General features: G+C 29.2%; 48 protein-coding genes (1 of these 48 running past the window's edge). 6 read left to right on the top strand and 42 right to left on the bottom strand.

What is annotated here, in order from left to right:
* From B5G32_RS02570 to B5G32_RS02540, 7 genes are all read right to left on the bottom strand, one after another.
* On the bottom strand, nt 1–1,802 hold the 5' portion of the coding sequence (locus tag B5G32_RS02570) for an ATP-binding protein (RefSeq protein WP_143746573.1). 1,411 nt of this gene lie to the left of the window's left edge; the window shows 1,802 of its 3,213 coding nt (coding positions 1–1,802); it begins with the start codon at nt 1,800–1,802; the stop codon falls past the left edge of the window.
* On the bottom strand, nt 1,771–2,415 hold the full coding sequence (locus tag B5G32_RS02565; protein ID WP_087297467.1) for a DUF4194 domain-containing protein: 645 nt from the start codon (nt 2,413–2,415) through the stop codon (nt 1,771–1,773). Before B5G32_RS02565 ends, B5G32_RS02570 begins: the two co-directional genes overlap by 32 nt.
* 1 nt (nt 2,416) lies before the next feature.
* Entirely contained in the window at nt 2,417–3,763 is a 1,347-nt protein-coding gene (locus B5G32_RS02560; RefSeq protein WP_087935764.1) for a Wadjet anti-phage system protein JetA family protein, read from the bottom strand.
* A gap of 94 nt (nt 3,764–3,857) precedes the next feature.
* Nucleotides 3,858–5,465 (bottom strand): hypothetical protein, encoded by a 1,608-nt coding sequence (locus tag B5G32_RS02555; protein ID WP_087935763.1) that lies wholly within the window; start codon nt 5,463–5,465, stop codon nt 3,858–3,860.
* Nucleotides 5,466–5,474: 9 nt separating this feature from the next.
* Nucleotides 5,475–6,269, bottom strand: a complete 795-nt coding sequence (locus B5G32_RS02550) for a hypothetical protein (protein WP_087243119.1) — start codon at nt 6,267–6,269, stop codon at nt 5,475–5,477.
* A gap of 15 nt (nt 6,270–6,284) precedes the next feature.
* The gene (locus tag B5G32_RS02545) at nt 6,285–7,250 is read right to left on the bottom strand and encodes a hypothetical protein (protein WP_087935762.1); all 966 of its coding nucleotides are present in this window, start codon (nt 7,248–7,250) and stop codon (nt 6,285–6,287) included.
* Nucleotides 7,247–10,189, bottom strand: a complete 2,943-nt coding sequence (locus tag B5G32_RS02540; RefSeq protein WP_158093956.1) for a TOTE conflict system archaeo-eukaryotic primase domain-containing protein — start codon at nt 10,187–10,189, stop codon at nt 7,247–7,249. The genes B5G32_RS02545 and B5G32_RS02540 overlap by 4 nt, the downstream gene beginning before the upstream one ends.
* 132 nt (nt 10,190–10,321) lie before the next feature.
* Here B5G32_RS02540 and B5G32_RS02535 point away from each other — a divergent pair, with 132 nt between their 5' ends.
* A complete protein-coding gene (locus B5G32_RS02535) occupies nt 10,322–11,959 on the top strand; it encodes an AAA family ATPase (RefSeq protein WP_087935760.1) in 1,638 nt (545 codons plus the stop codon).
* Nucleotides 11,960–12,377: 418 nt separating this feature from the next.
* Nucleotides 12,378–13,133 (top strand): Fic family protein, encoded by a 756-nt coding sequence (locus B5G32_RS02530; protein WP_087243115.1) that lies wholly within the window; start codon nt 12,378–12,380, stop codon nt 13,131–13,133.
* 402 nt (nt 13,134–13,535) lie between these two features.
* Here B5G32_RS02530 and B5G32_RS02525 read toward each other — a convergent pair whose 3' ends face one another.
* The 6 genes from B5G32_RS02525 to B5G32_RS02500 all read right to left on the bottom strand — a co-directional run bounded on the left by B5G32_RS02525 (nt 13,536) and on the right by B5G32_RS02500 (nt 22,902).
* Nucleotides 13,536–15,524, bottom strand: a complete 1,989-nt coding sequence (locus tag B5G32_RS02525) for a UPF0158 family protein (RefSeq protein ID WP_087935759.1) — start codon at nt 15,522–15,524, stop codon at nt 13,536–13,538.
* A 16-nt stretch (nt 15,525–15,540) separates the two neighbouring features.
* Nucleotides 15,541–18,345: a DEAD/DEAH box helicase gene (locus B5G32_RS02520; RefSeq protein WP_087935758.1), complete on the bottom strand. Its 2,805-nt coding sequence runs from the start codon at nt 18,343–18,345 to the stop codon at nt 15,541–15,543.
* Nucleotides 18,338–18,730 carry a (deoxy)nucleoside triphosphate pyrophosphohydrolase gene (locus B5G32_RS02515; protein WP_087935757.1) on the bottom strand — a complete coding sequence of 131 codons (393 nt, stop codon included), beginning with the start codon at nt 18,728–18,730 and terminating at the stop codon, nt 18,338–18,340. Before B5G32_RS02515 ends, B5G32_RS02520 begins: the two co-directional genes overlap by 8 nt.
* 159 nt (nt 18,731–18,889) lie before the next feature.
* Nucleotides 18,890–20,305 (bottom strand): ATP-binding protein, encoded by a 1,416-nt coding sequence (locus B5G32_RS02510; protein WP_158093955.1) that lies wholly within the window; start codon nt 20,303–20,305, stop codon nt 18,890–18,892.
* Between the two features lie 172 nt (nt 20,306–20,477).
* Nucleotides 20,478–21,344, bottom strand: a complete 867-nt coding sequence (locus tag B5G32_RS02505; protein WP_087935781.1) for a type II restriction endonuclease — start codon at nt 21,342–21,344, stop codon at nt 20,478–20,480.
* Nucleotides 21,328–22,902: a Dam family site-specific DNA-(adenine-N6)-methyltransferase gene (locus tag B5G32_RS02500; RefSeq protein ID WP_087935756.1), complete on the bottom strand. Its 1,575-nt coding sequence runs from the start codon at nt 22,900–22,902 to the stop codon at nt 21,328–21,330. The genes B5G32_RS02505 and B5G32_RS02500 overlap by 17 nt, the downstream gene beginning before the upstream one ends.
* Nucleotides 22,903–23,018: 116 nt before the next feature.
* Between B5G32_RS02500 and B5G32_RS02495 the strand changes: the two genes are divergently transcribed.
* Nucleotides 23,019–23,945 (top strand): tyrosine-type recombinase/integrase, encoded by a 927-nt coding sequence (locus B5G32_RS02495; RefSeq protein ID WP_087935755.1) that lies wholly within the window; start codon nt 23,019–23,021, stop codon nt 23,943–23,945.
* A 41-nt stretch (nt 23,946–23,986) separates the two neighbouring features.
* Here B5G32_RS02495 and B5G32_RS02490 read toward each other — a convergent pair whose 3' ends face one another.
* From B5G32_RS02490 to B5G32_RS02465, 6 genes are all read right to left on the bottom strand, one after another.
* Nucleotides 23,987–24,166, bottom strand: a complete 180-nt coding sequence (locus tag B5G32_RS02490; protein WP_158093954.1) for a DpnD/PcfM family protein — start codon at nt 24,164–24,166, stop codon at nt 23,987–23,989.
* 56 nt (nt 24,167–24,222) lie between these two features.
* The gene (locus tag B5G32_RS02485; RefSeq protein ID WP_087935753.1) at nt 24,223–26,469 is read right to left on the bottom strand and encodes a GmrSD restriction endonuclease domain-containing protein; all 2,247 of its coding nucleotides are present in this window, start codon (nt 26,467–26,469) and stop codon (nt 24,223–24,225) included.
* A 165-nt stretch (nt 26,470–26,634) separates the two neighbouring features.
* The gene (locus B5G32_RS02480) at nt 26,635–27,537 is read right to left on the bottom strand and encodes a restriction endonuclease (protein ID WP_158093953.1); all 903 of its coding nucleotides are present in this window, start codon (nt 27,535–27,537) and stop codon (nt 26,635–26,637) included.
* A gap of 119 nt (nt 27,538–27,656) precedes the next feature.
* The gene (locus B5G32_RS02475) at nt 27,657–28,136 is read right to left on the bottom strand and encodes a hypothetical protein (RefSeq protein WP_087935751.1); all 480 of its coding nucleotides are present in this window, start codon (nt 28,134–28,136) and stop codon (nt 27,657–27,659) included.
* A 73-nt stretch (nt 28,137–28,209) separates the two neighbouring features.
* Nucleotides 28,210–28,788: an HdeD family acid-resistance protein gene (locus B5G32_RS02470; RefSeq protein ID WP_087935750.1), complete on the bottom strand. Its 579-nt coding sequence runs from the start codon at nt 28,786–28,788 to the stop codon at nt 28,210–28,212.
* Between the two features lie 84 nt (nt 28,789–28,872).
* Nucleotides 28,873–29,481 carry a hypothetical protein gene (locus B5G32_RS02465; RefSeq protein WP_087935749.1) on the bottom strand — a complete coding sequence of 203 codons (609 nt, stop codon included), beginning with the start codon at nt 29,479–29,481 and terminating at the stop codon, nt 28,873–28,875.
* Between the two features lie 165 nt (nt 29,482–29,646).
* On the opposite strand from B5G32_RS02465, the gene B5G32_RS02460 reads away from it, so the two are divergent.
* Both B5G32_RS02460 and B5G32_RS02455 read left to right on the top strand, forming a co-directional pair.
* Nucleotides 29,647–30,390, top strand: a complete 744-nt coding sequence (locus tag B5G32_RS02460; RefSeq protein ID WP_087935748.1) for a Type 1 glutamine amidotransferase-like domain-containing protein — start codon at nt 29,647–29,649, stop codon at nt 30,388–30,390.
* A 151-nt stretch (nt 30,391–30,541) separates the two neighbouring features.
* Nucleotides 30,542–31,801 carry a methionine gamma-lyase family protein gene (locus B5G32_RS02455; protein WP_087935747.1) on the top strand — a complete coding sequence of 420 codons (1,260 nt, stop codon included), beginning with the start codon at nt 30,542–30,544 and terminating at the stop codon, nt 31,799–31,801.
* Here the strand turns inward: B5G32_RS02455 and B5G32_RS02450 are convergent.
* The 23 genes from B5G32_RS02450 to B5G32_RS02340 form a co-directional block, all read right to left on the bottom strand.
* Nucleotides 31,798–32,544, bottom strand: coding sequence for an SDR family NAD(P)-dependent oxidoreductase (locus B5G32_RS02450; protein WP_087935746.1), 747 nt, complete (start codon nt 32,542–32,544; stop codon nt 31,798–31,800). The genes B5G32_RS02455 and B5G32_RS02450 overlap by 4 nt on opposite strands.
* A gap of 20 nt (nt 32,545–32,564) precedes the next feature.
* Nucleotides 32,565–33,122, bottom strand: coding sequence for an elongation factor P (gene efp, locus B5G32_RS02445; protein WP_087244004.1), 558 nt, complete (start codon nt 33,120–33,122; stop codon nt 32,565–32,567).
* A 74-nt stretch (nt 33,123–33,196) separates the two neighbouring features.
* Nucleotides 33,197–34,426, bottom strand: a complete 1,230-nt coding sequence (gene pnuC, locus B5G32_RS02440; protein WP_087935745.1) for a nicotinamide riboside transporter PnuC — start codon at nt 34,424–34,426, stop codon at nt 33,197–33,199.
* A 115-nt stretch (nt 34,427–34,541) separates the two neighbouring features.
* Nucleotides 34,542–35,888: a hypothetical protein gene (locus B5G32_RS02435; RefSeq protein WP_087935744.1), complete on the bottom strand. Its 1,347-nt coding sequence runs from the start codon at nt 35,886–35,888 to the stop codon at nt 34,542–34,544.
* A gap of 9 nt (nt 35,889–35,897) precedes the next feature.
* Nucleotides 35,898–37,913 (bottom strand): hypothetical protein, encoded by a 2,016-nt coding sequence (locus tag B5G32_RS02430; protein WP_087935743.1) that lies wholly within the window; start codon nt 37,911–37,913, stop codon nt 35,898–35,900.
* 603 nt (nt 37,914–38,516) lie between these two features.
* Nucleotides 38,517–39,188 (bottom strand): hypothetical protein, encoded by a 672-nt coding sequence (locus tag B5G32_RS02425; protein ID WP_204209600.1) that lies wholly within the window; start codon nt 39,186–39,188, stop codon nt 38,517–38,519.
* Entirely contained in the window at nt 39,172–40,491 is a 1,320-nt protein-coding gene (gene brnQ / locus B5G32_RS02420) for a branched-chain amino acid transport system II carrier protein (RefSeq protein ID WP_087935742.1), read from the bottom strand. Before brnQ ends, B5G32_RS02425 begins: the two co-directional genes overlap by 17 nt.
* Before the next feature lie 404 nt (nt 40,492–40,895).
* On the bottom strand, nt 40,896–41,135 hold the full coding sequence (locus B5G32_RS02415; protein ID WP_087935741.1) for a hypothetical protein: 240 nt from the start codon (nt 41,133–41,135) through the stop codon (nt 40,896–40,898).
* A gap of 137 nt (nt 41,136–41,272) precedes the next feature.
* Nucleotides 41,273–41,425 carry a hypothetical protein gene (locus B5G32_RS13905; protein WP_204209598.1) on the bottom strand — a complete coding sequence of 51 codons (153 nt, stop codon included), beginning with the start codon at nt 41,423–41,425 and terminating at the stop codon, nt 41,273–41,275.
* A 102-nt stretch (nt 41,426–41,527) separates the two neighbouring features.
* Nucleotides 41,528–42,469, bottom strand: a complete 942-nt coding sequence (locus tag B5G32_RS02405; RefSeq protein WP_087935740.1) for a hypothetical protein — start codon at nt 42,467–42,469, stop codon at nt 41,528–41,530.
* A 602-nt stretch (nt 42,470–43,071) separates the two neighbouring features.
* Complete coding sequence (locus tag B5G32_RS02400; protein WP_087935739.1) at nt 43,072–44,049, bottom strand: virulence RhuM family protein; 978 nt, start codon at nt 44,047–44,049, stop codon at nt 43,072–43,074.
* Between the two features lie 378 nt (nt 44,050–44,427).
* Nucleotides 44,428–46,041: an AAA family ATPase gene (locus B5G32_RS02395; protein ID WP_087356997.1), complete on the bottom strand. Its 1,614-nt coding sequence runs from the start codon at nt 46,039–46,041 to the stop codon at nt 44,428–44,430.
* 474 nt (nt 46,042–46,515) lie between these two features.
* Complete coding sequence (locus B5G32_RS02390) at nt 46,516–48,600, bottom strand: ATP-binding protein (RefSeq protein WP_087935738.1); 2,085 nt, start codon at nt 48,598–48,600, stop codon at nt 46,516–46,518.
* An 827-nt stretch (nt 48,601–49,427) separates the two neighbouring features.
* Nucleotides 49,428–49,904 (bottom strand): MGMT family protein, encoded by a 477-nt coding sequence (locus B5G32_RS02385; protein WP_055273812.1) that lies wholly within the window; start codon nt 49,902–49,904, stop codon nt 49,428–49,430.
* Nucleotides 49,905–50,068: 164 nt separating this feature from the next.
* Nucleotides 50,069–50,740 carry a methyltransferase family protein gene (locus B5G32_RS02380; protein ID WP_087935737.1) on the bottom strand — a complete coding sequence of 224 codons (672 nt, stop codon included), beginning with the start codon at nt 50,738–50,740 and terminating at the stop codon, nt 50,069–50,071.
* Nucleotides 50,741–50,767: 27 nt separating this feature from the next.
* The gene (locus B5G32_RS02375) at nt 50,768–51,499 is read right to left on the bottom strand and encodes an ABC transporter permease (RefSeq protein ID WP_055273816.1); all 732 of its coding nucleotides are present in this window, start codon (nt 51,497–51,499) and stop codon (nt 50,768–50,770) included.
* Complete coding sequence (locus tag B5G32_RS02370; RefSeq protein ID WP_087935736.1) at nt 51,496–52,227, bottom strand: ABC transporter ATP-binding protein; 732 nt, start codon at nt 52,225–52,227, stop codon at nt 51,496–51,498. Before B5G32_RS02370 ends, B5G32_RS02375 begins: the two co-directional genes overlap by 4 nt.
* Entirely contained in the window at nt 52,214–52,792 is a 579-nt protein-coding gene (locus B5G32_RS02365; RefSeq protein ID WP_087935735.1) for a TetR/AcrR family transcriptional regulator, read from the bottom strand. The genes B5G32_RS02370 and B5G32_RS02365 overlap by 14 nt, the downstream gene beginning before the upstream one ends.
* Nucleotides 52,793–53,081: 289 nt before the next feature.
* On the bottom strand, nt 53,082–54,053 hold the full coding sequence (locus tag B5G32_RS02360; protein WP_055273822.1) for a helix-turn-helix domain-containing protein: 972 nt from the start codon (nt 54,051–54,053) through the stop codon (nt 53,082–53,084).
* A 144-nt stretch (nt 54,054–54,197) separates the two neighbouring features.
* On the bottom strand, nt 54,198–54,914 hold the full coding sequence (locus B5G32_RS02355; protein WP_021949696.1) for a flavodoxin family protein: 717 nt from the start codon (nt 54,912–54,914) through the stop codon (nt 54,198–54,200).
* 3 nt (nt 54,915–54,917) lie between these two features.
* On the bottom strand, nt 54,918–55,490 hold the full coding sequence (locus B5G32_RS02350) for a TetR/AcrR family transcriptional regulator (protein WP_055273826.1): 573 nt from the start codon (nt 55,488–55,490) through the stop codon (nt 54,918–54,920).
* A gap of 202 nt (nt 55,491–55,692) precedes the next feature.
* On the bottom strand, nt 55,693–56,070 hold the full coding sequence (locus B5G32_RS02345; RefSeq protein WP_087935734.1) for a TnpV protein: 378 nt from the start codon (nt 56,068–56,070) through the stop codon (nt 55,693–55,695).
* A 24-nt stretch (nt 56,071–56,094) separates the two neighbouring features.
* Nucleotides 56,095–57,123 carry a plasmid recombination protein gene (locus tag B5G32_RS02340; protein ID WP_239386176.1) on the bottom strand — a complete coding sequence of 343 codons (1,029 nt, stop codon included), beginning with the start codon at nt 57,121–57,123 and terminating at the stop codon, nt 56,095–56,097.
* Nucleotides 57,124–57,352: 229 nt separating this feature from the next.
* On the opposite strand from B5G32_RS02340, the gene B5G32_RS13900 reads away from it, so the two are divergent.
* A partial coding sequence (locus B5G32_RS13900; protein ID WP_239386175.1) for a DUF6431 domain-containing protein occupies nt 57,353–57,671 on the top strand: 319 nt, incomplete at its 3' end.

Below are 57,671 nucleotides of genomic sequence, written 5' to 3'. Positions count from 1 at the left end.
CCTAGATATGGTTGTTGATAGATTTTAGGATTGATAGCTCTCACAGCATAATTTTGATAAACCATGCATGTCTTTGTGATTGCAATTGGATATTGTGTCAAATCTTCAACATGTTCAACACAATGAACCTTATTTAAAATCATATTGGCATAATTTTTGGCATAGCTATTATAACTTGTCACAAACTGTGCCAAGCTATTTTCTGCTGTTTGAGAATATTTCTGTAAAGGAATCACATTTACAATACCGACACCAAAAATATGATGTTCTGCTTTATATTGTTCATAAATTTGCATAGCTTTTTGAAAATAAACAGGTTCAATAATCAAATCAAAGCGCTGCGTATTGAGATAACCTTCAATAGCCTGACGCCATGATTCATCTGTTACTTCCAGATATTCACATAAAGGCTTAACTTCAACTTTTTGCTGAAAATATTCTTCCAGATTCACTGAAAGAACTTCGATTAATTCACTGACTTCTTTGCGATAATAAAAACGATTACGATTCAACAGTTCCATCTGTTTATTGAACTGCTGACTGGTTTCTCTAAGCTGTTTGAACTCATGATTATATTGAGCTATTTTTTGCATATTGACATTTCGTCTTTCATTTAAATCATTACGGATATCAAAAAGCTGTTCACTTAAATACTGACTATCATAATCTTGATTTTGAATACGTTCAACAAAAGTCTCTTTCATTCTTAAACGCTTTAACATTGTGATATCTTCCTGTAATTGTGATATATAGAACTGATAATCTTGAGATATCTGTTCAAAACGTCTTTGTTGCTGATGAAGATTTTCTTCTAGTTCTTTTTTTAAACGATAGCTTTCATTAGATTCAAGAGTACTTTCCAATTGAAAGACATCTTTTTGTAAACCATGCAACTGGTTTTGAATCAGAGATATCTGTTGTTTCATATCTTGAATCATTTTCTTATTTTTCGCGATACTCTGTACCAATTGTCCTTTTTGATAATTTAAGCTTTCTATATAAAACACATCTTTTACAAATTCATAATTTTTTAAATGTTTCATTGTTTTTTGATATTGCTGATATGTTTTTTCAATTTGTTCTAATAATTCCATACGTTTTTGTTGTTCTTTTAAGACATCACTTAAATGTCTATAAGCATGAATATTATTACGTAAATCATCAATTTTGACAGGATCTTCATTCAATAAAAAATCATAAATAAAATTATATACCTGATTAATAGGCTTAAATGCCAGGGCTCGAGGTATCAGTTCAAAATATTTTGAAGAGACACCTAAACTTTGTCTAAAAAGTGAAGGAACCTGACTCTTCTTATCTGCAAAATTGGCTTTAAGCTTGCGTTTTTGTAATTCTTTTCTAAATTCGTTACGATTATAGATATGTCGTTTATGAATAAACAAATCATCCTGTATATTTTGGTCTAAAACTTGAAAGAAGAGTTCCTTTTTAATATTGGCTTGACTTAATTCAAGGACGACGCCTATCAGTTGTGAACGTTTGGATGTTTCATCAAAATATTCTAAGACAATGTAAGAAACAACATCCCCAGTACGTAAAAATGGCTTACCTTCTCGTCCCAGTTTTCCACGCATATACCCTTCTATATTACGTTTTCCAGAATCATTGGCAGCACTGTTAAATTTGGCTTTCCCCGCAGTTAAAACATACTGAAGTGCATCCAATAATGTTGACTTACCTGTTCCATTTTCCCCTGTAATAACAACATTATTTTTGATTTCAATTGTTTCATTACTAAAAAGATGCCAATTAATAATCTTCATCTTCACGAGCTTCTTCACTTTTGTCACCACCTTGTCTGCTGTATTCTGCTAATCGATGATCAATATCTTCTATCTGTTGAACTGGCAAAACATAGAGTATTGTTGGATAAATAATAATGATAGATTGATCATCATCGCTTTGTCCTGTTGTGTCAATAATATGATAACGTCTTAAAATACGCAATATGTCTCTCATTTCACCTTTATTGATGCGTTTTTCAAAAAGTCCTGTGGCAAGCATAGCGTCATGAAGTTCTTCCATTGTCATTGTAATCTGATCTATTAATGAAACTTCCTGCATCTTCTGATAATAGAATCTTCTTAAAAGCAATAAAACAATGGATTCATTTTTCTTCAATGTATAACGATTATAATTTTGTAAATTATATAAATTAATGACTTTATCTACTTGATGATGTTCTACAACATAATCCATTAATGCAAAGTATTGAACATATAAATCTAATTCACTAACAATTTTATAATAGTCATCCTGATCTTTAGGACGACTGGCACAGATATAATTATAACTCAATAATTTATTACACAAACGTGAAAATTCTTCTTTTTTCGAATCACTTAAACGTACATAGTGATTATAAAATGTTGTGGCCTGCTGATATTTATTCATGTCATCTCTCCTTCACCAAAAAGTCCTGAAAACGATAATGATTGATTATCACTTCTTCATTTAAAGGTTCTACCTGATATTTGGTCTGATAGCTAAATCCATAAAGATAAATAAAGACAAAATAAATCAAATCATTTTGTGTATCTAATGGTAATTGCGAACCTTTAAAAGGCCCATCCTTTAATAATAGCATCACTTTTTCTTCAATTTTTTTATGAGAATAATTTTCTGATCTTTTGATTCTTTCTATAGATTCCATTTTTTTCTTTTCATCTAAAATGACAGTATCTTCGATTTGTGTTTTCATTGGTTTACTTATTTGACGAGGAACATATAAAGAATCACGATTAATCATCTGATTGATATAGATATTACCTAAATCATTAACATCATTTCCACTGGAAATAGATTTTATAATATTATTAATTTTTCCTTCAATATCATTTTGATTGTTTAATAAGAAAGTGATACGATGAATCGCTGATTCAATAAATTTATTATTCTTACTATCAATTTCCTGCATGATATCCTCAATATGTTCAAAAGATTGCATGATATATTCTTTCTGATTCATCAATAAATCATAAGCCTGATCATGTTCGATACCTTTTCTTTCCATAATATTATGAATAATCAAACTGACATAATCATGATTATCCATCACTTCCTGAATACGTGAAAGAATGCTCTGACGATATTTAGAAGGATTATCATAGGTTGTCAGATTGTAGTAGGCACGATCAATGATTTTTGTCTGATATTCCTGCAGTAAAGAATTTAATAATGCCTGCAAGTCATCTTTTATGCCATCATCTAATAGTTTTTGAATATATTTTTTGATATTGGAATTCAAATTTTTTAATTTATGAATTAAATCTTTGGTATTTTCATAAGCTGTTTCAAAAATCAAATCTCCTCGATGAATATCAAAGTTTTGAAATGATGTATATATATTATATATAAGTCCTGAATATTCTTCACTTTCTCTTACATCTTCTAAATGAAACAAACAATCCATAATCTGAATACTATAATCTTCAAAAGTGATAAACACTTCATAATTTTCCCCAACCTCTTCATGAATCCATCCACAATCCTTTAAACGCTTTAATACATACAAAGCCTTATCTCTAGAATTGTTTAAATTTTCTTCACTGTCAATCGTGGTAAGATGTGTTTCAAAGTAATCTTGAAATATCGTTAATAGCTGTTCCCTTGTACATGAAAAAGAAAGATCATTTTGAAATGACTGATAAGCTAAGTAAACACAATCTGACAATATACGCTTATTATCACCTATAAAAATATAGAAAAACTGACTTGGTATCACATCAAATAAATTATGCATAAATCTTCCCTTTCTCTCAATTATTCATATTATAGCATATAATGACATAAAAAACCGTTCTTTTCAAACGGTTTTATAAAACAAAATGTAGACATTATACTTGTTTTGCATATTTTAACATTTCAGTTTTAAAAGCATGTTTACGTGAATATCTTTTTATATAGTCTTTCACAAATGTTTCCATGCTTGTTATGTTTTTATTGAGATATAAAATTTCTGATAAAACAACAATTTCTTTTGCAACCTCATAATAGCTATGACGATGAGTTCCTCCTACAATAACTTCAGCTCTTTGTTCGATTTCATCTTTTAACCATTGGATACATTTCTTTTTGAATTCATCAGTCATCATGTATTTTTCTTTCCAGATATGAAATAACTGATAGAAATCTTCTCCTCTTACTTTTAAACTACGCTTTAAATCATCCATAACTGCATCATCAGCCACAAAATGCATCTTTTCTGGTTTCAGATACATGAGTAATAATGGTATAAGTATTCCTTTTAAATTTGATGACCATCCAAGATTATCTTGATCTTTTTCAGCTTTTTCAAGAATGTTTTCGTAGTCTCCTAAGAAAAATAAAAGAATCTCTTTTTGATCAGAAGATAAAGAAGCTTTTTCTTGTTCTAGGGTTGCAAATTCAAAACGAATAGTATAGTTTTTCTTCTGAAATTCAGTTTTTATAAAAGCGATATCACAATCTAATGTATATAATTGCAAACAATGATTAATCTGAGGATTGGATAAGAAAGATATTTTATATAACTCTATATCATCTGGACAGTATGGAATCAGTTTTTCAGCAATTTTTGAGCGTATCGTTAAACCTTCATCTAGCTGCTTGAAAGCCTGTGATGCGATCGTTTTAGCATGTTCTAATTGATGTAAAGAAAGCTCATAGTCAATAACATCTAGATATAAAGATGGATGTTTAGCTCCTATCTCGAAAGTCATTTTTGTTAATTGATTGATATCTCCATAAAGAAAGCATATATCTCTTAAAAGCTTTGCTGCATAGTCTCCTGGCGTATTTTCTAAAAATGATGTCCATCGATCATATTCATCATCACTCAGTGTTATCTCTTCTGGTCCAAAAGCCATTAAATCGCTGAGAACATATTCAACCTTACTCTGATTGAAATATGAATACATTTCAGATATATTTCGATGTAGCTGAAAAGCAGCATATAAATAATAAAGTGAATATTGTTCAAGGCTAACATCCATCAAGTTATTTTCAAATAACTCTGCAAAAGATAATTCATATATATCCCCATAATCATATACAGCTTCATATTCTAAATCTTGCAGCTTTTGAAGAATATTGAATCCCTGCTGATATTGACAATTATTGATATATAGAAAAGCATCTTGAATATAATCATTCAATTGATTTAAAAGATCACATTCTTTTGTATAATACGTTATATATTCTGAATCATAGCCATAATAATAATCATCCTCTTCTGTTGCAGGTATCGTTAATTCCCCATCACTCACATCCTTGATAAATTGTTGAAAGTCTTTTTCATGAAAATTGATGATTTGAGAATGTTCAAAATTTAAACTTTCTAACATTTTTTGACGTTGACTTTTATCAAGAACCCTGGCATATTGATAAATCCATTGATTCTTTTCTTCTTCACTCATTGTATTCAATCTTTGTTGAATCTGATTCATATAATCTTTATATTCCATAACAACCTCTTACTTTTTTAATGTATTTTCGTTAAAGATAAATGCTGGCCCATCATCAATACAAGCCTCAAGATCAATATATTGACTAATAAAACGGAAATAGCCATTTTTTCCAAGATCTTTTTCAAATCTATCCATGCTGACTAATATTCTAGACAAACATAGAAAAATATTTTTAAAAATATAATCAAACTGTGATTCATCTTTTAAATCAACAAACTTTGACAAATAATCATATAACTGTGGATTGATATAAGGATTACACATTTTCTCTAATCCGTCTGCTAAAGATAAAATGTCTTCAGTTGTATAATCTGTATAATCACTTGTATAATGATTCTTCAAATCTAATAAACGATTCATGACAATATGTATAATCTTCTTCGCTTCAAATGTATCAATCTTATACAGGGCATGTAATACTAATAAATGAGATTCAATCACAAAAAGCTCATCTTCCAATTCTTCAACATCAGATTTTAATTTTCCATATTCTCTTTGAATATGTCTTAAATTACGACGTTCTTCCTGAGCATCAAATTCATATTCACCTGGCACATGATAAATGGGTTCCAAGTTATCTAAAAACGCTTTCCATTTTTCATTATTAAATTCCTGTAAATGAAAATTTTCCTGGATATACATTTCCATATAAAAGGCAAGTAATTCTATAGCTCTTTCTTCACTCATTCCTTGATCTAACATTTTTTGATACATATTCATTGTATTTTCATCTAAATGATCTTGAACTTGATTTGTTATGATATCTATTGCTGCACTTCTTATATATTCTCTTTCTGACATAGTCGTTCTCCTTTTTTATGCTTTATATTTTTTATATTTATCTTGTAAGCTTTGTCTAGGTTCAATATTTAATTTTAAACCATACTCATAAGCTTCAATCCATTCTTTTTTGGAAAAGAATATCTCTGTTAACATCAAAACTTTATAAAGAGTCACTTCCTGATTACGTTCATAGCTGTTTTTAAAATAATATTGAAGAGCCTTTTCAAAGGAACCATAGTGAAAAATGAAAACAACATCATTCGTTTCATTCAGTAATGAAGTTGCTTCATAAAGTCTATCATCATAACGTTCTAATGAAGCAATAAACTTTTTCTGTGACTCAATAAATTTTTGACCATATTCTTTAACCATATCACGATATTCCAGTTTTTGAATATGAAAGTTTAAAACGCCGTATAACATTTCATGCAAACATTCACGACTCAAATAACAATGTGTTGCACCAGTAACCATCTCTCGTATTGTCTCTTCTGTGACTGGTAATTGCATCTGTCGTTTTATATATTCTTCATATAACTCTTCTTGAGCGATACCAACTGATGCAAAAGGATCATCATTTGAAAAAACATAAACACCACAGCCATAACTTAACACCTTATAAATTTCACGAATCAATATAACAACTTGTAAAAAATCAGGATGATCTGAGGGAACCTCAAATAAAATCTTTAAATATCTTTTGACTTTATAACGCCATTTAGGCCTTTCTTTTTTAGGCACAATACGATTAGGGGCTATATAAAAGCCATGATAAGCATCCTGTAAAAAATCTTGAATTTCAACAAATAAATCATTTAATGAAACTTCTTCTTGTTTAACTGTTTTTTTCTTACCTTCACCTTTCACAATACTTTCAATAACACTATCTAATTCTTCTTTTTTTGATTTTGGTAAAGCTTTGTAAACTTCTACAAAAGCATCATTAATCAGCTTTATGTCTTTATCTTTTAATAAATCTCTTAATTCTTTAACCTTCATTCTTTTCCTTCTTTCATCACTTTTTGTGTTTCTTGTAATAATTCATATACTAATTGCTGGTGTGAAATTCTCATCATATAATCTTGTTCTTTAACATTTGATAGTAAATTCATATTTCCATACCAGATCATTTCTTTATCAATTATAGCGTAATGTTCATATAAAGATGAAATAACAATCACATGAATAGCATTTTCTTTTAAATTTTGAATCAATATGTTCGTTTTTTCAACCATATTTTTTGGATAACTTTTAGAATCTAAAGTGAGAATTGTTATGGAAATATTTTCTTTTAACTTAGATTGAAACAATCTTAAATAATAATTAACACTCTTTTGACTTAAACCTGGACTTGAAATCACAATACTTTCATTAGCACATTCTATATCTTTATCGAATATTTTTTGATAATCAGAGTTATCATATATCATTTGAATTTCATCTTCACGGACATGTAATGTTGTACATATTTCATAGCCCATCTTTTTGTACGTTCTCATACGTTTATGATACATTTTTTCCAATGTTTTTATATGTGAATCAATATAATCATAAATAATAACATCTTTTTTTCCTTCAAAATCTCTATGCAATCTTCCTGAATATTGCTCAACATTACTTTCTACTGAAATAGGAACAGTTAAAAATAATGTATCTAGTCTTGGAAAATTGAAACCTTCTCCTACATATTGTGCTGTTGCTACTAAGATAACACTTTCTTGTTTGTTAATATTTTTGAGTTTTTCACGTATTTGTCTGTTGGTTTTATGACCTTTACCCCCAACCAACAGAAAAATATGGTCACTTCGTCCCTGTAATTGTTCATATAAATATTGAGCATGTTCCTTAAATTTTGTAATAATCAATGGTGTACGTTTATTTTGAAGTGCTTCTTTTATATCTGTAAGAATTTGATGATTTCTTTCTTGATCATGAATCAATTTTTGATACATTTCATTTATTGATATTTTTGTATTTTCTAAATCTATGAATCTCGTAAAACGTGGGAAGATATAATGATTGACATTTTGAAGTTGTAATCTTTGCTTGGTCGTAAACTGATATCGAATAGGTCCTAATTGCATAAAAGTTTTTTGTTCCAAACCATCTTCTCTTTTTGGAGTTGCAGTAAATCCATAAACATATTTAGCGCGAACTTCAGTGAGTACATCATAAAGTGTAGTCGATGCACTATGATGACATTCATCTACAATAATCATCCCATAGTTCCTAACCAAATCTTTGATTTCACCTTTTGTAATGAGTGAATTGACAATAGCAATATCAATAATACCAGTTACAGAATTATGATTACTATATAATTTCCCAATAACACTCTTTCTTGTTTTCTTTATCCCTGATGGAGTTGTGTATGTTGGTAATTTCTCATGAACACTTAAAAAGCGGTTAAGATCATCTTCCCAGTTATTCATAATCAAATTGGTATGAACGATAATGAGTGTATTCACTTTTCTTTGAGCTATCAAGTTTGTTCCAACAACAGTTTTGCCAAACGCAGTCGTTGCATGACAAATTCCTATATCATTTTCTAATAATGTTTCACATGCCTTTTGTTGATTATCATATAATTGACCTATAAAATCGACATCTATTTTCTTTTGCGAATTTCTAAGATCTTCTATATGATATGTAATTTGACTTTTTTCTAATTCATTTCGAAGAACTGATAAACATCCCCTAGGCAAACAAATCCAATAATCTATATCAATTGCGCATTCTATCCATGAATTCATCCCTCTAACAGATAATCCCATTGCTCTTCTCTTAAAAAATTCTTTATTTCTAAAAGCTGCTAAACGTCTTATTTGATTTTGAATTCTTGGCTTCAAACTTCTTGTATCAATATAAACCATATTTGCAAATTTGATGTCAACATGATGATTGACATCATCTTTATGAAAATGATTTTCTTTAATCCATGGTTGAGATATCGAATAATCATAATTCTCACTAAATATATCTTTATCTTTCCATAATTCAAGTTTCTCTTCTACAAATTCCAATGATAGTTTTTTAACTTTTTCAAGACATTCCCATTGATGGGGATAAACATTCCAATTTTCATCTACAAAAGCACTATTTTGTTTTTTCAAAGCCTGGCCCTGTAATGGTAAGGCAATTAAATTTCCTAACCCATCATCCGCCAAATGATCTTGTGCAGGAATCATACGATCATATGTTTGAAATGTTTTTAAATTAATAGATTGAGCACCTATATTTAATAGCGCTCTACCAAAACGTCTTGCTGTTATAGCAGGTAAGGGTTGATCAAAGAAAATCCAAAGATGAGCCCCTCTACCTGATCGTGATCTTTCCACAAGAATATCAATTTGATGTAATTGACAAATTTCTCTTAAAGCATTGACCTCTTCTTTCCAACTATTATCAACATTCTCACCATCTGTTCCGACTTCGTGATTATCAAAATCAAATACCAATAAGTTTGTAGTTTCATCTTCTAACATAGGATAAATACCTATGACGTCATTACCATTGATATCGTTTCCTTTAAGATGCTCCATAACAACTCTTTGATTTAACACTTTCCATTTTTTATTTGGACAATATTTACATTTTATTTTTTTATTTGTTTTTTTCAAACAGATTTCATTTTTCCAAAAGTTTTCACATTGAGGATAATATTCAACTCTCCCATCTTTATTAATATGTCTTTGACTATAAACATCTTTTCTCCCTTTAAAAAGTCGATAAAATATAATCGCATGTCTTGGGGTAATGACTTCACTATTAATGAAATGATTTTCCTTTTCTATTTGATGATAAACAATATGATGTTTATCTAAAAGCTTTTCTAAATATTCTATTCTTTTTTTGAGTTGCATATTTTCTTTTTCTAAGTCTTCAAATGTCGTCATTTTACCCATGATAATATCCTCATTATTTACTTTTTCTATCATATATTTTCTCATTAAAAGAAATAAAACACAATAAGTATTTTGTATATCGACTTCCATAATATTCAAAGAAAAGAATTTGTTTTGATAAAGTGGCATTTATGTTATACTTATAACAAGGAAGAAGGTGTAACAATGAAAAAGGCTTTACCTATTGGAGTCATGGATTATCATAAACTTATATCTGAAAATTATTATAATGTAGATAAAAGTTTAATGATTAAAGATTTTCTCGAAAGAAAAACGACTGTAACCTTAATTACACGACCAAGACGTTTTGGTAAAACTCTTAATATGTCTATGATGGCTGAGTTTTTTGATATAACCAAAAATTCAAAAGACATATTCAAAAATACAAAGATTATGCAGACAGAATATGCTTCATACATAAATCAATATCCAACCATCTTTATATCTTTTGCTAATGCTAAAGGTCATAAAGAACAACTTATTTTATCAATAAAAACAACTTTACAAGATATTTATGAAAAAAATGAACATGTATTTTCTAATATGTCTAAATTTGAAAAAAGTCGTTATAACAGAATTGTTGATGCTTTAATTCATGATAATAGCTTAAATACGATAAGCGAATCATTAGATTTTTTAATGAAAAGGATGGAAAAATATTACCATCAAAAAGTTATGGTTTTTATAGATGAATATGATACACCTTTTATCGAAGCACATGTAGGTGAATTTTATGATGATATCAAAAGCGGTTTAGCTTCATTACTTCATAATGCCTTAAAAACTTCTCCAAGTCTGCAATATGCTATGTTGACAGGCATACAAAGAGTCGCTAAAGAAAATATTTTTAGTGATTTAAATAATCCAGCTGTTTGCACTCTTACAGATCAGCATTATAGTCAATATTTCGGATTTACAGAAACAGAAACAAAAGCTATGCTAGAATATTATGGACTTTCATTGAATGATAAAGTCAAAGCCATGTATGATGGCTATCATATTGGAAACATGGAAATTTATAACCCCTGGTCTATTATTAATTATATCGACAATAAAGAATTAAGACCTTATTGGGTCAATACAAGCTCTAATAAAATGATTAAAGATGCGATGAAAGAATGTGATACATCTTTTAAGCAAGGATATGAAAAACTTATTGAAACAGGAAAACTTGAAACACTCGTACAAATGGAAACAAGTTTTTTTGAAGTAAGTAATACTCCTAATCTATGGGGGTTATTTGTTAATGCAGGATACTTAACAACAGAAAAAACAAATTCTTTGCAAATTGATAGATATATTTTACGTATTCCAAATCAAGAAGTGCAAAAAGAATTTCAGCAATTAACCTCTTATTATCTCAATATTTCTTCAACAGATCTATCCGGATTATGCGATGCATTATTGTTTGGTAATCAAATTGATTTTGAAAATTATTATACTCACATTTTATTGACATTACCATCTTATCATGATTTGCAAAATGAAAATAGCTATCATGTAATGTTTCTAGGAATGTGTGCATGGTTATCCCATGACTATGAAATCATCAGTAATAAAGAAGCCGGAAAAAGTCGTTGTGATATTATTCTAAAAGCAAAAAGTGCAATATCACCTTCTTATATATTGGAATTCAAATATTCAACAAACAAAGAAAAAATAGAACAGCTTTCTAATCAAGCTATTCAACAAATTCAAAAAAATCATTATGACGCCAATATGTCAGGCAAAGTTATTTATATTGGATTAGCCCATTGCGGCAAAGATGTTTTTATAACATGGAGAAACAAAGACAAGCAATAGTAACCAAATTTGCTTGTCTTTTATTCTTATTACCATAATTTATTTTTTGAATAATTAAGTCTACTCTTTCTATAATAATTATTCTTTTTTTAATTCAACTAATAAAAATACAGACAAGTTATTCATTTAATATCTATAATTTTTTATCAATTTTATAAAGTTTTATTTAAACAAATGATTGATAGCTTCAATATCTTTATGTGAAGTTTATTCTCTACCATTAAATTTTCCTATTAGTTTATCTTTAAATGTGTGAAGTCCTTTTATTATCCAAAGAACTTAATAAGATTTTTACAATGCCTTTCAACCAGATTTCCCATATTTTATATTGAAAAGGTGAAAATGATTGAAAGAGTACAACTTTCTCTATAAATTCTTAGTAAAATTGTTGTATAATAATTTTCAGGTGGTGAATATCATGTATAGAATATACTATAAAAATAAAGATGAACTTGAAGCTCAATTACTTGATTTTAAAATACTTTTTGCTTATCACTCGAACAAAATTGAAAATCAAAACACAGATTACCATGATACAAGAGATATATTTGAAAAAGGGAAAGTATCCAATTACACTGGAGATTTAAGGACACTTTTTGAAATTCAAAATCAAAAAGATTGTTATCATTTTTTGCTTGATAAAATTATTGACAAGGTACCCTTAAGTATTCCTCTTATCAAGAAGATTCATTATGAACTTTCAAAAGGAACATATGATTCATATCGTTATGATATGAATCATGAAAGACCAGGAGAATTCAAAAAACATGATTATATTACAGGTAAATATGAAGTAGGAAGTTATCCTGAAAATGTCGAAAGCGATCTTCAAGAACTGCTCGAAGAAATAAATGAGTATGAAGGAGAAGATGTTTTCACTGTGGCAAGTTACCTTCATGCCTGTTTTGAAAATATTCATCCATTTGCTGATGCAAATGGAAGAACTGGAAGAACAATCATGAATTATTATCTGCTTATTCATAATGTCAGCCCTATCATTATATATGAAGAAGATAGGAAAGAATACTATGATTGTCTTGAAAAATTTGATGTAGATTCCAAATTACAGCCACTCAAGAATTTTATTATCAAACAGCAGGAAAAGACATGGACACGACAACCAAAAAAGGCAATAAAACTAAATGATATAATGAATAACAATGAAATGAAATGATAATTAAGTCTAGAAGAAAATATAGATTATCTCAATTTTCATCTAGCTTGAATAGCCCATACAATATTGCATGGGCTGTTTCTTTTTTCAAATATTACCTATAATATTTTCATTAGAATAAATATGTTATCTTTAGATTAGAATATGTAAAAAAGATGAAACTCTCTCCGTCTAAAGATAAAGCTTCATCTAAATAAAAACTCAAAACATAAAATAAAAGTTCCCTATCATTGTTGAAACGTGGATTCAGCTAAAAGCCTACCATAAAACAATAAGGGAACTTATATCATGGAGCAGCACTAGCCTTAAAGGCTACAATAAGAAGACATCCATGACATTGTCATTATAAAGCTATATTTTATTTTCTTCAATAAGAATTATCATAAAATTCAAATCATTTGATTATTCTACAAACTCTATATTATGTTTATGACACCATTGAATAGCCAATTCTCTATGAGTTTCATATAAGAATTGTTGCCATGCAGTGTTCAATTGATTTTTATAGATGAAATTCTTAAAGCGACGAAACGCTCCTTTATCTTTTAATATCTTTTGAAGTTCTCTTTTCATATGCTGATCTTTTAATTGATTGGCGAACATTTCCATAATATGATATTCATGAATGTCATAATGATCTGGTAGTTGTATATAATCTGGTGAATTCAATACAATCATTTTTTTAGCAATATTCGTATCATCATCTATATTGATAAATTGTCCGTGAGATATTTGATAATACCAAGTTATATCCTGATCAGTCATTTCAATAGCTCTAATCACATCTTTTAACTTAACCTTAAATATTCTAATCTCTTCTATCATGGCTGGTCTATTAGGATATAACGATATCAGATGATTTGATAAATCAAAAGCTTTATCAAAATCATATTCACTGATTTTATGAATAAACTCAGCCATTTCATGATAGAAACTTCTTGATCCTGTATGTCTTAAACTATTCATCACATAGCGACTATAATATTGAATCATGTTGTCTAAACAATGTTCAAAAAGAATATCTTCATGTTTCTTCATACCAAATATATCATCATTTTTAGCTAAATATTGAAATAAAGCATCATACATTTTTTCTTGTATATAAATTTCACTTATATTGATTTGGTTCTTTTCTAAATCATGGATAATGTCTTTTTTCTTGTGTTCCCATATTTCTGGTAAATATGATTGTTGAAGTAACTGATAATATTGGATTTGTCCAGGATATTGATGATAAAGCAACTCAGTAGCAAGAGCAATGATTTGCTCATTTTGATTGGTTTGTTTATAAATATCAAGAAGTAATAAATAAATATCTTGATGAGGATGTTCTTGAAGTTGTTGGAGACATAAATCAATGGCTTTTTGATAGTCTTGATGATTCATATAAAGATTGATAGCTTCTTTAATAAATACTAAATTGTTTTTATTGGTGTCTATAACAGAAGATAATGATTCTCTTTGATAGTGATATAAAATATAAAGATATTTATCGTAGATTTCAGTTAAAATAGGATAAGAACTTATCTTTTGTTGATAGGATGATAAAAGATCATCTAGAGGTATGTTTTGTTGATGAAGTTTGTCAATAAGTTGATAAATCACAGATTGGTTATATTTTACACAGAGATCAAAATAAATACTTGTTTTTTCATTTTGAGATGCATAAGTATCTATTAGTTGAATCATCTGATGAAAGAAATCTTCCTGATAAGATTGTAAAGATGGAAATGTATGAAGAAGCTGATTGAGCGCTTCTTTAGCTAAATCTGGTATATATTGATCTTGATAAAAATGATGTAAGTTTTGAATTGATGTGTATATCTTTTCATAATCTTCACTAAGAGGTATTTGATTTGATGATATATATTGATAAATCATTTGATATATATGATTGACTCTTTGCATATCTTCTATAATATGGAAAAAGGTTTGATATGTTTCTGATGATTCAAGAGTTTGACCAATGATCTCCAGTAATTCTTCTTTTGATTTCTTTGATAAGGGTTCTAAAATTTCATGACCTTGGTACATATCACTGCAATTATCATCTTTTGTATCATAATCATAGCCATAGTCATCATAATCATCGTCATAATCCTCATAATCATAATCGTCATAATCATAAGATGAATGATCACCAAATAACTCTATAAGTAATGCAGCTTCATGTTTACATTTTTTACCTTTCATAGCATAAGGACAAGTACAACGCATATCAGTAATCTTCAGTTGATCAGAAACTTCTATTTCAACATCATACTCATGGTTGCCTAATACCTTTCCTTTATATACATTTCCCACTTTAACAACATTGTAAACACCACCACTATTGTAGATATCAACACCTCTATTATAAATATGTCTTGCAAAATAATTTTGAATATTCATTATTATTCCTCATTTCTTATTTCACTATATAATCATAAATATCTTGTCTTACAGGTTGATCTAAATGATATAAAATTTCACATACTGGAATTTGATCTGCCATATATTCTTGTTTGATATTTATAATATTTCCAATACCTAAATAATAAAATTCTTTAGAAGTTTTATCATCTTTATTCTTTCGAACAAAAATATGAATTATTGTTTGTCTTTGTTTAGCTTGAGTAAATATATCCATCCCTTTACTACCAAGTTTTAATTTACTCTTTGACATAGCAACTAATGTTTGTGGGTCTACAAAATGATCTGTATATTTAATTGTATCTGCAATATCTTCTTCCTTATCATAATTAATAAAGACTGGTAAAGTATTTGTATGTTGATCATATTTATATCCACCTATGTTTAAAGGGACAAGATTCTTTTCCCAATTAAGTAACTGACAAACATCCTCATATGTATATTTCTTATATAAACATAAATCTGTGTTTTGATAACGTTGACTATACTCTCGTTTATATAGATCTATACTATAATCAATGACTTCTAATACTTGTCTTTTAAATTCTTCATTATTTAATAGTGATTGAAAAACATGAGATATGTTCCAATCAGTATCCAAAATAGGAACATCTTTAAAAGCATCTTTAGATGATCCTGTTGCAAAATTTTGAGTTAATATGTTTTGTATTGTTGTATAACTCACTTCTGGCATTTGAATTTGATATTCATCTAACATTTGTTGTTTTAAATATTCATTAACATGTACTTTTCTTTCTATAGCAAGTTTAATGGCTTCTAATTCTTGAACACGTTTAGCTGAAGAAAGTTTTGATGAAATAAATTGTAAATACTTTTCTTCTAATGAAGAAAATTGAACATCATATTCTTTCTCATATTTCTTTAAAAACATATGATAAGAACCTAAACCCTTATTTTGAAATATCTTTTGGATATCAATAGCACCATATTTTTCAAAATCTTTAATATGAGGTATTCTGCCCAATTTAGCTTTTAATTGAACATAACTTTCTTTAATCAGTTTAACATCATTAAAATTTGCATGATCAATTGATTCAAAGATTCTTTTTTGAGATATTTCATCAAATTGAATTGTTGATACTCCAGGTATTAAGACATTTCTTTCAGTTATAAATTGTCTCAGTGTATCTTTATTTAAGTTTGTATTTCCACTTAAAGCTATAGGAATTAAAAAGTTTCTTTCATAATTCCCAATAAAATCAATAACAACAACATAATCTTTTTCATCATTTTTTCTTAATCCTCTCCCAAGTTGTTGTACAAAAATAATAGCTGATTGTGTTGGTCTAAGCATCACAACTTGATTTACTTTAGGAATATCAATTCCTTCATTAAAAATATCAACTGTAAAAATATAATCTAAGCCATCTTCATCATTAGATTCAAGGCGATCCATTGCTTCCTGTCTTTTTTCTTCATTATCATCACCAGTTAATGCAATAGTATTATAACCTCTTTGATTAAATAAATTGGACAATTCAATAGCTTCTTGTTTCCTACTTACAAAAATTAAACCATGAACCTTTTCACCTGAATATCCATATTCTTCAATTTTTTCAATAATATAATCAATACGTTTTTCATTAATTAAAAGATTAAAATCAGATTTATCATCTATACTAATACCATCAATATTTAAATCAGTGATACCATAATAATGGAAAGGACATAACAGATCATATTCCATTGCTTGTTGAAGTCTGATCTCATAAGCAATATTATAATGAAACATTTTATATATATCAAACTGATCATTTCTTTCTGGTGTAGCTGACATACCTAATAAAAATTGAGGATGAAAATAATGAACTAATTCTTGATATGTATAAGCTCCCGCTTTATGAACTTCATCAATAATAATATAATCAAATTCATCTTGTTTAAATAATTCTCTATTTTCTTTTTTATGAATAGTTTGAACTGTTGAAAACAAATAATCTTTATCCAATTCTTTAACATTGCCAGAAAAAATACCCATTGTTTTATCTTTAATAATTGTTTGAAATGTTTCCATAGCTTTCAAAGCAATACTTTTTCTATGAACAACAAATAACATTCTACGAGGTTTAACTTTTTGAACATCAAAAGCAGAAAGATATGTCTTACCGGTTCCTGTTGCTGAAATAAGCAAAGCCCTACCTTGATTTTGTTGTCTTAAGTGTTCTAATGAAGCTAAAGCTTGACGTTGCATATAATTGGGAACAATGTCTCTTTTAATATGTCGTATTGCGTGTTTTTCAGGTTTAACATAATTTTTTTGATATTCATTGATCCATTCATGAGTTAAAGGAATTGATCTTTGCCATTGATTTTCAAATTCATCTTGTATTTGTTTTATTGTATCATTTTGTTTATGTGATGATACATAAACATTCCATTCTTGATTTAATGATAAAGCAGACTGTGTTAAGTTTGAACTTCCTACTATTGCCCAATAATTTGAATTTTTTTGGAAGATATAACCTTTAGAATGAAAACCATGATGATCATCATATACTCGTACCTCTATGTTAGGATATTTTAATAAGTCTTTAAACATTTTAGGTTCATTAAATCCTAAATATGTACTTGTGATGATTCTTCCTTTTTTATTTTGAACTTTCAATTTATGTAAAGTTTCTCTAATAGAAGCCAATCCTGATAACGCTATAAAAGCAACAGAAATATCAAATGTATCACAATCTAATAATGCATTTTCAATATCTGTTATAACCTTTTTGTTTTGTTGTTGATCATTATAAATGAGTCTAGTTCTTTCTTGTAATAAAAGGTTATCCATTGTGAACCTTCTTTCTTATTTCCTCGATAACTTGTACATCAGCAGGAACCCATAATATATCTTCTTGAACAGGATGAATCCATTTTGCATCTAAATGTTCTAATAATGAAATATGTGAATCTTTCAAATGACATAAATAACAATCCATTTCCAATATAAAATCTGGATATTGATAATGAACATGACATACAAATGAATCAACTTCAATATTTGCTTCCATTTCTTCTTTTATTTCCCTTTTTAATGCTTCTTCAGGTGTTTCACCTTTTTCTATTTTTCCTCCAGGAAACTCATACATTCCTTTGAATTCTCCATATCCTCTTTTAGCAATTAATATCTGATCATCTCTTTTGATGATGGCAGCAACAACATTAACTATTTTCATAATTTCCTCCACAAACTTGACTATATAAGTATTGAAAGCAAAAATACTTTATACTTTTTTAAAACACGTATTTCAATTATATCATATCAATAATATTTAAAAAACTTTTTCAAATGAAAAAATCTAATAATAGTCCCCCTATTATTAGATCTTAAAAAATTACTTTTTAATTAAAACAATATTATAATTTTTCCCTTCAATATTCTTTTTATTAATCAACCTAACACGTTCTCTCACTGGCTCTGGATGTTCGTCGGCAATTAGAATAATTCTACCGATAGGTTTATTCAATAATAGTTGTTCATCCCACAACTTTTCAAAAAAGTAGAGATCATTAACTTTAGTTTTTATACATTCAAAATACAAATCATAACCCTCATGAGTGCAAACTTGACAATTACAAATAAATTTTTTTGTTTTAATAGCATCATAAATTATGTTTTCTTTATCAACAAAAGTCAAATTTACAACTTGATCAATAAATTTCATTTTTATATTTTGATTCATTTCTTTTTCATCATACAATAATGAAATTTGATCAGCAATCCAATGAAATAAAAATGCGGTTTTTGAATCAGATCTATTTAAACCAGTTTTTGTTGTACGTGTATTAGGTAGTCTTCCTCTTTTATCAGAAATTAAATTGACAACTATGAGATTACCATTATAAAATGGATGTGATTTTATACCCCAAATTTCTTCAAAGCCCAAAAATTCAAGCAATCTCCCGTTAAAACGTATTTCTACTCCTGAAGATCTCATATTTTTTAAATAATATTTCTTTGTTAGTGTATTTTTTGACATGATAATATGTTTCAAATCGATTTTGACTACTCCATTACCTAAATCAACCATTTGCGATTTATTCATTTTACACTTTTCGACAACTGGAAATATAGGTTTTACATCAGCTATACTATTATATTCTTTATCGTCATCAAAAGCCTTTATTGTTATTTTAATATTTTCTTGTTTAATGATATATGAATAATGAACACCTAAATCTTCATACAATAGATCCACTAAATCTTTAAATTGAGATGTTTGACTTCCAAATGGAATTCTTATTGTCTTAAAAATATCATATGAACATGTGAATTTAATAATTGTTCCTGTTTCACTACCCGTCAAGCAATTTCCTTTATGTATCTCAACATTCATACCTTTAAATGAATAAGGTGCTCTTACTACTTTATATTGCCCCTGTAAAGCATCTTTTATTGTTCTTGTCATTATTATCCAGCTCAAATTAAAAGGATCAACAAACGATAAACCATTATTCGAACCACTTCCATGTTCATTAAACAAAGATTCAAAAAATTTCATTCCTCCCAGAGTTAAAGCATTTTCAATGTCTATAATACCTTTTCCATGATCTTCGATTATAACTTCTACTTTATTTTTGCTCATTTTTTTGAATGTAATAATAATTTCACCATTTTTAATTTTATTTCTAATAAAATCCGAAATAGCATTATCCACAAACTCATGAATAACTTGAGAAAGATTTTCAAAATGATAGCCAAGAGTCTTCCATAAGTGATCTATATCAGGAATTAAGTTTAATTTTTTCATTTTCTTCCCCTTTCCAAAAGAAATATAACACAAAAACATTTAACAAATTCAAAATTTTTATTCTTTGTAAAAAATTTAAATTGTACATATTAATAATATAAAATTATTATTTTATCTTCATACTAGAATATCCAAAATCTATTTTCTTATATGCTTATAAAATAAAAAATCATCATAAGATGACTTTTCTCAAAATTCCATTTTCTAAATCATGAATATTATACAAAGTATTCAATACATCAAAGGTCTCCTTAAGATTATGTTTAGCACTTCGCCAACCATAACCATCAGTGACCCATATAAATGTTACTCCTTCAATCTTATCAATTTCTTGGGTGATATTTTTATAACTTCTTGCTGTTTCATTTAGCTTGCTTCCACCAGCTTTATAAAAATTCGTTTCAAAAACATAAATTTGATTCTCTGTTTTTACAACAAAATCAAACCTTTTAGTAACATCTCCAGCATTTGTAAGTAGTGATAAATCAATATTCCATTTCTTTTCAATATCTTTCGTGTACATTTCTTTATAATATTCAACATTCAGCGCTTGAATATATCTTTCTAATAAATTTTCCATCAAATGTCCACCACGATTTTTTCTTCCATTTGAATCTAATCCAACCTCTATACCTAAAACATAATCCACTAAATTATTAATAATATGATTAACTATTAACTCTTTTAATCCAGTTTCTTTTAAAAATTCAAGATACAGATCAATATCATTATGAGATAATTTTTTGTATTTATATAACATAAAATCATATTTAATATTTTTATAGTTTGTTTGCACTTCTATCTCATATTGTCTGACAGCCAACAATATAGGAATGCATTTTAATGTTTGAGGATATTTCTGACATATAGATCTAAATTCATCATCAAAATCTTTTGATCCTATTAATGAATTTAAAATATTTAATTCAACTTTAATATCATTTATATTTTCATATACCTTTTCAAAGTCAACATAATATTTATAATCAGATATTGAACTTCTTAAAGTTGATAGCCATTCCTCAAAGTTTCTCTCCATAATTAACATCCTCTATTCTCTTTAAACCTATTTCATAAAATTCCTTTTCTTTTTCTATTCCTATAAATCTTCTCTTTAACTTCTTACATACAACGCCAGTTGTAAAACTACCCGCCATAAAGTCACAGACAACGTCATTTTCATTTGTACTGGCTAAAATAATTTTTTCTAATAAATATTCAGGCTTCTGTGTTGGATGCTTTCCATATTTCTTTTCCTTTTGTGGTGTTAATGACCCTATAAACACATCCTTCATTTGTTTACCTTCATTCAATTCTTTCATCAGCTTATAATTAAAAGTATGCTTAGCTTTTTTAATATTCTTTTTAGCCCATAATATTGTTTCAGTTGAATGAGTAAAACAACGACATGCTAAATTTGGTGGTGGATTTGTTTTCATCCAAGTCACATTATTAATAATCTTAAATCCTAATTCTTCTAACAAATACCCAATAATATAAATATTGTGATATGTACCTGATATCCAAATTGTTCCTGTATCTTTTAATATCCTTTTTGCTTCAATTAACCATTTTCTATTAAATTCTACTTTTTCTTCAAAATTAAAATTTTCGTCCCATTTTCCTTTATTCACAGATACTTGTTTACCACCAGAACAAGATATCCCACCATTAGATAAAAAATAAGGTGGATCAAGAAATATCATATCTACTGATTTTTCTTCTAAATGAGGTAATACTTCAAAAGCATCTCCATTAATCAATTGAATATCATTATTTGAATCATAGTTAGTAATAATAACCTCTTCTCCTGTTCTATTTTTAGCATCCGAATTAATATTTCTTTTAACATTAACAACCTTAATATGAAAATCTTTATACAGTTCTCTTATAAGTTCTGTATTATGATTTGTAAGCATGCAATAAACACCTTTTTTAGATAACTCTTTATAAAGATTAGCTAATCTAATATGTTCTTCTTTTGTGAATCCTTCTTTAGTATATGATTCAAAAGATGTATCATTTAAAAGATCATATGGACTATCAAAGAATACAAAATCCCCTTTTTCACAATTTCTACAAACATTTTCAAAATCAGTACACAAAATATCTACATTTTGTAAATATTCTGATATTTGATCTATATCTTCTTTTTTATAAGAATTACCCGATTTTTTATTATTAAATGGTACATTAAACAAACCTTTAGAATTAACTCTATATAATCCATTAAAACAATGCTTATTCAAATAAATAAACATTGCTGCTAAAGAAATGTTTTTCTGTTGATTCATTATCATTTCGTTATATAAATCTCTTGTATGATAATAAAATTCCTTGGGACTCTTTTCATGTTCTAAATCTAAATTATCCAACTCTTTTAAAAGTTCATCTTTTTGATTTTTTATGCATTCATATGTAAAAATAAGTTCTTGATTTATATCATTAATGGTTGCATTGTTAAACGCAAAATTTAAAAGTACTGCTCCACCACCAACAAAAGGTTCATAATAACGATTAATATTTTCAGGTAACATTTTTTCTATTTCATTTAATAGCTGTGTTTTTCCACCAGCCCATTTTACAAAAGGTTTCATATTCACTCCTTTTCCCTTAGTAATGAACTAAGAGATCTTTTTTTATCAAGACTATTTTAACAGTTTTCAAATAAATATTCTATCATTTTGTTATCTTAATATTTGGAGGTAGCAAAATGATAAGAAAAAAGAAATATAAGTTTAATAATATTTTAGATGAATGGTTAAAAATCCAAAAATATCATGTTAAGGAATCAACATATGCGACTTATTATAGTCATATAAATAATCATATCAAGCCTTATTTTCAATCATATTATTTGAAAGATATAAATCAGGATATGATTCAAGTATTTGTTGTTGAAAAGCTAAACAATGGGCGAATTAAGGATTTAAGTGGTTTATCAATAAAGACAGTCAAAGAATTAGTGAATGTTATAAAACTTTGCTTAAAATATTGTATGGAAAAAGGATATATTGATAACTTAAATTTAAATATTAAATATCCTTATAGAATTAAGAAAATGAATATACTTGATCAAAATGAATATCGTATTTTGGTAGACTATCTTAAAAATAATCCTAATCATTTTCATATAGGAATTTTATTCATATTATGTACAGGTGTAAGAATTGGTGAAATATGTGCTTTGAAAAACAATGATATTGACTTAGTAAATAAAGAAATTCATATTGATAAAACACTTCAAAGAATAGCTGATATTGAAAATAAAAAAACGAAAATTATTATTAGTTCTACAAAAACAAAAAAATCAGCAAGGGTTATACCAATTCCTGATGTATTAATTCCTTATTTAATTATTGATGTTAGTGATAATTATTTTTTAACGCAATCATCAAAATATTACGAACCAAGAAGATTTAGATATAAATTTAAATCTTTGTTAAAAACATTAGATATAAGTGATGTAACAGTGCACTCGTTAAGACATTATTTTGCAACTCAATGTATTGAACTAGGTTTTGATTACAATTGTTTAAGTGAAATATTAGGGCATGCATCACCATCAACAACAATGAATTTATATGTTCATTGTCAAAATAAATACAAACAAGATTGTATGAACAGAATACATATTTAGTCCAAATCCGTTTTCAACGGATTTTTTCTTTTAGTTCATTACTAAGGGATCTTTTCGTTGACTTCAATATTTGTTTCAATATCACATTCTTCAGGATAAAGCACTAGTTCTCCTGAACTATATTTTGATTGTATTAACTGTTTTGCCTGTTCTTCATTTTCAGCTTCAATATTAATACTTTTCCTCATTATTTCTTGAATTGTTATTGTATATTCTTTCATTTCATCACCATGATTATCATTGATCAATTTCATTACTTAGTCAAGATAATTCAATATTATTTTAAACGTTTATATTTACCCGAAGACATAAATTCAATATAACTTTTATCTCTTAGTTTTTGTAAATTTTGTCGAATTTTTGATTCAATATGTTTGTTATTAGGATATAACTTTTGTAATCGTTCTTTATAATTATATATATCTGATAATTCAAATTCACAACCAGGTATATTTCTTATAATATCCCAGATTTCTTTTTCAAATGAATTTAAATCTTGATACGAATTATTTTTATTAGAGATATATATCAGTGTAGACTCTTCTACGTTTAAATTATTTATAAAATCATTACTTTTTTTAGCATTATAAAAATCATACTTTTTTTGATTAAAGAAAAGATTACCAATAATTTTATCTTTAATTATAGAAAACCTATTATTTAAAAAAGAAAAGTATTCTTTCTTTAAATCACTAAAATCTAAGTACTCTCTATTCGTCCATTCTAAGTCTTTTTTCGTCGTAAAAGAAAAACGTGCTTCAATCTCATTTATTGAAATATCCTTTTCTTTTAATTTTTTCAGATAATTATCGTCTTCATACAAAGTTTTATCTTTCTTCTTTCTGTTAACTTCCTCTCTCAGCAAACAAATATTAGCAAATGAACTAATTGGCAATCCATTTTGCTGTTCACCTGTTGTTATGTTTTTTATTAGCATTTTTAACTTTCCTTTTGGAACAAGATGTTCTATATCATAAGTAATATCATCATTTTGTTCAAATGCTGAAAAAGAATGACTATAAATAACACTTAGTAATAACTTATCAGCAGATTTAGGATTAGCTACTTTTCTATATTCCTTTCGTGAATTAATTTCATCAAACCAATGATCAAGTTCATTATTCATCTTTTCTGAAGTTATGACTTCAGTGTAATAATTTTTATCTAAAGCTACAATATTCAAATTATGATCACCACTGCCTCTCCAATTATCGTTTAAAATATCTATTAAATATTTTTTAAAAGCATTTTCTTTGAATTCTTTTCGGTAGGTTGTATAATCTTTATTCGAATCTTCTAATTTAATACTTCTACCAACTATCTCATTTGTTTTATCATCATATACATATGTAGCATAACGACAGTTAAAATAGTTAGCTATTACAGAACATATTTGAAATTCAGAATGATAAATGGATTTTGAATCATTGCGTTTATTTAATTTAAATTCTAGATAAGGTTTAAATGATTTATATACATTTTCTATTGAACTTATAATATTTATTAGAAATTTATTAAATTCATCATCAGAAGGAAAAAGAGTTTGTATAATTTTTGGGAGATTCGCTAATTTACTGTTTTTATTCCCGACACAAGCATTAACTAGATTAAAACCGCAACTCTCAATATCCTCGTCCTTTTTTGATGGAGAAAACAAATAAGGATAATGATGAGAAATAAGTTTTCCAAATCCAAACAATATCTGAAAAAAATTTAATTTTCTTGTATCATGAATATTTTGAATATCATATCCTTCAATAGAAAAATTATTATTGATAATATTTTTATAAAAACTATCAACATATGGAATTATTTCTGATAATTCCGGTTTTATAATTTTATACTCATATAATGTCCAAGTTGCGGATAATATTTGATATTTTGATAATGGAGTCCCCCTAGAATTAATTCTATTAAAAACTTCAGGCAAATTATCTGGATCGCCCTCATAAACAATTGCAGGTATTTCTATATCGATTAATTCTTCACACTCACTTCTAAATATATTAAATTCTTTCTTTAATATTTTAGCTATTTCAAGAATTGTATCTGAATTACATGAAAAATGTTCCTTTGTTAAATATTCAGCACATTCTATATCACTTAGATTTTTAACATCTTCTAGAGTTTTGCTACTCTTAATAACCCAATCATGTATATATTTATTTAAATTCTGTTTTATCAATTCTTTGTTTCCAGTGACATTAAGCACATCATATATACCTTCCAATATTTGGGAAGATATTTTATATTGCTTAAAATATTTTCCTGGATAATAAATATATTCGTATATTGTAGATACTCTTTGTAATCCGTCAATCAATTGATAATCATTATCAGTTTTCTTATACAATAAAATCGATCCAAACGGATATCCACTTTTAATAGAGTCCATCAGTTTTTCTTTTTGGCTTTCTTTCCATACTTGTCCTCTTTGATACTGTGGAACTTTGATAATACCCTCTTTAATTTCTTTTGCTATTTCTATTGCCTTATAATCTTTGCTTATCCAATTCTTTGACATTTAACAAACACCTCTTTACATAATTAGATCATATTTGATGATCTTCGTAAAGATCTTTTAAATATCTTGGATAAATTCACTATATAAACATAAACTAATAAAAATGCTAACTTTGTAGTCAGCACTAATATAAAGAGATTTTTTTATTATTTATAAATATTAATATCATACAAGTTCACCATCAAAATAATCAACATCTAATTGTTTGATTTCATATGTTTTTACAACACTGACTCCTAAGTTATATTTAATCATCAAATCAGTTAACATTTTTCCATCAACCAAAATTAATTTCACTTGAAGTTGTTTTTGAGCATAGTCAATAGCTTCTCTTGTAAATGTTGATGTCGTGATAAATAAGCCTTTTGTACCACCTTGACCAGCAACTGCACCATAAAATTTTTGAATTTCTGGTCTTCCTATAGCACTTCTATTCCATCTCTTTGCCTGAACATAGATATTACTAAATCCAAACTTATCTTCTTTGATGATTCCATCTATACCTTCATCTCCACAATAATCTGTCGAAATAATAGATTCCTCATCATATGCATATCCCATCTTATCTAACAAATCTAAGACAAGTTTTTCAAAAAAGATAGGTTCTTTGGAAAGAATCATATCTAATAATTCATCACTTAATCGAGAAGAAATCATTTTAATAGACTGATCAATATTTTCTAAAGGTGTAGGTTTTTTGTTTTCATCTTTTTTATCATCATTTTCATTATGACGATTCACAAAATCTCTAACACCTTCATATTGCATTAAAAACTCATCATCTATATGAACTTGTGATGCCAATACTTTTTCTCCCTGAGGTGTAATCTGATAAACACCTCTTTCAACAGATCTAACTAACCCTGCTTTTGTGAGATAAGTTTTTGTCCATCCTATACGTTGATAAATAATTGTTTTATTACTATTTTCAAGTGTTTGTCTTCTTTCTTCTTCAGATAAATTGAGTACATCTGAAACTTCTTGAACAATATCACGTACTCTTAATTTCTGATGCTTGTTCAATACATTCAAGACTTCATTATACATTTCATTATACTGTGGTATCATATTAATCCTCCTTGTACTTTTCATCACAAAATATTATAACATATAGTTCTTCTATTATTATCAACTTTCAGCAACTTTTCTTATATAAAAAGAAACCATAAAAATGATTTCTCTACTCATTATTTTTCATAATGTTTTTTCGCGATTTCTTTTAATTCTTCAGAAGTCATTGTTTTTGTTTCTTGTCCTGTACATAATGCTTCAAAATTATGATAAATATGTTTGCTTATAATTTCTTGTGCAGGTTTCGCAATCAATGCTCCTAGTGCTTTCGCAATAAAATGAACACCTGTATTAATTTGAACTTCAATATCCAACTGTACTTCCTGATCGTCTAATGGTATAAGTGTCAAATAAATAAAATCATGTTCATGCTTTTTTTGACTTGTACCTTCTATAACGACCTTCTTTTCTGCTTCATCGAAAGATGCTGTATAAACTGTGACAGAGCCAGATTCCTCATTATGTGCTTCCCACTGTGTATCGAAGATAACTTTTACAGTACTTCCTAGCTCAACATCTAATTGACTTGTTTTATGTAAGGCTTCCCAGGCAACATCCATTGAAAAATGGAACTTCTTTGAACTACTTAACTTCATAATATTCCTCTCTTTGCTATTATTTAGCATAAAGGAAAAACCGAGATATCAAAATCATTTCTTGATTTTCTATCTAATCTATTTTTTTAAGATTCAATGCTTCAATAAACAATGTGACACCATCAACCAATAAGTAAAAAGCAATGATGTAATTAATTGCTAAAGCAGCAGTCACTGGCAAAATAAAGAAAATAATGGCAACAATAATCATGACAATACCACTAAATTTATATGGTTTTGTATCCATAATTCTAAAATATTTTAACCTTTGTGCAAAAGCAATCTTTTCTGCACCATAAAACAATAAAATGAATGCAAGTATATATGTTAATGTCACTGCTGTTAACATAGACGGCATTATCATAATGAGTATACCAAATAAAATATGAATCATGCCATAAACAACATCAAATGGATTTTTAAAAAAACTGATACTCAAATGATAATTGATAAGAGAATATATTCCATATCCAATCATCACAATACCTGCTATAATCTTGATAATATCATATATCTGAGAAGGGAAAAATAAACAGACAATACCAGCTAAAATCATGAGAATACTTAGCACAATATAAATAGTTTTCCATTTTTTTATTTTCTCATTCCAGTTATATTTAAATTCATCTATAAAATCAAAATCCCACATCATATAAATAACCTCCTTACAATTATTATTCTAATCCCTCATTGTGAAGATTAAATAAACAATTTTAAGGTTTTGTCTATGAAAGTATTATTTTATCTTATAAATGCTATGATCTGCGTCTTCAAAGGTATCATAATAACTTTGTAAGACTTTCTTAAAATGAGCATCTCTTTGATGACATCTTCTGATTTCATCCTTTAAAATGACATTGACATCATACATTTCTAACATGCCTTCTATGTTATGAACGTTTCTCTTTTTCGCATATTCTACAAGTGATTCTATGATCCCTAAGACTTTTTCCTGATACTGTTTTTTAGGAACATTATCAAGATCATCTATTCTATTCATAATGAAATAAGGATCACATAGTGTTTCAACATCATAGTTCTTTTCAATAATTTTACGAATCAACCATGTTAAAGCATCAGAACTTAAAAATCCTTTTTTATTTTCCAAACGATCCCATAGTTCTAAATCTCTTTCATAAAAATAATCATCTACATCTTTACTATTATAGTATTCCTGATACTTATCAAGAATCTCCTGTTCACTTAAAATAATCCCATGTTTCGATAGTTCAAGTATTAAATCATCAATAGAAATATTTTCATAATAAGTCATTGTTTCCTTTAAACTTTCAAAAGCTTTTTGTATTTTTAACAACATTTCTAATTGTTTATTTGATTTCTTCATAGTTTACCCCATTCCTTCAGTTATTGATATATTATAACAAAATTTTGATTAAATCATATCACCTTTAAAGAAATAAATCGTTTTATTATTCATTCTACACTTTTATTTGAAAACTATTTTTCCATCTTTTATAATTTATATATAAAAATAAGAGGTGATAAAATCATGATTATCTTTTTAACAAGTAGTCCTACTGGTCCATTAGATGGTAGTAGAAAAGTAGACGGTTTAGATAAGAAAAATCATTTTGTTGATGAATTAAAAAAATATTGGAAAAACAATAGTCGTTGTTGCATGATTGCAGCAAATCCAGATGCTTATAAACAAAATGATGACATGTGTGATTTCTTTAGAGAAACTTTTTTGAAAGAACATTTTTCTATTCAATGTTTTGATCTGATTGATAGAAGATATAGTGACTTTACAAAAGATGAGCTTCAAAAATATGATGTTATATTATTAGGTGGCGGTCATGTTCCTACTCAAAATCAATTTTTTAAAGATATTCAACTGCGAGAAAAAATCAAAGATTTTGATGGAATTATCATTGGTATTAGTGCTGGTAGTATGAATAGTGCAGATATTGTTTATTGTCAGCCTGAAGAAGATGGCGAAGCTATAAATCCAGAGTTTCAAAGATGGATAAGTGGTTTAAATCTTACAAAAACGAATATCATCCCTCATTATCAAATGGTTAAAGATAGATACTTAGATGGTATGAGATTATATGAAGATATCACTTATAAAGATAGCATTGATCATCCATTCATCGTATTGGTTGATGGAAGTTATTTACTCATTGATAAACACGAAACAATATATGGTGAAAGCTATCTCATTGTTGATGAACATATTCAACTTATATGTCATGAAGATGAAACAAAACGTATAGATGAAATAGAGTTATAGCAATTATGATATAACTTTATTTTTATAAAAATACAATAATTATACGTTTAAAGTACGTTTAAAGTGATTGAAATATTTTAATTGATTTTAATACAAACTATCAATATTCGTGTATAATAGACAATGGACAACTTATGGGAGGATTATAGACATGATATTAGAACAAATTCATCCAGATATACTGGAAATGGCAAAAGAATCAGATAGTATCTTAAGTGATATTTATAAAAAAATAGATGAAATAGCTTTAACAAACTCTAATCGTATTTTATCAGCATTTATAGAAAATAGAGTTTCTTATTCTGATTTTGCAGATATTAACGGATATGGAAATTATGATGAAGGAAGAGATAAATTAGAAAAAATCTTTGCGACTGTTCTTGGATGTAAAGATGCTTTAGTTCGTCCTCAAATTATGAGTGGAACAAATGCATTATATTTAACGCTTTCTGCTTTATTAAAACATGGCGATACAATGATTTCTTTATCTGGAGCTCCTTATGACTCTTTACAAGAAATGATTGGTTTGAGTGGAAATTCTACACAATCATTAAAAGCTAATGGTGTCAAATATGAACAGATTGAATTACTCAATGATGATTTTGATAATGAGAAAATTGTAGAGAGATTAAAACAGAATAATGTCAAACTTGTTGAAATTCAAAGATCTAGAGGATATTCACATCGTCAATCTCTTTCTATTTCAAAGATTGAACGTATAATTTCAAAGATTCGTGAAGTAAATAAAGATGTTATTATTATGATTGATAACTGCTATGGTGAGTTAGTAGAAGACAAAGAACCTGGTCATGTAGGAGCTGATGTGGTTGTAGGATCTTTAATGAAAAACCTCGGTGGTGGAATTGCACCTACTGGTGGATATATAGCAGGAAATCAGGAACTTATTCATATGGTTGCTGAACGTTTGACTGCTCCTGGTATTGGAAAAGATTTAGGTGCTAATTTCAACTTAAACAATACTTTCTTTAAAGGTTTATTTATGGCTCCTAATGCTGTCAAAAACGCTTTAAAAACAGCTGTATTTTCTGCGTATATGTTAGAAAAATTAGGATATTCTAATGTATCTCCTCGTTATGATGAGCCACGCACAGATATCATTCAAACTTTAGAACTCAAAACAAGAGATAATTTAGTGAACTTTACACAAGGGATTCAACAGACAAGCCCTATTGATTCATTTGTTCAAGTTTTACCTGCCCCTATGCCAGGTTATCCTTTTGATGAAGTCATGGCAGCAGGTAGCTTTACACAAGGAAGCACCATTGAATTAAGTGCTGATGCCCCTGTTATTGAACCTTATACACTTTACATACAAGGTGGATTAACATTTGAATATGGAAAATTGTCTATTTTACTAGCGTTATCAAATATGAAAGGGAAGTTGGATTAACAACTTCCCTTTTGTCCACCATCAATACGTATAACAGTATTATTAATAAAATTAGCTTCATCGCTTATTAAGAATTTCACTAAATAAGCCACTTCTTGAGGATCACCATATCGATTGACCATAATTTTTTCAACTTCTTCTTTTAAAAACTCTTCATCATATCCGTCCAACTCATTTTCTGTTCCTATAAAACCTGGAGCAATACAATTGACATTGACATATGGAGCAAACTCAAAAGCAAGATTATGTGTCATGGAAATTAATGCTGCTTTAGAAGCATCATAATCTATACACATAGGATAATATGTATTGATACCATTAGTTGAAGAAATATTAATAATTCTGCCATATTCCTGATCTAACATATGTCGATAAACACGTTTACTGCAATTAAATGCACCTACAACATTGACATCTAAAGTCTTTCTAAATTCTTCAGCATTTTTCAAATGAAAAAGGTTAGATAAATCAACAGCAGCATTATTAACTAAAATATCAACACCACCTAGTTCTAATTCAATAGAAGATATCATCTGATCAACTTCATCTTCCTTAGAAACATCACATTGGATAGCCATACATCGTACACCATAATTGTCTATAATCATATCTTTTAATGCATGAGCTTCTTTTTTGGATGTGAGATAATTAATCACAATATCATAACCTTGTTTTCCAAGTTCCAAAGCAGTGGCTTTTCCAATGCCTTGTGCTCCACCGGTAATTAATACAACTTTATTCATCTTTGAAAAAAAGAGCTTGATTAAGCTCTTCCTGCATACTTACCATCTGCTGTAAAGACAACAATTTTTTCTCCAGGTTCAATGAACTGAGGAACACGTAATGATAATCCTGTATCAGTTACAGCATCTTTTGTTTGGTTAGATGGTGCTCCTTTAATAGCTGGATCTGTTTCTACAACTGTTAATTCTACTTTTTCTGGTACAGATACTGATAATAAATCACCTTCAAAGAACATTAATGAAACTTCTGAACCTTCAATAATATAATATTGAGTATCTCCAACTTGATCATTAGCCAATTCATATGTTTCATATGTTTCCATATCCATAAAATAGAATGTTGATCCATCTTTATATGAATATTGTGCTGTTTTTCTTGAAATATTAGCTTGATCAAATTTTGTATTTGCATTAAAGTTTCTTTCTTGAATTGCATTTGTTTTTAAGTTTCTCATTTTTGTTTTCAAGATAGCTGCACCTTTTCCTGGTTTTACATGTTGAAAGTCTAATACCTGACAAGGATCACCATCAACGATTAAAGTTAATCCTGTTCTAAAATCTCCTGCTGATATAGCCATATTTTTCACTCCTTATATTTTTTAAGATTTTCTTTCATGCTTATTTTACCAATTTTATAAACAATCTACAAGACTCATGCAGATATTTGAGTCTGTTTTTCTTGTGAATGGGACTGAATATACTTACTCCACTTGATATAACCATATGTTGTATTTGTAAAGTAACCTAATTTTAGAACTAATAAAACATATTGTCCAGAAATCACATTAATAACAGCTTCAAGAAATGCACAAATATACCATGCAATCCATTGTTCCCTTAATCTAAAGAAAATAAACAATCCATTGGCAATGCCTACAGCTGATGCACAGGCATCAATATATATAATGGCTGTTTCTAATAATTGGTTATTATAAAAATCTGTTGAGATATCTAAACCACTAATAAAATATCCTACAACAATTGTCCAAACCACAATACCTACAATGACTAAAACTTCTTGATATCCTTTAAGTTTTCTGACAACTGTCAGTTCACTTTCTTCTTCATCTTTATGTCTTGACCAGTTAATATAACTAATAATATCAATTGGTAACCAGAATAGTAATGTTGTGACCATTGTCGCAAAACGATACATTAAGACAACGCACATTGCAATTTCTACGATTTCTACGAATACAGAAACAAGGAAATTATATCTTGATTGCTTAGAAATAAGTAACTCACAAAGAATATTCAGGAATGTATCTAGTAGATAAAGCAACATGATGATAATTCCATTGACACCATTTGCACTTTCTTCTGGAAAAATAACAGAAATAATCGTAGCCAATACCATGATTGATAAAAACCATGATTTTTCATATGTTGTAAACTGTTTTGCAAATAATGTCATAATCAAAACAGATATTATCAAAATAAATGAAGCAATTCCAAAGTTAAACACAGGTGCCAATTCATTCGCTTTGACTTGTCCATATGTATGTTGTATTTCCTGATCATTTATATTTTGATGATCAAAATAGAGCTTTGTTCCATTATCTGTTTCATACTCATATGCTGTAATACTATCATCATCTAATTGAACATAATCTTCATACGAATAAGAAACAACTAATTGCTTATCCCCACTTATATATGTGACATCACAAACAGTATTATCCTCACTATAATCTTCTAGTTCCCTATCTCTAGTCATTTCTATACTTTGGATAAACTTTGCATCATTGACATTGGCATTCACCTGGAACATACCATATCCAATAGATACAATAGAAGCAACACATAATAAAATAGAAATAATAACTTCTGCAATACGTAACCCTTTTCTAGATTCCATATTGGCTTTAAAAAACTTTATCATATCAAACCTTCTCCCCTATCATTTGCATTTATAACATGCTTTCCTATTATAAACTATTTTGGTTGAATATGATATATTTTATTTTGAAATTTTATTGTTTAAATAGATTCTTAATTTATTGACTTTCCTCTATACTGATTTTTATCTCAGTAATAATATCTCTGTTAATTTGATTCGTTTTTAAATCATACAACCATGGTACAGTTATCAACTGATTACCAAAAATCTTTTCTTTTCTATAATTTTGACTAAAAACATTGATAACAAAAACTTTTCTAGCACCTACTTCTTTTGCTTTAGAAAGTGTCTTTTTTACTTCCTTACTCTCATCAATCAAAAAGCTTTCATCCCAATTTTTAAAATCAAAATAAATATCATTGCAACAATAATCAAATCGTTCAAAGTAATCAGGGTTATCAATTGCACATAGCTCTATTCCATAACATGACAACAAATATTTCCCGATAGCTTCGCCTAAAGCGCCTTTATAAATATGGTGATATAAATTTGATGATAAAATATATGGATTCTTTTCAAAATTAATAGCATAACCATTTACTAAAAAATATTCTTTTAATCCTTTTATATTTTTTATTGCCTTTTCAAGTCCACAATGTTCAGAGGACATTTTATACTCCAGTTCAGTTATATCAGTTGACACTTTTTTTGTTATGTTATAACTATATTTATTAATATTATCTTCAAATAAAAAATAATAATTTAACAAATCAGAATCAACTGTATCATCACATGTTGGATATTTTAGTACAAATTCTCTTAAATATTGCCACTCTTGTATTTTATCAATCGTCCATCTACGGAAGTGTGATAGTATACTCCAAATATATCTATTTGCCTGTCGATTAATTATTTTCAATTTCGTATAAGATAATATGTCTGAATCTATATCTTCTTCATGTATATGTTTTAATATTTTATTCAATTCGTAATTTGTATTTTTATTTTCTAAAACATCTAGAATTGGATATAAATAATTTAAAATACTTTTATCAATATATATGTCGATTATTTTATTTTTATTTTCAGTCCTACATATTCTACCTAATGCTTGTGATAATACTTTTGCAGCACCTATACATATCATTTCATATTGATAATATGAAGATAATTTATAACTTTTTTCATAATTAAGTAGTGATCTTTTAAATAAATTAGAAATACTTTCTTTAAAATGGCGATATTGAATCTGTTTGCCAACCTTTAAATATTCTAATGCATATATCGCATATGCAAGTTGTTTATAATCAAAATAAGATTTTTCAAGAGATGGTATAATATTGGTAGGTTTAGATAAAAATATTCCATCATAGTCACGTTCCTCCCCAATCTTTATATGGGGACAATATTTTGAATTATCCTTAGTTACTTTATATTGCAAATTAATACCTGCTCCAACTGTATTATAATTTGTGATAATAAAGATTCTTTGACCTTTTTCCAAATATTCTGTTTATATATTTTCATAATTTTTATCAAAGTCTAAACTGTCTAATATTTTAAACTGAACATCATTAATCCCTGTTAATAAGAATTCAAATGAATCAATTATCCATTTCACAAAATTTTTTCGATTATTTAAATTAAATGTCAGAAAATAAATAAAGGATGATTTTTGATTATTTACAACGAAGTCATAAAATACAATATATAAATTAGCCATTGTTCTATATAGATATTTTTGATTACTTATAGCATTTTTATAATTATTAAGAATATCTTCTTTTTCATTGCCAAATATTTTTCTCCATACAACTTCAAAATAATCCTCATCTTCTCCACCATCAACAAAATGAATATTCATTTTCACATCTTTATATATTTCTTGATTTTGTTGATCATATACCTTTTCCATTTGTAACTGTTCTTGTTGATCAGGGAATAAATTTTCTATATTCAATTTTTGTTTTAAATATTTTAAATCATAATTAACTAAAGGCGATTCAAAAGAACTTGTCGCAGAAATACCAATAATATGATAATTTAAAGCAGTAGATGCAATTATCTTTTCAGGAGTTGTGTTATAACTATATAAATAACATTTTGATTCTAAGTTATGTTGAATATCATCTTTTACTTCCAAATAAGAAAAACCATTTTCATAGAAATTATATTTACCATTTCTTTTAACATTTTTATTTTCAATATCTTCAAATATATATTTTCTTAATTTAATGATATGTGTATAATTCTGTAATACTTGATTCACAATAAATCTTTTATTCTCTTCACCAATATTAAGAAAATCAATAATTGTATGACATCCGTCTTGATTAGCCAAATTACTTTCTAATTTTGGTTTGTTTTTGTTATAAAATTCCATATATCCGTTAATAATCAATACCATTTTTTCACAAAACTCATTAATACAATAGATAACGCTATGACATATTTGTTCAAGTTCAACATAATCATCTTTTATATCTTTTTTGTATACTTTAACAATGTAGTTATATCCTTCTTCTTGATCATGATATGTATAAAAAATTTTCTTATCTGTATCTTTACCAATTGTTAAAGTTTTGTCATCATTAAATATAAAATGTTTTGTAATAAGTGATTCATCTTTTATTTTAAAAGGAAAATTTAATAAAGACTGATACTTTTTATTTGTTTCTAGAAATAATTCTTTCAAATATTTTATTATCTTAGAAACTTCCTCATTTTCCCACACTTTTGAATATTCTTCTAAAATATTTTTTTCAAATGTATTCTGCAATATTCTAAAGAGTCTAAAACAATCTATTTTATAATTATTATTGGTGTTTTCAATGATTATATCTAGTAATACTTGCTTTGTTGTATCAAATTCATCAATAAACAAAATAGAATTATCAAATCGCTTATTATAAAGTAACATTGGATTTTCATAAATCATATCTATAGGTAAGAAAAATTTCTTAGTTGTTAATAAAACAATTTGCTTTTTATCTAACAATATTGACGGATATAAATCTGTTAACCATTTTAAATCTTGAATCTCTCTCTTCGTATATTTTTGTTGTTTTAAATATACCTTGATTTGTTTTCTAAATTCACGTTCAATACTTGTGAATTTATCATAAAACAATTGTTTAATTTGAGAATCTTTTTCATTTTCTAAATTAGTAATTAAGCTTTTTATTGTCATAATCAATTGATAGTTCATTTTTTTAAATTCTTCATCCATTATTTTATAGCTTGAATCAAAATACTTTTGAAAAGAATCATAATAAGAACTTAAGTACAACAATTGATCTTTTAATTCATTAGCATCTTTGTCATTTAAGCCTCTTGTCATTTTATCAACATCAGGTAATAATTTTATTTGGTTGGTAATAAAAAATATCTTTTTATATTTATAATTCTTTTGTATATATTTTATAGAATTATGTGTCTTTCCAAAACCCGTTGGAGCATCTAATAAAAATAATAGTTTTTCATTATCAGCGTGATTATTTATAATATCATATACTACATCTGTATTCATCATTCAACACCTACTCATAAAAAAACATCTTACAATCAGTTTATCAAATTCTACCCTTTATAACAATATTTTTAGCTGATATCTTATTTTATTTACAAAGATTATATAAGTTTATTTTTCAAATCAAGAAACAATACTTTTAACAGTAATTATGATTAAGCTAAAAATATTTAACTTGTAATCTAATGATTTGATATACATTTTATATTCGTTTCAGTCATTGAATACTTTGGATATCAAGGGCAAAACAATCAGAAGCATACATTAAAAAATTCAAAATATTATAAACCGAAACATCTTCATAAGTATTGAGGGAACATCAAGTATATAACTATTATTTATAAGAGCATCTTGAAGATCAACTAATATATCAATAGTGTATCAGGAAAATCTTCATCAACAATATCCATTATACAAATATCTGCTGTATAATCTATAGAACTGTTTGGACAATCAAGTCCTTAATAAAAAACTAACACATATTAAACTAATATAATATCAACATCGATATCAACGAATATAACTTTACCTTGTTTTATATGCTTTCTTATTTTTCATCTTCATTTATAGGATCATCCTTACAAAAATCTTTATCTCTTCAAACTATCCCCAATAAGGAATAAACAATTGATACATTATAGCTATCACAAGCGATAACCCTAATACAACAATAAATTCCTTTGTTTGTCTATACAAAACAACAACACCCACAACCCATGTTATCACTTTCATGATATAATAAACATAAAATCCCTGCGTTAAAGAAAACGCCTGTGCAAACAATACCCCAAGAATTCCACTCGATATAACGATTGCAATCATGCCTTCCCCTTTAGCAAACCAGCATATATAGGCCATAAAAATAGATAAAAATGATATAACAACCCATATCATCATATAACTTATTGGTAAAAACCCTACTATATAATAACAATATAAATAATAACCAGCTAACATACTTATAAAAAAACAAAATGTATGAATTGATGCTTTTAAAGGTGATGATGCTTGTACAGATATAACTGTTCCTAATAAAATCCATATAGATAGTCGTCCAAAATAATTAGAAATATCAAGTTGTTGTAGCCATAATGGAAATATTTGACTAGCTGACTCATCCAACCATTTTTGAACAACTCCCAAAATAAATCCAAAAAGTATTATTTCTATAATAACCATGACTTGTTTTTTTATTAATTCTTCTCTTTGAGGTACACGTATACTTTCAAAAAAATAACATTTTTTCCTCCAATAATGATTATTCATCACTAACAAAAGATATTTTCATTTTATAATTTATAAAATATATCAAATGACTTATGAAATACATAATAGCTGCAATAGTGATCCACCCAAATCCCATTTGATAGAATGGTAACTTCTGACATAATGAAGTGAACCAGGGAATAGATAATCCCGCCAAATCTAAAGCATTAATAATACTAATAATAGCTGTTCCAAAAATAACAAAAGGATAAACATACGGATTATTTTTCATTATTCCAAGAATGATTAAAACAATTGCTATTGGATAAATCGCATTTAAAACAGGAATAGAAATACTTAAAATTGTTGTTAAACCTAGATTACATACAAAAAAAGAAAACCCTATGATAAGATATACCCATGTACGATAACTTATTTTTTTAAATAATGTTGAAAAATATTGTGAGATAGAATTAATTAAACCAACACATGTTGTTAAACAAGCAAGTGTAAAAATAGCTGCCAGTAAATAACCACCTACTGGTCCAAACAATTGAGAAACTATGCATCTTAGTGTCCATGCTCCATTTTCTTGAATAGAATATATACCTGAACTGCACATTCCCATATATGAAAGCATGAGATAGACAAGCGCTAAAATACCACCAGCTATTATCCCAGATAAGATCGTATGTTTTAATAAATCATTTTTATCTTTTAAACCATAGCTTCTTAGTGTTGTTGCGATAACAAGGCCAAAATTGAGTGCAGCAATCGTATCCATTGTCTGATATCCTTCTACAAAACCCTTTAATAAAGGCAATTCCTGATATGCTGATGTAGCTTCAACAACACTTACATTTCCTTTAAACAAGAAAACAAAAAAGACAAGACATAATAAAATCAATAATGTTGGTGTTAAAAAATAACCTATACGTTCAACTAGTTTTCCCGGATTTAAACATAACCACAAAGCAATTAAAAAGAAAACAAATGAATAAATAACCATACATATTGTTAAATTTGAACCCTCTGGTAAATAAGGAGCAACAGCCATTTCAAATGGCACAGATGCAGCTCTAGGAATACCTAGTCCCGGTCCAATAGAAAGATAAATTAAAAATGTAAACACTAAAGAAAAAGTCTTACCTGCCTGTCTTGATAAACAATCTAAACCATCATATTTTGCTACAACCAAAACACCAAGAACTGGCAATAAAACAGCAGTAACTAAAAATCCCAGGATGGCTAATGGAGTATGATTTCCTGCATTCTGTCCTAGAAATGGTGGAAAAATCAAATTTCCTGCACCAAAGAAAAGGGAAAACAGCATAAAACTAATAACCACCATTTTTTCTTTACTTAATTTCATTACAAACAAACCTCCTTAAAATCCATCACATTATACACATCAATAAAATGGGAGGGGAATAAAAACTATCTTATTCTCTCTCCAACAATTCATAGTCAGTGAATTTTATTATACCAACGATTTATCAAAAACACTAGAACAAATATCTATTTCCTATTTTTTCATTTAAAAAGCAATATTACAATAACACAATATTACAATAACATATAACCTTGTCAACATTTAAAAAATGCTTATAGACAAAGTTATAAACATTTTGATTCCTATTTCTTAAATTATTTTCTATATATCTAAAAATATGACTACTTACTCTTTCTCAATTAGATCATCATTTATCATCATAAAATATACAAATAACGATTTATATATTTCTAAACATTTGCAATACAGATAATCCATATATCTCAGATAATAAAAGCATAAAATTTTTTATCTATATTTGAAATACGTAATTGTTTTAGATTTATATCTTCCTTATCTATATTTTGAATAAATTGAGATAAATCATTTTTAATCATATCAGGAATTTCAATTTTATTATCTAGCACTAATAACATTGATAATCTTATAATATCATTTTTATGTTTCTTAATATCACGACTATCAACATGATTTCCTCGCTCCTTACGTTCCTTTAAATCCAATCAAGCTTTTGCTTTAAAAGGAATCATATGTTCAACATCTCATATTGATATACCATCAATGATATGTATTCCTTTTGTTACAAAGTTATAATAATCATCGAATATTCAGATGATTTTGCTTTATAGAAACGATAAAATTAAGTTTTACTTGTGCCTTTATGAATATGCTCATACTGAGCTTCACTAACATATTTCCAAAATACTTTTGCAAATTCTTTCGATAATGCTTCTATGATGAGAACCATATCAATATCTTTAGTCGCACGGAAATCTAAATCTTTTTCTGACATCAATAATTCACAAGCTGTCCCTTAGATAATGAATTATTCTCTTTCAAAACCTTTGAAATATTTCTTAAATGATTCAATACCAATCATTATAGGTCTCCTCTCTTACAAAAATGTATCCTTAAGGAATTGTTCTAATTCCTTATCAAGTCTTTCATCCTGACCATTTAAAAAAGAAGTCATTAAAGATATTTTATCAATATGTTTTTTATCTTCACTAAATAGTAGTGGATCATATTTCCAGATCTGTACTTCTATTTGCTGCTCTTTATCAAACAATTCTTTTTGGGTATGAAGATCTTTACTATTTGCTTTATCAATCGCATATATTTCTATTTGAGGTGGATTCATAAAACTATATTGACTTAAAGCAGATTCGCCTGCTAAAACCATATCTTGGGTTCGTTGATCTTTCATCATATAGAATTGACTTTTTACAGGTGATTGAAGATAAGGTCTCATTTTTTTAAATAGTTCATCTTTACTCAATGATGTTGTCAAATAAATTTTACGACCAACTTTATGTTCTTTAAAAAATGTTGTTGCAACTAACTGTCGATATGAACGAGTAAATGTCATATAAGAAACATCAAGCAGCTCTAAAGCATCATTAATAAAATATTGATTTTCATTTTGATATAAAATCCAAACAAATAAAAATTGAGCTGAAAGTGTTAATTTTTCCACATTTATGTTCTGCTTAAATTTTTGGTTTGTTAGAAAAGTTGTCATAAAAGGCAAAAATACCATTTTGTCTTTTAATATAAAGGGAATATTATTTTGAAGAAGATTTTGTTTTCTAAAATATGATATTTCATTTAAATTGATATAAATTGGTAAATCTTCTATAGCTTGAATGCTTGCTATCTGTTTTTTTAAAGAAGATAATGGTGGAAGTACATCATAAGGCGTCAATGACAAACAATAAATTCCATTTATTGAAGCTTTTTGAATAAAAAAATGATTACTAATATACAAAGGCACTTTCTTCACTTTATCCCATGATTCTAATTCAATTTTTAATCCTAAGATATTTAATGCATTCATTATTCCACCTCCATATTAACATGATATATAATATATCAACATTTTAATTGTTAATATTCAATATATATTGTTAATATGAAATGATGTAATATACAAAATAATTTTTATAAAATCACTTAATCAATTTATATTTCTCAATTCTCTATTTTATATATCCTTAAAAATAAGAGGAACCTGTTATAGATTCCTCTATTTTGCATCCTTGAGCCATTTTTTATTTTACCGATGTGTCTTTGCTCTCACACATCATCAAGTTCTCGGTCATTTTTTATTTTACCGACGAGTCAGAACCGTCACTCGTCATCATAGGATGTCTTGAGGTTAAATACCTCATTATTAATAAATATTATACTTATTTAAATAATAAAATCTATAATTTCCAATACCAAATCAACCAAACAATTTTTCAAAAATGAAAATATTATTTTTGGAAATAAATTAATAAATGATTTATCTTCAAAGCAAAAAGGAATTCATTAACAATCACAAAAAATAATCATTTTAATTCATAGTTCATGTCTATTCTTACAATGACAGTTTTAAATAGAAATCATTGATTTTTTTTACATAAAACTAAATTTCAAACATAGTAATAGATGAAGTTACTTCAAATTCTCTAACTCCGTTATCGCATCTAAATAATCTCTTTCTACATCACTTAATGTTCTTGCTTTATATTTCTTATACTCTGTTTCAGCTTTTTCCATAGCTTGTTGGTGAGAAACCGAACCATTGCCAACTAATAATTGTTCTCCAGTGACCGTTAAAATATTATCTAGGTGTTTGACCCAATCTTCCATTGTCATCACTTGTTCACGCTGTGCTTGTCTTTCTGCAAAATCAAGATATCCTGATACAAGTTGCCCCATTGCCTTTAACTCTTTTTCATTGAGATAATTCTTTGCAATTTTTGCCTCTCTTAGTGTTGGTTGATTACCTGCAAAAGTAGTCAAACCCATAAATTCCTTTTCAGCATCTACTCTATGATAAATAACTTCAGCTGCAGTCTCTCCATGAATAGCATAATGAATCTTATTTTGTACTTTTTTAAAGAATTGGATAGAAACATCAGCTGTTGGATCATAATCAATACTTGTAGCATATATTTCAAGTATCTGTCTATAAAATACTTTTTCAGATACACGAATATCTCGAATTCTTTCAAGCAACTCTTTAAAGTATCCTCCTCCACCTAATTCTTTTAAACGATCATCATCAAGCACAAAACCTTTTTTCATATATTCTTTAATAAGATTAGTTGCCCATATTCTAAATTGAACTCCTCGTTTTGATTTTACACGATAGCCAACAGAGATAATTACGTCTAGATTATAGTAATCAACATGATATGTTTTTCCATCACTGGCAGTTGTTGCAAAATTTGCAACAACTGATCCTTTAATTAATTCACCTTCATCAAAAATATTTTTAATATGTCTAGATATAGTGGATTTATCCCTCTGAAATAATGATGACATTTGATCTAACGATAACCAAACTGTTTCATCATTAAAAGTTGTTTCTATTTTCACCAAACCATCTTCTGTTGTATAAATAATCATTTTTGAATTATTATCCATTCAGTAAGCCTCCTCCTTTTCTTTTATACTATTATATATTTTTTTATAATCATTTGTATCATTTTTCTTAACATTATTAAATTTACTTATTTTAGCTATGTAAGACTTTCCCTATAATAATAAAAAATCCCTTTACCTTTATTCTTAGTAAAGAGATTTTATTTACATTTATATGTTACCTGTTATCCATCAGATACTATTCTATCTATTAGTATTCACCGTGTTCTTCGGTATTATTAACTATATTTATTTAAGTTTAGTGTGGTTTCACACTTATGTTTACTTCAATTACATCATTTATTTTTATTTACTGATTTTCTGTTGCCAAAATATTGCTACAGTCTTATTATAAATTCTTGGCCTCAATCAAACATTATATTATTTTCTTTTAAAAATTACTTCTTCTAATTCTTTATAAACACCCATTGTCTGGTTAATACATGCTGCCAAATTTCTTTTAAACCTCTCAGGATTAATACTTATTCCTATCCCGCAACAACTTTTTATCTCCCCCGTCTTATCTTTTAAATTATCATTAGTAATATCATGTACTATTCTATTATATTTTGACTCATTAAATTGTAGTCTATTCCATCTACAATACTCACTTAAAACTTCTTTATCATACAAATAATTTTCTAGTTCAAATCTCTTTAATACTCTGTGATTTTCTGAATTATTTTCTAAGTAAATTCTTCTTGTATGTTCATCAGTTGCCTTTCCAGAGGCCATATCACGATCTTTTAATACCCATATTTTCAATTCTGGAAATACTTTAGAAAAAATTGCAATAGCAATATCACTGCGTTGATCTAGTTCAGTATTTCCTCCGCTGGATATGAATAAGACATCTGGATACTCCTTTGCAAAAATGGTATTAAATACATCAGCATCTAATCCTCTCTCACTACCATCCTTTTTAGGCTCTGCTCTCCCTTCACAATAAATGATAATTTTAGGACAGATTAATTTAGCTAAATCATCAAGAGCCGTTGAAAAAAGATTCTGCCATTCTGAACGACTTATCTGCACTGGTTGCAATATAAATGCTTCAGCCGCCCATTTATTATCACTTTTAAATTCAATAATCTGTGACTCATTTTTTAATTCATCTTGTATTGCTCTCAAAAAACCAATACTATGTGTTGCAATCCATATTTGACAATTTTCTGGAACCATTTTGTTAATTTCAATTAATAATGCTCTCTGAATCGATGTATTTAAATGCAGTTCTGGTTCATCTATAATGTATACTGAATCTGTATATGTATCTTTCCTTAAATATAAGTCAAGTAGTATATCAATTACTTCCTTTTCTCCAGCTGATAAAACATTGTAGTCAAATACTATATCTGCATCACTCTTTTTAAAATACAATGTCCCTTTATTCTCATCAATATTACCTAAACTTGTAATTTTTAAATCTAAACAAGCACTTAATGCTGCATTTAATTTTCCTATAATATGCTCTCTCGCTTCACTCGGCCTCAAATCATTATCGTCCCGATACTTATTATATTTTGCCAATAATCGACGATAATCTTCTTCAATTCGCTGATCTATATCAGATGCAGAAGAAGCACCATAATCATTCTGAATAATATCTTTAACTGCTTTGGTTTGCATTATCTTTAAATTACCATTATATCGAAAGGAACTTCGAAAACTAAAAATGCTATTTCCTCTTCCTTCTTTCTGCATTTTATTATAAACTTGACTAAATGTCCCCTGTTCAAATTCTATTTGTACATTTTCATAATTATACCCTGGAACTTGTTTAAGAGAATGATAATGATAGTCCCTAGTTATACCATTTTGTCCAATTCTTCCCATATACGCTTTAGCTAAAAATAACATTGCATCAAAGACACTGCTTTTTCCACAACCGTTGGGTCCTACCAGAGCAACTATCCTTTTCGGATCATCCCCTAAATCTATGGTTAAATCATAAAATCTTTTATACTCTTTCATTCGTATTTTTCTTATTTTCATAAATTATTTTACTCCCCTTCTTATAAATATTATGTTGGCAACATTTTTTAATTAAGAGTATTTAAAAAGTTATATTTAATATATGACAGGCAATTCCATAAATTGCCTGTCATATAAAATAAATAATGCATCTTTTACTATTCGAACTCGCCCGAAAATATATTTTTATTAACTTATTTAGGTTAATAATTTTATAAAAGTCAACTATTTTCTATATGCTTTTTGCTTTGTTCTATTCTTTTGATAAATCAATAGTATCAAATTAGAATCGTTCTTTCAGGTTGCTTAGTATCAAATGATGTTCTATATCATAAAATTATAATCAGCTATACTAATCAAACTTTTGACATTCATATATAGTTCTAACTTATTGAATAAATATAACTTTTTTACTATGTATTAATATTGGTCATTCTTTTCATTTCTATTATTTGAATAATTTTAATGTATTATAATATTAAATCAAAATATTATTTAATTTCCTATAATACTATCACAAATTTTGATAATATAATTTGGAATTATATTATATCTTTTTTCATCCAAAGAGATCATTTCATTATTTTCATAATGATAGGATTCTGTGATAAAGCTCATAAATACTTGATCTTCTGCCTTTAACGGATTCAAATATAAGTATGCTCTCATAATTTGTAATTTATCAATAGAAGATGTAGCACTTTTATACCACTTTATTAAATTACTGCTACTTTTTAATTTGGATAAAATATCTTCATAATCGAAATTATTAATATACTCCATAATGGTTGAAATACCATCATTAATCTCATCTTCGTTCATATCAATTAATTCACCACATTCTTTTTTCTTAGGTGTATCATAAAGATGCTCTAAAGATGAGATAATATTGAATGCATCATTTTCTTTTGGATTACTATATTGTAAATATTTTCTCAAATTTACCAAGCGCAATAATATATTTAATCCTGTATTTTTTGATTTTTTCTCCCATTGTCTTAATGTATTACAAACCCAATCTTTTTTTATTCTTATATCAGTAAAAATACCATTTTGATTTGATACAAATGAACAAGAGTCATTTATATTTCTAAAATTATCCTTATACATCAAATCAATAATTATATCAAAATCATGAGTAAATAAAATAACTGTTTTATTTTTAAATACTGCATTATCTTTCGTGAACAAATAATACAATATTGCAAATTTTTTATTATTATCAAAAGATGAAACAGGATCATCTAAAATAATTAAATCATAATTTTGTTCTGCTTCTAATGAAAATAATATCAAAGAAATTGCATTTCTTTCTCCATAGCTTAAATCATCTTTTGAAATTATTTTTTCAACACATATAGGTTTTAAAATTGTTTTATAATTTTTATCACCTAATGCTTGAATTTTAACTTCATAAGGAATACCTGATATTCTTAAAAAATCATTTATATATTGGCTTTTATTCAAAATACAAAAATTCAACTTTTGTGAAAATTCTTGAGTAATATTTTTAATATCCTTATCTTTACTAATTAAATTATCAATAGAATTATTAACATTATTGATTTTCTCAAAAACATCTTTTTCTAAATGCGAATAAAAATCCATTGATAATTTATTTTCTTTTAAAAAGTCAACAAGAATATTATTATCATATTTTTCCTTTATTTGTATAACACTTAAATTACTTAAATTGTTCAATTTATTTAATTCTTGTTCACACAAAACATAAAGAGAATAAAGCAATTTTGCTTCATCAGATGAAACTTTATCATTGCTATTAACTATATTATCAACTTCTTTTTTTGTATTATCATCAAAATATTTTTTTATTTTATGTACTACATTTTTAACTTCAACATTTTGTTTTAAAGCAGTCGTTTTAAATGTGTTATTGATATCTGCGCATATTTTTTCAAAGTTTTCTGGTAAATCATTTAAACAAAATGGGCATTTCTTCCCAGTCAATAATTTTATACCATTTTCAAACCATTTATGCCATTCAAAATTATTATTTGCTTCTAATAATGATTGATATGGTTTTGCATCTTCTGTGATTAACACAGAAAGATTTGATAACTTTTTCCCTTTTGCAAATTTTGTTGTTGCAGGAACACTATAGGTAGTTCCTTTTTTGGTTTCTTTTATTTTAAAATCCAAGCTATTTTTAAATCCTGTTAATTCTTCTATTATTGTTTTTATATCAGAAGATGAAATACTATTCACAAGATCAAAAAAAAGATTATTAATGCGTTTTAATGCCAATTTATATTCATCAGTATTAATAAGTATTTCAAAACTATTATTAACTATATCTTCATGAAATAAATATTGATTCACATATTCTTGATTAAAAACAATAACATTAGAAAAGTTTTTATCAATTTGAATAGTTGGAACTAAATCACTATCATATTTTTTTAAAACAGATAAATCTTCTCCTTTAATACTTTTTTCAATTCCTTTGGCTATTGTACTTTTTCCTGTACCATTAATTCCATATTTGACATTAATACTATTTTCTATAATTTCTAAATTACCATGCTCAATTACCCCAAGATTATTAAATTCGATTTTCAAAAAAAGCCCTCCTTTATTTTACAGATAAATTATCATATATTTTAATTAATATTTAATAAATCCAAACTTTTAATAGTTTTACTACCTTCCGAATCGCTTCTTTATTTAAAATATAAATGCATATTAAAATAACTTACTAAATCATTTCAATATTTTTTAGCACTCTAGTCGGCAAATTGCTAAATATATTATATCAAACTATATATCACAGTCAATATTTAAATGCTAAATTACTGTTTTGGCTACAAAAAGCATAAAAATCACTTGCGTCAATAAAAAGTTTTTCTTTCCTTTCAATCATTTACTAATTTATGTATTTATTTTATATTGTTGAAAATATAGTATCCATCATTTTATCTGTTAATATTTCCATAACCCATCCATTTTTCTGACTTAAAATCATAATATTTTCCATTAACTTGTTAACATATTACCCATATACTTGTTTACTTTGTATAATTCATTAGTAAAATACTAAATGATACTATTTCCAATATGGTAAATTATATAAACTATATAAAATAATATAAACAAAAGAAAAATCGCCATTTTTATGACGATTTTACATACAAAATTAAATTGATACTATTCGAACTCGACAAAGCCTAATCAATTTTGTTTAGAGATTATTCTCTGTCGTATTCGTGGTGCTTTTGAATATTTGATGTATCCATATTATCCTGCCTATATGGGCTAATGTTATCAATTTGTTATCGGGGTTGATAACACTGGCTCTGAAACTGCGGATAATAACAATATGTTCTGGCTCACATTATAAGCGATTTTGTTTAGAAAATCAAGATATTAAAATCGTTTCCCAAAAACATCTATAACACAAATAGAGCTCTTTCATAGTCTTTAACATAGTATCTGATATTTTTCCTGCCTTTTTGGACAATCGTATGTCCTTCCGCTTCCAACTTTTCTTTCTGAGCTTCTATGCCGCCGGGATATTTGGCGTTTAATTCCCCATTCGCCTTTAAGGTGCGCCAATAAGGTGTTACATCCTTGGAACGCTGATAGCTCGCCCACGCAACAATCGAAACAAATATTCCTGCTGTAATCGGCTCTGTAAAATCGGCTCCATTTTCATTTGCAAAATATTCTCTTATCGCACCAACAGTAAGCAGTTTTCCATACGGCACAAGACGCATAACCTTATCATAATCAATCGGCGGCGCAAAATACATTTTGTTTCCGCCATACTTCTCTATGCTTTTTTCATCTGTGATCGTCTGAAATTTGGGCATATCCTTACTATCATGCAGCATCGCATTAAAATCTTTTTTATCTTCATTTGCCATTGTAAGCACCTCCTGTACACAAGTATAAGTCAATGAAAAAACCTATGCAATGAGACGGTTTTAAAATTTCCGTTTTTAAATTTAATACTCAGTTCTCCAGCTCTGCATCTTAGCTGATAGCAATTTAATCCCTGTTACCTTTTTCTAAATAATATAATTTAAGACTACCAAATATAAGGTATTAACCTGTATTTAACTTTCTTTTTATAATCTGCATATCCGTCAAGTTCGGTTTCAAGTACCTGTTTTTCGTTTTTTATTCTTTTTGCGATAATCAGAGGATAAAAGAGAAACACAACGAAAGAGAGTATTGATCCAAGCATCAACGGCATTGTAAGGAAAAGAATAATTGTTACACTATACATTGGATGTCTGACAATACCGTAAAGTCCTGTATCAATTACCTTTTGATTTTCCTGCACCTCAATCGTTCTGGAGAGATATGTATTTTCCCGTAAGACTTCTGCATAAAGCAAATACGCAATCAAAAATATAGCAGCCGCTATGTAAGGCACTGTTTTAGGAAGCGACAGCCAGCCAAAACGAAAATCAAGCCCTGCCAATACAAAGCCAACAACAAACATCAAGCCGCTAAGTTTTATTACAAGACTTTGCTCGCTTTGCTGTTCCTTAGCGTTAAGACGCTTACTTAATAATTGGGGGTTTTTGAACATCATCACAATACCGGCGACAAACATAGGAACAAACAAAACTCCCATAAGCAACCAACCGTTGGGATATTGCACTGTTCCCGCAGGCAGAAACAGAAGTAGCCCTACAAGAATAATTCCAAGCACAAATTTTATGATTGCATTGCAAAATAATTTTATTGTCATTGTACCGCCCTCCTTTGTCGGCTACTATTATTGTTTTTTCATCTGCCGCAAAAATAAAAGCACAGCCCCTGCAACAGCCACAATGGTATAACCGAGCACCCACCAAAGGTGCGGCAGGATACCCGAATAATCCGCACTAAAGACAGCCCGTTCCAATTCAACAGCATGGATGAAAGGCAAAGCATTTGCGATTTTCTTAAATACGCCGCCTACAAGGTCTACATCAAACCAAATCCCCGACATCCAAGCGGACAAATTGGTAAGTAACGCTCCACAGATACCGCCGACCTGCTTTGAATTAAAAACGCTTCCGCAGATAAGCCCCAAAGCAATATAAAACAATGCTACGGGAATGAGAAACAGCAAGGCATATAAAACAGTGATTGTCAGCTTCAAGCCGAGCAGAGCCGCCGCTATGTAGCAAATAACCCCCTGTGCTACTGCAATCGGTAAAATTGGCAGGGTATAGCCGAAAATAAAATCCGAAGCGGTAAGCGGAGTAGTATAAAGCCTTTGCAGCAATGCACTTTCTCTATCCTTTGAAATAAGGACAGCGGCAAACAAAGTCATAAAGGATAATCCAAATACCGTTATGCCGGGGGTTAGATTGTCAAGCTCAAACATCGGCACAGGAATATTTGCCTGTATTGCAGTAAGCAAACCGATAAGGACAAGAGGAAAGCCTAAGCCAAAAAACAGGTTAAGCGGGTCACGCAGTATTTCTTTTGCCGTTCTACCCGAAAATGCAAGCAATCTCATAATTTTTTACTCCCTTTTACAATAGCAACAAAAGCGTCCTCGAATTTTTCCGTTCCCGCCTTTGCTTTCAATGCCTCCGCTGTTCCGAGCGCAAGCAGCTTGCCGTCCTTCATAATACCGATACGGTCTGCAAGAGCTTCCGCTTCCTCCATATAGTGCGTGGTCAAGATAATGGTTGTTTTCCCTTTAAGTGTACGAATGGTATCCCATAAGTCGCTTCGTGCCAGAACATCAAGCCCTAATGTCGGTTCGTCAAGAAAAAGTATCTGCGGCTCGCTGATAAGAGCCATTGCAATGCTTAACCTGCGTTGCCAACCGCCCGATAATTTACCTGCCCTTTTGCTCAAAATAGCGGTTAAATCAAATTGTTCGGAAAGCTCCTTGGTTTTAGCATGCATCTTCTCTTTTGTAAAACCGTGAACACCGCACATCAGCTCAAGGTTTTCCCTTACACTTAAATTTGGGGCAACGGCTGTCTCCTGCGGAGATACGCCTATGATACTTTTCACCGCAGCCACATCAGTAACAATACTGTTGCCGTTCACAAAGGCTTTGCCGCTGTCGGGCTTTGTCAAGCAAGTAAGCATTTTAATTGTGGTCGTTTTTCCTGCCCCATTTACGCCAAGCAGAGCAAATAATTCGCCTTGCCGGGCCGTCAAATCAAGGCCGTCTACGGCGGTTACATCCTTATATTTTTTTGTAAGCTGAACAGTTTTAATTGCCTGCATTGTCTTTTCCCTCCGTATAGCGGTATTTAAGTCCCATATAAGCATCGGTAAGCACTCTGCTGATAAATTCATCGTCCCAATCAAGATAGGAAGTGGCTATCATCGTAGCAATACCGTGAACATAGAGCCACATTTCCAGATGAAACAAATATGCTTCATCTTCACTAATCCCTAAATTTTGCTGTATTAACTGCATAAGGGGTCTGATTTCTTCTTTGTTTTCTTCTATTTTTTCACGGCTTCGGTCACGCATAAAAAGCAGCTTGAAAAGCTCCCTTTCTTCTTTGGCAAAGCGGATATATGCCATGCCGCTTGCCTTATAGGGGGGATATTTTCCCTTAGCCATATCTTCACGCAAATAATTCTGATACAGCAGGTCAGAAGCTATAAAAACCTCCTGCCCGACTTCCTCCATATTTTTGAACAGTCCGAAAATCGGTTTGACAGAGCATCCAAGCTCCGCAGCCAACGCTCTTGCGGTCAATCCAGATATTCCATTCTTCCGTGTTACATTCAAAGCGGCATTAGTCATTTCATCTCTTGTAAACTTAAATTTCGGGGGCATTTGTTCATCTCCTTAAGGCAACATTTATTACGCAACATCTGTTTCTTATTATATAGAAATAGCTGCTTTTTGTCAAGCAGCTATAACAGTGAAACGGAATATGTAACGCTTTTGGGTGTCAAAACGCCCTGTTTAAGCGTTTAAGAGAGCAAAAAAGACGGGTAAGGAGTTTATCCCTACCCGCCACAATTTTACAGTTGTATGCGTTACATTGCGTTATTTGCAGTTGTCATTCTTCGTCTTAAGCGTGTTAATATCACTTCTGCCCTTAAAATGCGATAGGATTTTATCAATCTTTCTTGTCTGTGAATAAACGGCAGATCGCCATAACACCTGCAAACAAGACCCCTGCCACCGGCCACACAATCCAGGTAGTCTCCCATGCGTTTGTTAAAAAGCTCCAGGCAAGGTATATAGCTGTTGCTGACAGCCAGTACGCTGTTGCAATCGTTTCCTTAATGTAGCTTTTCCTTATCTCTTGGGGTGTATATTCACCCTCTTTCAGCAACTTCTGCATACTCGCCCATCGAACGCCGGCTATGATAAATATTCCTGCTCCGATTCCGGCGAGCAGCAAAGTAATTGCCAGCATGATAACGATTAAAAATTCGTTTTCGGTAAACGCACCGACCAGCAGAGGAACGGGGGATAGAATACAGATACCGGTTGCAATCATATTGCTCCTTACATAGACAGGTCTATATTCTTTTTGTCTTTCTTTAACCATTCCCGTTACGCCATATTCTGTTTCAAAAGGTTCTTTATCAATGAAGTCATAGGGTGCATTTTTAAAGCCGCAGTGCAGAAAGATCGCAACTGCAACAGCAACAAAAACGAACAGAGAAACAAGCCCGATCCCTCCGGCGACATTTTCAGATATGGAGAGAGCAACCTCGGACACAGCTCCCAAAAGCAAAAGAGGGATTACCGCAATAACGCAAAGAAAAGTTGCTACGGCAATTTTTACGGACGCAGACTTTCTCCATTTCAAAAAATGATCTGCCTGTGACAAAGTAATCCGTTTCACAGGTATATCTGTTTCATCTGTGAACTCCTCATCTTCCATTTCGTCCTTGAGAAGATAATCGGTCGTCACGCCGAACAAATTTCCAAGCTGAAGAATTTTTTCTAAATCCGGTGTAGTCTGTGCAGCCTCCCATTTGGATACCGCCTGACGGGACACATTCATTTTTGCAGCCAGTTCTTCCTGAGACCAGCCATTTCTTTTTCTCAATCGAATAATCTTATCCGCTAAAATCATAATCATTTACCTCCGTTTGATACTGTAGTGCAATCGCCCTATTTCTATGTATAGGATACTCTTTTCAAAGGTTGCATACCACCAAACGGCGGTTTGAAATGTGTCAACCTGCGGTTGCAGAAGTATTTTTCCATACAATACAAACTATTTCCACGGTCTGCTGTCGGCAAGCCAGCCTTGCTCCGCCCAATACTTTCCGTCAAGGTATTCGGGATCTGATCTATGTATGGATTTCTGCATCATACGGCAGAAGAAAAACTTAAATTTCGTAATCAAATTTGTATGTGCGGGCTTTGTATAATCTATATGAGCAAACTTCCGAGACAGCTTTTGAAGCTTTCCCGCAAGCTCGGCTTGTTTCTTTTGCGGCAATTTTTCCCAGACGATATCGCTCATCAATGCACCGGTAAATATCTCGATTTTGGAAATGCCCCACCACGATAAGCTGTGCTTCATATCTTTTGCCGCAGATTTTGCTCCGCTGCCCAAGCATTGTGTTATGATGACAGCTCGTTTTCCAAACATTTCAGGAGCAGGACGGTGCGGTATCCAACGATAGGCAAAATGGTCAAGTAACGCTTTCATTGCACCGGTCGCATGAAAGACATATGCAGGCGATGTCATCACAATCAAGTCCGCTTCCAAAAGTGATTTTTCAATTTTCCTGATATATTCAGCATCCTTGCATTTCTGTTCGCCCTTTAAGATACAGTTTGTGCAGCCAGCGCAGAAAGCGGGGCAATCCTTTGGAAGATAATATTCTGTAATATTCGCATTATCACTAAAGTCTGCTAAAAACATCTCTTTTAGACGATAGGTAACGCCGTGTTTTTCCGTTCCGTTTATCACTGTTATATTCACTCTTTATACCTCCAAAATATCGTGTAAAACTTGTGTGTGAAAATTCCTGCGGTTTTCTTTCTGTCTAAGGTCAATCCCCAATATTTGCGATATAATTTCGTATCGTAGGAACATTTGCTGCATAACGGTAATCAAATACAGCGTTTTTCGTCTTATCGCCGCTTCATCAAGGTCAGGACGGCAGGCTGCAACAAGCGGAAGATATGCCGCATAAGTTCTGTAAGTGTTGTCATTTTCTTTCGGTGACTGCATATCGGTAAGAACAGAAATTTTGGAAATGGCATAATGTTCAAACAGAAAATCAAGGGTTATATTGCCGAGATAAGTGAGCTTCTCAAAAGGAGTAAAGCCGTCTGTTTTCTCTCGTATATTCTGAAAATGCTCAACTGTTCCGTTTATCATACGCTCAATACATTGCTCGATGAGTTGATCCTTGTTTCCAAAATGATAATTTACAAGGCCTAATCCAACGCCTGCTCTTTTGCATATCTCACGGACTGTAACTTCGTCTAAATGTTCCCCTTTTTCCTCAATTAGTTTAATCGTCGCCTGTATAATGGCTTCTTTATTATCCACACTATACCTCCTTTTGAACATTGTTCAAATACATTATGCTGAACGCAGTTCAAAAAGTCAAGAGATTGTGACTAACAAGTGAAGTATGTAACGCTTTTCGGTGTCAAACCGCCCTGTTTAAGCGTTTAAGAGAGCAAAAAAAGACGGGTAAGGAGTTTATCCCTACCCGCCACAATTTTACAGTTGTATGCGTTATAATGCTTTAATTATAGATAATTTCCTCGTTTACAATATCCATTGCTCTATTACGAATACTGTTCATTGTCTGTACCCACAGCATTGAATTTTCTGCCTTTAGCTGTTCGGTTAAGCCCTCTCGCTCCGCTATCTGTTTTACCAGCCGAAGAAACGTATCTTCCGCCTGCTCGTCAATATCCACAAGATAGCTGTTCAGCTTGCCGCTTGTAAGCAGGTTGGTATAAAGCACCTTGCGGTACTGTTTGAGATAGCGCAAATGCCGCTGCCCCCATACGCCGATAGGCTTGGTTTCTTTTTCGGCGGGTAAAGACAGACAAGGAAGAAAATAATCTCCCTGCCGTATATAAGTGCCGCCCAGTTCTTCAAAAATCATCTTTGCCATTTTGTTTTCCTCCTGAAAAATGATTTATCTTGAGCGTGTGTAATCACGCTTTTGACCTTTGAGATTTCTCGCCTGTTCAAGCAAGCTGTCTATCTGTTTGTGTCCGAATACTCTGCGAAGCAGCGAATAATCTTTGTTTTCAGCCCTCAGCCTTGTGTTTTCTTCGGTAAGCTTACCGTTAATTTTTGAGAGCTTTTCGTTTTCACGATATAGATTTCCGTTTGTGATGTTCAACCTGTGATAACTGTCCAACGCCTTGAAATATCGTGCAAATAAGGTGCTGATTAAAGATTTAAATCGGGCTACAAGCGGCTCAACAAACTTTGTCTTGTAGCTCCTTGCCGACATCATCGCAGAAGGCTCAGGGAGCTGATATTCAGGCCCGTTCATGATACTCTCATCAAGATTTTGCAACGCTCTTTCGCCATTATCAAAGTTTTTAATACGGTCAGCCATAACACGAAACTCATCTTTTTTCTCGACAAGCTTATCTTCAAGAGCGTTAATTTCCTTTTCTCGCTCCTGCTTTTTGTAATCCAAAACAGAGAGATGTTTTTCATGAGTCCCCTTGTGTTCCCACTCAATTCCGTGGCGTTCCATAACAAACGCTAAGGCGGATTTTTCTGCGCTTACCCATTGATTCCACTCGGTATCTCCACGAGTACCGCCCTTGAAGCCCTGTGCTGCAAGCGCCTGTTTCAACGACACTCTTGTATCCAGTCCACGCTTGCTGCCGGTGGTAAAGGGAACAAAATCAATGTGCAGATGCGGTGTTGCCTCATCCATATGCAGATGAGCCGAAAATACTTTTAACTGCGGATTTCGCTCCTGAAACCCACGATAGTATTCATCTAAAATCTGTCGGGCAAGCGTCCCGTTTTCGCTTTCAGCGCTCATATTTTCCTTATCGCCTATCTGCAAAATCAGTTCGTGAAACGGTTTTTCCTGTTTGGAACTGCGGATTTTTTCATAGTAGTTTTCTATCTTTCGGTCAGCTCTTGTCTGCCTGTCGTTGTATCTTTTCAGCGCATCATCGAATAATTCGTGATACACTTTCCTTATCGGCTCGTTGCAGTAATCTATATTGTTGAATGCCAAATTAAATAAAAAGAAAAATAAAGAAAATAGTCAAAATAAAAGAAAAAGTCTTATCAAAGTGAATGAATAAGAAATAATCACTTTAAATGATAAGACTATTTTAGTATGATAATAGTTGGAAAGGAAAAGGATAAAGCCTCTCACGCCAATGCTAGCCTTTATCCTCTGTTCAAAGAACACTTATATGATAACCTATTACTCAGACACATTCAATCAAAACTTTTCTAAAATGCAAACATTTTATAATGAATGTCTTGAAGATCTTAATATCGCTTCTCTAGAATGTCCATGTCATCATAAAGGACATCTTATCAAGCATGGCTTTTATACGCGCAAAATCAAAACACCAGATGGCATCATTCCCCTTAAAATCCAAAGATTCAAATGTAAGCATTGTCATCATACACATGCATTTTTACTATCTGTCATTATTCCTTATAGTCAAATTCTATTTCATGACACTCTATCCATTATTCGCTCAAATTCTATGCAGGATTTGAATC

It is taken from the genome of Massilimicrobiota sp. An80, from assembly GCF_002159255.1.
Taxonomy (GTDB): Bacteria; Bacillota_I; Bacilli_A; order Erysipelotrichales; family Coprobacillaceae; genus Allocoprobacillus; species Allocoprobacillus merdigallinarum.
Note: the sequence above shows the minus strand (reverse complement) of the source record. Positions and strands in the feature narration are given on the sequence as shown.

Coding starts and splice junctions, on each gene's coding strand:
- B5G32_RS02485 (WP_087935753.1), bottom strand. CDS start 26,469: ATGTCAAAGAATTGGATAAGCAAAGATTATAAGGCAATAGAAATAGCA.
- B5G32_RS02490 (WP_158093954.1), bottom strand. CDS start 24,166: ATGAAAGAATATACAATAACAATTCAAGAAATAATGAGGAAAAGTATT.
- B5G32_RS02510 (WP_158093955.1), bottom strand. CDS start 20,305: ATGAAAAAATTAAACTTAATTCCTGATATAGATCACTTATGGAAGACT.
- B5G32_RS02370 (WP_087935736.1), bottom strand. CDS start 52,227: ATGCAGGCAATTAAAACTGTTCAGCTTACAAAAAAATATAAGGATGTA.
- B5G32_RS02480 (WP_158093953.1), bottom strand. CDS start 27,537: ATGATACCACAGTATAATGAAATGTATAATGAAGTCTTGAATGTATTG.
- B5G32_RS02450 (WP_087935746.1), bottom strand. CDS start 32,544: ATGAATAAAGTTGTATTAATTACCGGTGGAGCACAAGGCATTGGAAAA.
- B5G32_RS02465 (WP_087935749.1), bottom strand. CDS start 29,481: ATGAAGAAATCAAATAAACAATTAGAAATGTTGTTAAAAATACAAAAA.
- B5G32_RS02385 (WP_055273812.1), bottom strand. CDS start 49,904: ATGGCAAATGAAGATAAAAAAGATTTTAATGCGATGCTGCATGATAGT.
- B5G32_RS02345 (WP_087935734.1), bottom strand. CDS start 56,070: ATGGCAAAGATGATTTTTGAAGAACTGGGCGGCACTTATATACGGCAG.
- B5G32_RS02515 (WP_087935757.1), bottom strand. CDS start 18,730: ATGAAAATAGTTAATGTTGTTGCTGCCATCATCAAAAGAGATGATCAG.
- B5G32_RS02530 (WP_087243115.1), top strand. CDS start 12,378: ATGTATAGAATATACTATAAAAATAAAGATGAACTTGAAGCTCAATTA.
- B5G32_RS13905 (WP_204209598.1), bottom strand. CDS start 41,425: ATGTCAGAAAAAGATTTAGATTTCCGTGCGACTAAAGATATTGATATG.
- B5G32_RS02365 (WP_087935735.1), bottom strand. CDS start 52,792: ATGCCCCCGAAATTTAAGTTTACAAGAGATGAAATGACTAATGCCGCT.
- B5G32_RS02500 (WP_087935756.1), bottom strand. CDS start 22,902: ATGAAACCTTTTGTAAAATGGGCTGGTGGAAAAACACAGCTATTAAAT.
- B5G32_RS02375 (WP_055273816.1), bottom strand. CDS start 51,499: ATGAGATTGCTTGCATTTTCGGGTAGAACGGCAAAAGAAATACTGCGT.
- B5G32_RS02430 (WP_087935743.1), bottom strand. CDS start 37,913: ATGAATACAGATGTAGTATATGATATTATAAATAATCACGCTGATAAT.
- B5G32_RS02495 (WP_087935755.1), top strand. CDS start 23,019: ATGATAAGAAAAAAGAAATATAAGTTTAATAATATTTTAGATGAATGG.
- B5G32_RS02565 (WP_087297467.1), bottom strand. CDS start 2,415: ATGAATAAATATCAGCAGGCCACAACATTTTATAATCACTATGTACGT.
- B5G32_RS02460 (WP_087935748.1), top strand. CDS start 29,647: ATGATTATCTTTTTAACAAGTAGTCCTACTGGTCCATTAGATGGTAGT.
- B5G32_RS02505 (WP_087935781.1), bottom strand. CDS start 21,344: ATGGAGAGAAACTTTGAGGAATGGCTATCAACTTTAAGAAGTTCAATA.
- B5G32_RS02405 (WP_087935740.1), bottom strand. CDS start 42,469: ATGAATGCATTAAATATCTTAGGATTAAAAATTGAATTAGAATCATGG.
- B5G32_RS02395 (WP_087356997.1), bottom strand. CDS start 46,041: ATGAAAATAAGAAAAATACGAATGAAAGAGTATAAAAGATTTTATGAT.
- B5G32_RS02540 (WP_158093956.1), bottom strand. CDS start 10,189: ATGATAGAAAAAGTAAATAATGAGGATATTATCATGGGTAAAATGACG.
- B5G32_RS02470 (WP_087935750.1), bottom strand. CDS start 28,788: ATGATGTGGGATTTTGATTTTATAGATGAATTTAAATATAACTGGAAT.
- pnuC (WP_087935745.1), bottom strand. CDS start 34,426: ATGATAAAGTTTTTTAAAGCCAATATGGAATCTAGAAAAGGGTTACGT.
- B5G32_RS02545 (WP_087935762.1), bottom strand. CDS start 7,250: ATGAAGGTTAAAGAATTAAGAGATTTATTAAAAGATAAAGACATAAAG.
- B5G32_RS02520 (WP_087935758.1), bottom strand. CDS start 18,345: ATGGATAACCTTTTATTACAAGAAAGAACTAGACTCATTTATAATGAT.
- B5G32_RS02525 (WP_087935759.1), bottom strand. CDS start 15,524: ATGAATATTCAAAATTATTTTGCAAGACATATTTATAATAGAGGTGTT.
- B5G32_RS02475 (WP_087935751.1), bottom strand. CDS start 28,136: ATGAAGTTAAGTAGTTCAAAGAAGTTCCATTTTTCAATGGATGTTGCC.
- B5G32_RS02380 (WP_087935737.1), bottom strand. CDS start 50,740: ATGACAATAAAATTATTTTGCAATGCAATCATAAAATTTGTGCTTGGA.
- B5G32_RS02360 (WP_055273822.1), bottom strand. CDS start 54,053: ATGATTTTAGCGGATAAGATTATTCGATTGAGAAAAAGAAATGGCTGG.
- B5G32_RS02555 (WP_087935763.1), bottom strand. CDS start 5,465: ATGGAATATAAAGATTATATGAATCAGATTCAACAAAGATTGAATACA.
- brnQ (WP_087935742.1), bottom strand. CDS start 40,491: ATGAAATTAAGTAAAGAAAAAATGGTGGTTATTAGTTTTATGCTGTTT.
- B5G32_RS02560 (WP_087935764.1), bottom strand. CDS start 3,763: ATGCATAATTTATTTGATGTGATACCAAGTCAGTTTTTCTATATTTTT.
- B5G32_RS02400 (WP_087935739.1), bottom strand. CDS start 44,049: ATGGATAATAATTCAAAAATGATTATTTATACAACAGAAGATGGTTTG.
- B5G32_RS02550 (WP_087243119.1), bottom strand. CDS start 6,269: ATGTCAGAAAGAGAATATATAAGAAGTGCAGCAATAGATATCATAACA.
- B5G32_RS02535 (WP_087935760.1), top strand. CDS start 10,322: ATGAAAAAGGCTTTACCTATTGGAGTCATGGATTATCATAAACTTATA.
- efp (WP_087244004.1), bottom strand. CDS start 33,122: ATGGCTATATCAGCAGGAGATTTTAGAACAGGATTAACTTTAATCGTT.
- B5G32_RS02455 (WP_087935747.1), top strand. CDS start 30,542: ATGATATTAGAACAAATTCATCCAGATATACTGGAAATGGCAAAAGAA.